Annotated in this window: 55 protein-coding genes and 3 pseudogenes (2 of these 58 running past the window's edge); 31 read left to right on the top strand and 27 right to left on the bottom strand. The window is 59.7% G+C overall.

The window, feature by feature from the left end; genetic code table 11:
• From ABDK75_RS12995 to ABDK75_RS12985, 3 genes and pseudogenes are all read right to left on the bottom strand, one after another.
• Positions 1–405, bottom strand: partial view of an AAA family ATPase gene (locus ABDK75_RS12995; RefSeq protein WP_346006097.1) — the 5' end (the start) only. It extends 2,358 nt beyond the left edge of the window; 405 of the gene's 2,763 nt are visible here — the first part of the coding sequence; it begins with the start codon at positions 403–405; the stop codon falls past the left edge of the window.
• Positions 406–543: 138 nt separating this feature from the next.
• Positions 544–1,539, bottom strand: a complete 996-nt coding sequence (locus ABDK75_RS12990; RefSeq protein ID WP_182980276.1) for a restriction endonuclease — start codon at positions 1,537–1,539, stop codon at positions 544–546.
• Between the two features lie 271 nt (positions 1,540–1,810).
• Positions 1,811–2,081 (bottom strand): annotated as a pseudogene (locus ABDK75_RS12985) (HU family DNA-binding protein).
• A 261-nt stretch (positions 2,082–2,342) separates the two neighbouring features.
• On the opposite strand from ABDK75_RS12985, the gene trbB reads away from it, so the two are divergent.
• Genes trbB through ABDK75_RS12930 form a run of 11 tightly spaced genes read left to right on the top strand, consistent with a single transcriptional unit; the run spans position 2,343 to position 11,633 of the window.
• A complete protein-coding gene (gene trbB, locus ABDK75_RS12980; protein ID WP_408874437.1) occupies positions 2,343–3,263 on the top strand; it encodes a P-type conjugative transfer ATPase TrbB in 921 nt (306 codons plus the stop codon).
• The gene (locus tag ABDK75_RS12975) at positions 3,260–3,586 is read left to right on the top strand and encodes a TrbC/VirB2 family protein (RefSeq protein WP_346006095.1); all 327 of its coding nucleotides are present in this window, start codon (positions 3,260–3,262) and stop codon (positions 3,584–3,586) included. Before trbB ends, ABDK75_RS12975 begins: the two co-directional genes overlap by 4 nt.
• Entirely contained in the window at positions 3,586–3,852 is a 267-nt protein-coding gene (locus ABDK75_RS12970) for a VirB3 family type IV secretion system protein (RefSeq protein WP_346006094.1), read from the top strand. Before ABDK75_RS12975 ends, ABDK75_RS12970 begins: the two co-directional genes overlap by 1 nt.
• Positions 3,853–3,859: 7 nt before the next feature.
• Complete coding sequence (gene trbE, locus ABDK75_RS12965) at positions 3,860–6,286, top strand: conjugal transfer protein TrbE (protein ID WP_346006093.1); 2,427 nt, start codon at positions 3,860–3,862, stop codon at positions 6,284–6,286.
• On the top strand, positions 6,283–7,029 hold the full coding sequence (trbJ, locus tag ABDK75_RS12960; RefSeq protein WP_346006092.1) for a P-type conjugative transfer protein TrbJ: 747 nt from the start codon (positions 6,283–6,285) through the stop codon (positions 7,027–7,029). Before trbE ends, trbJ begins: the two co-directional genes overlap by 4 nt.
• The gene (gene trbK-alt, locus ABDK75_RS12955; protein WP_346006091.1) at positions 7,029–7,301 is read left to right on the top strand and encodes a putative entry exclusion protein TrbK-alt; all 273 of its coding nucleotides are present in this window, start codon (positions 7,029–7,031) and stop codon (positions 7,299–7,301) included. The genes trbJ and trbK-alt overlap by 1 nt, the downstream gene beginning before the upstream one ends.
• A 4-nt stretch (positions 7,302–7,305) precedes the next feature.
• Entirely contained in the window at positions 7,306–8,565 is a 1,260-nt protein-coding gene (gene trbL, locus ABDK75_RS12950) for a P-type conjugative transfer protein TrbL (RefSeq protein WP_346006090.1), read from the top strand.
• Positions 8,566–8,567: 2 nt separating this feature from the next.
• The gene (gene trbF, locus ABDK75_RS12945) at positions 8,568–9,248 is read left to right on the top strand and encodes a conjugal transfer protein TrbF (protein WP_346006089.1); all 681 of its coding nucleotides are present in this window, start codon (positions 8,568–8,570) and stop codon (positions 9,246–9,248) included.
• A complete protein-coding gene (gene trbG / locus ABDK75_RS12940; protein ID WP_346006088.1) occupies positions 9,248–10,234 on the top strand; it encodes a P-type conjugative transfer protein TrbG in 987 nt (328 codons plus the stop codon). The genes trbF and trbG overlap by 1 nt, the downstream gene beginning before the upstream one ends.
• On the top strand, positions 10,231–11,391 hold the full coding sequence (locus tag ABDK75_RS12935; RefSeq protein ID WP_408874436.1) for a TrbI/VirB10 family protein: 1,161 nt from the start codon (positions 10,231–10,233) through the stop codon (positions 11,389–11,391). The genes trbG and ABDK75_RS12935 overlap by 4 nt, the downstream gene beginning before the upstream one ends.
• On the top strand, positions 11,388–11,633 hold the full coding sequence (locus ABDK75_RS12930) for a DUF2274 domain-containing protein (RefSeq protein WP_346006086.1): 246 nt from the start codon (positions 11,388–11,390) through the stop codon (positions 11,631–11,633). Before ABDK75_RS12935 ends, ABDK75_RS12930 begins: the two co-directional genes overlap by 4 nt.
• On the opposite strand, the gene ABDK75_RS12925 is transcribed toward ABDK75_RS12930, so the two are convergent.
• Positions 11,605–12,483: a LysR family transcriptional regulator gene (locus ABDK75_RS12925; protein ID WP_346006085.1), complete on the bottom strand. Its 879-nt coding sequence runs from the start codon at positions 12,481–12,483 to the stop codon at positions 11,605–11,607. The genes ABDK75_RS12930 and ABDK75_RS12925 overlap by 29 nt on opposite strands.
• Positions 12,484–12,591: 108 nt before the next feature.
• Entirely contained in the window at positions 12,592–14,079 is a 1,488-nt protein-coding gene (locus ABDK75_RS12920) for an efflux transporter outer membrane subunit (protein ID WP_346006187.1), read from the bottom strand.
• A gap of 135 nt (positions 14,080–14,214) precedes the next feature.
• Between ABDK75_RS12920 and ABDK75_RS12915 the strand changes: the two genes are divergently transcribed.
• From ABDK75_RS12915 to ABDK75_RS12900, 4 genes are all read left to right on the top strand, one after another.
• A complete protein-coding gene (locus tag ABDK75_RS12915) occupies positions 14,215–14,823 on the top strand; it encodes a TetR/AcrR family transcriptional regulator (protein ID WP_346006084.1) in 609 nt (202 codons plus the stop codon).
• Between the two features lie 85 nt (positions 14,824–14,908).
• Positions 14,909–16,012 (top strand): efflux RND transporter periplasmic adaptor subunit, encoded by a 1,104-nt coding sequence (locus ABDK75_RS12910; protein ID WP_346006083.1) that lies wholly within the window; start codon positions 14,909–14,911, stop codon positions 16,010–16,012.
• Positions 16,009–19,119, top strand: coding sequence for an efflux RND transporter permease subunit (locus ABDK75_RS12905; RefSeq protein ID WP_346006082.1), 3,111 nt, complete (start codon positions 16,009–16,011; stop codon positions 19,117–19,119). The genes ABDK75_RS12910 and ABDK75_RS12905 overlap by 4 nt, the downstream gene beginning before the upstream one ends.
• 55 nt (positions 19,120–19,174) lie before the next feature.
• Positions 19,175–20,668, top strand: coding sequence for a hypothetical protein (locus tag ABDK75_RS12900; protein ID WP_346006081.1), 1,494 nt, complete (start codon positions 19,175–19,177; stop codon positions 20,666–20,668).
• A gap of 33 nt (positions 20,669–20,701) precedes the next feature.
• On the opposite strand, the gene ABDK75_RS12895 is transcribed toward ABDK75_RS12900, so the two are convergent.
• Both ABDK75_RS12895 and ABDK75_RS12890 read right to left on the bottom strand, forming a co-directional pair.
• Complete coding sequence (locus ABDK75_RS12895) at positions 20,702–22,141, bottom strand: MATE family efflux transporter (RefSeq protein WP_346006080.1); 1,440 nt, start codon at positions 22,139–22,141, stop codon at positions 20,702–20,704.
• Between the two features lie 10 nt (positions 22,142–22,151).
• A complete protein-coding gene (locus tag ABDK75_RS12890) occupies positions 22,152–22,931 on the bottom strand; it encodes a glucose 1-dehydrogenase (RefSeq protein WP_346006079.1) in 780 nt (259 codons plus the stop codon).
• A 100-nt stretch (positions 22,932–23,031) separates the two neighbouring features.
• Here ABDK75_RS12890 and ABDK75_RS12885 point away from each other — a divergent pair, with 100 nt between their 5' ends.
• A complete protein-coding gene (locus ABDK75_RS12885) occupies positions 23,032–23,604 on the top strand; it encodes a TetR/AcrR family transcriptional regulator (protein ID WP_346006078.1) in 573 nt (190 codons plus the stop codon).
• Positions 23,605–23,619: 15 nt separating this feature from the next.
• Here ABDK75_RS12885 and ABDK75_RS12880 read toward each other — a convergent pair whose 3' ends face one another.
• Complete coding sequence (locus ABDK75_RS12880; protein WP_346006077.1) at positions 23,620–24,555, bottom strand: GlxA family transcriptional regulator; 936 nt, start codon at positions 24,553–24,555, stop codon at positions 23,620–23,622.
• Positions 24,556–24,674: 119 nt separating this feature from the next.
• Between ABDK75_RS12880 and ABDK75_RS12875 the strand changes: the two genes are divergently transcribed.
• A complete protein-coding gene (locus ABDK75_RS12875) occupies positions 24,675–25,481 on the top strand; it encodes an SDR family oxidoreductase (RefSeq protein WP_346006076.1) in 807 nt (268 codons plus the stop codon).
• Here the strand turns inward: ABDK75_RS12875 and ABDK75_RS12870 are convergent.
• Together ABDK75_RS12870 and ABDK75_RS12865 are read right to left on the bottom strand one after the other, a co-directional pair.
• Positions 25,474–25,692: a hypothetical protein gene (locus tag ABDK75_RS12870; RefSeq protein ID WP_346006075.1), complete on the bottom strand. Its 219-nt coding sequence runs from the start codon at positions 25,690–25,692 to the stop codon at positions 25,474–25,476. The genes ABDK75_RS12875 and ABDK75_RS12870 overlap by 8 nt on opposite strands.
• A 265-nt stretch (positions 25,693–25,957) precedes the next feature.
• A complete protein-coding gene (locus ABDK75_RS12865) occupies positions 25,958–26,380 on the bottom strand; it encodes an organic hydroperoxide resistance protein (protein ID WP_346006074.1) in 423 nt (140 codons plus the stop codon).
• Between the two features lie 144 nt (positions 26,381–26,524).
• Between ABDK75_RS12865 and ABDK75_RS12860 the strand changes: the two genes are divergently transcribed.
• On the top strand, positions 26,525–26,980 hold the full coding sequence (locus tag ABDK75_RS12860) for a MarR family transcriptional regulator (protein ID WP_346006073.1): 456 nt from the start codon (positions 26,525–26,527) through the stop codon (positions 26,978–26,980).
• Positions 26,981–26,999: 19 nt separating this feature from the next.
• Here ABDK75_RS12860 and ABDK75_RS12855 read toward each other — a convergent pair whose 3' ends face one another.
• On the bottom strand, positions 27,000–27,524 hold the full coding sequence (locus ABDK75_RS12855) for a DUF5700 domain-containing putative Zn-dependent protease (protein WP_346006072.1): 525 nt from the start codon (positions 27,522–27,524) through the stop codon (positions 27,000–27,002).
• Between the two features lie 83 nt (positions 27,525–27,607).
• Here ABDK75_RS12855 and ABDK75_RS12850 point away from each other — a divergent pair.
• Both ABDK75_RS12850 and ABDK75_RS12845 read left to right on the top strand, forming a co-directional pair.
• Positions 27,608–27,778 (top strand): annotated as a pseudogene (locus ABDK75_RS12850) (IS256 family transposase); the annotation flags it as partial.
• Between the two features lie 45 nt (positions 27,779–27,823).
• A pseudogene (locus ABDK75_RS12845) lies at positions 27,824–28,225 on the top strand (integrase core domain-containing protein); the annotation flags it as partial.
• Positions 28,226–28,333: 108 nt separating this feature from the next.
• Here the strand turns inward: ABDK75_RS12845 and ABDK75_RS12840 are convergent.
• On the bottom strand, positions 28,334–28,918 hold the full coding sequence (locus tag ABDK75_RS12840) for a TetR/AcrR family transcriptional regulator (RefSeq protein WP_346006071.1): 585 nt from the start codon (positions 28,916–28,918) through the stop codon (positions 28,334–28,336).
• Between the two features lie 127 nt (positions 28,919–29,045).
• On the opposite strand from ABDK75_RS12840, the gene ABDK75_RS12835 reads away from it, so the two are divergent.
• From ABDK75_RS12835 to ABDK75_RS12815, 5 genes are read left to right on the top strand one after another with little or no spacing between them, the layout of a single operon-like run.
• Positions 29,046–29,834, top strand: coding sequence for an aspartyl/asparaginyl beta-hydroxylase domain-containing protein (locus ABDK75_RS12835; protein ID WP_346006070.1), 789 nt, complete (start codon positions 29,046–29,048; stop codon positions 29,832–29,834).
• Between the two features lie 53 nt (positions 29,835–29,887).
• Complete coding sequence (locus ABDK75_RS12830; protein WP_346006069.1) at positions 29,888–31,063, top strand: efflux RND transporter periplasmic adaptor subunit; 1,176 nt, start codon at positions 29,888–29,890, stop codon at positions 31,061–31,063.
• Between the two features lie 5 nt (positions 31,064–31,068).
• On the top strand, positions 31,069–34,221 hold the full coding sequence (locus ABDK75_RS12825; RefSeq protein WP_346006068.1) for an efflux RND transporter permease subunit: 3,153 nt from the start codon (positions 31,069–31,071) through the stop codon (positions 34,219–34,221).
• Positions 34,222–34,223: 2 nt separating this feature from the next.
• Entirely contained in the window at positions 34,224–35,714 is a 1,491-nt protein-coding gene (locus ABDK75_RS12820) for an efflux transporter outer membrane subunit (protein WP_346006067.1), read from the top strand.
• Positions 35,715–35,753: 39 nt separating this feature from the next.
• Entirely contained in the window at positions 35,754–36,881 is a 1,128-nt protein-coding gene (locus ABDK75_RS12815) for an AI-2E family transporter (RefSeq protein WP_346006066.1), read from the top strand.
• Between the two features lie 68 nt (positions 36,882–36,949).
• On the opposite strand, the gene ABDK75_RS12810 is transcribed toward ABDK75_RS12815, so the two are convergent.
• On the bottom strand, positions 36,950–37,681 hold the full coding sequence (locus tag ABDK75_RS12810) for an SDR family oxidoreductase (protein WP_346006065.1): 732 nt from the start codon (positions 37,679–37,681) through the stop codon (positions 36,950–36,952).
• Here ABDK75_RS12810 and ABDK75_RS12805 point away from each other — a divergent pair.
• A protein-coding gene (locus ABDK75_RS12805; RefSeq protein WP_346006064.1) for an IS5 family transposase occupies positions 37,621–38,378 on the top strand; the annotation gives its coding sequence in 2 pieces (ribosomal slippage) (positions 37,621–37,942 and positions 37,942–38,378; 759 coding nt in all). The genes ABDK75_RS12810 and ABDK75_RS12805 overlap by 61 nt on opposite strands.
• Before the next feature lie 134 nt (positions 38,379–38,512).
• Here ABDK75_RS12805 and istB read toward each other — a convergent pair.
• Both istB and istA read right to left on the bottom strand, forming a co-directional pair.
• A complete protein-coding gene (istB, locus tag ABDK75_RS12800; protein WP_183116647.1) occupies positions 38,513–39,352 on the bottom strand; it encodes an IS21-like element helper ATPase IstB in 840 nt (279 codons plus the stop codon).
• Positions 39,349–40,839: an IS21 family transposase gene (gene istA, locus ABDK75_RS12795; RefSeq protein WP_408874435.1), complete on the bottom strand. Its 1,491-nt coding sequence runs from the start codon at positions 40,837–40,839 to the stop codon at positions 39,349–39,351. Before istA ends, istB begins: the two co-directional genes overlap by 4 nt.
• 261 nt (positions 40,840–41,100) lie before the next feature.
• On the opposite strand from istA, the gene ABDK75_RS12790 reads away from it, so the two are divergent.
• The gene (locus tag ABDK75_RS12790) at positions 41,101–41,691 is read left to right on the top strand and encodes a hypothetical protein (protein ID WP_346006063.1); all 591 of its coding nucleotides are present in this window, start codon (positions 41,101–41,103) and stop codon (positions 41,689–41,691) included.
• A gap of 402 nt (positions 41,692–42,093) precedes the next feature.
• Here ABDK75_RS12790 and ABDK75_RS12785 read toward each other — a convergent pair whose 3' ends face one another.
• The 5 genes from ABDK75_RS12785 to ABDK75_RS12765 form a co-directional block, all read right to left on the bottom strand.
• On the bottom strand, positions 42,094–43,278 hold the full coding sequence (locus ABDK75_RS12785; protein WP_346004482.1) for an IS91 family transposase: 1,185 nt from the start codon (positions 43,276–43,278) through the stop codon (positions 42,094–42,096).
• 25 nt (positions 43,279–43,303) lie between these two features.
• Positions 43,304–44,215 (bottom strand): tyrosine-type recombinase/integrase, encoded by a 912-nt coding sequence (locus ABDK75_RS12780; protein WP_346004483.1) that lies wholly within the window; start codon positions 44,213–44,215, stop codon positions 43,304–43,306.
• Positions 44,216–44,465: 250 nt separating this feature from the next.
• A complete protein-coding gene (locus ABDK75_RS12775) occupies positions 44,466–44,984 on the bottom strand; it encodes an RES domain-containing protein (RefSeq protein WP_346006062.1) in 519 nt (172 codons plus the stop codon).
• The gene (locus tag ABDK75_RS12770) at positions 44,981–45,346 is read right to left on the bottom strand and encodes an antitoxin Xre/MbcA/ParS toxin-binding domain-containing protein (RefSeq protein WP_182974348.1); all 366 of its coding nucleotides are present in this window, start codon (positions 45,344–45,346) and stop codon (positions 44,981–44,983) included. Before ABDK75_RS12770 ends, ABDK75_RS12775 begins: the two co-directional genes overlap by 4 nt.
• Before the next feature lie 238 nt (positions 45,347–45,584).
• Complete coding sequence (locus ABDK75_RS12765) at positions 45,585–45,668, bottom strand: hypothetical protein (protein ID WP_284235166.1); 84 nt, start codon at positions 45,666–45,668, stop codon at positions 45,585–45,587.
• Positions 45,669–45,799: 131 nt separating this feature from the next.
• Here ABDK75_RS12765 and ABDK75_RS12760 point away from each other — a divergent pair, with 131 nt between their 5' ends.
• Positions 45,800–46,729 carry a glycosyltransferase family 2 protein gene (locus ABDK75_RS12760; protein ID WP_099211055.1) on the top strand — a complete coding sequence of 310 codons (930 nt, stop codon included), beginning with the start codon at positions 45,800–45,802 and terminating at the stop codon, positions 46,727–46,729.
• Positions 46,730–46,739: 10 nt separating this feature from the next.
• Here ABDK75_RS12760 and ABDK75_RS12755 read toward each other — a convergent pair whose 3' ends face one another.
• The 3 genes from ABDK75_RS12755 to ABDK75_RS12745 form a co-directional block, all read right to left on the bottom strand.
• Positions 46,740–48,647: a DUF6311 domain-containing protein gene (locus ABDK75_RS12755; protein WP_346006061.1), complete on the bottom strand. Its 1,908-nt coding sequence runs from the start codon at positions 48,645–48,647 to the stop codon at positions 46,740–46,742.
• A gap of 499 nt (positions 48,648–49,146) precedes the next feature.
• Entirely contained in the window at positions 49,147–51,015 is a 1,869-nt protein-coding gene (locus ABDK75_RS12750; RefSeq protein WP_346006060.1) for a ferrous iron transporter B, read from the bottom strand.
• Positions 51,016–51,023: 8 nt separating this feature from the next.
• A complete protein-coding gene (locus tag ABDK75_RS12745; protein WP_046900211.1) occupies positions 51,024–51,266 on the bottom strand; it encodes a FeoA family protein in 243 nt (80 codons plus the stop codon).
• 281 nt (positions 51,267–51,547) lie between these two features.
• Here ABDK75_RS12745 and ABDK75_RS12740 point away from each other — a divergent pair, with 281 nt between their 5' ends.
• Positions 51,548–51,889, top strand: a complete 342-nt coding sequence (locus tag ABDK75_RS12740) for a metal-sensitive transcriptional regulator (protein ID WP_167386112.1) — start codon at positions 51,548–51,550, stop codon at positions 51,887–51,889.
• 25 nt (positions 51,890–51,914) lie between these two features.
• Here ABDK75_RS12740 and ABDK75_RS12735 read toward each other — a convergent pair whose 3' ends face one another.
• From ABDK75_RS12735 to ABDK75_RS12720, 4 genes are all read right to left on the bottom strand, one after another.
• Complete coding sequence (locus ABDK75_RS12735; RefSeq protein WP_099211047.1) at positions 51,915–52,196, bottom strand: hypothetical protein; 282 nt, start codon at positions 52,194–52,196, stop codon at positions 51,915–51,917.
• Positions 52,197–52,221: 25 nt separating this feature from the next.
• Entirely contained in the window at positions 52,222–52,971 is a 750-nt protein-coding gene (locus ABDK75_RS12730; protein ID WP_099211154.1) for a copper resistance protein B, read from the bottom strand.
• Positions 52,972–52,991: 20 nt separating this feature from the next.
• Complete coding sequence (locus ABDK75_RS12725) at positions 52,992–54,788, bottom strand: copper resistance system multicopper oxidase (RefSeq protein WP_346006059.1); 1,797 nt, start codon at positions 54,786–54,788, stop codon at positions 52,992–52,994.
• Positions 54,789–54,873: 85 nt separating this feature from the next.
• Complete coding sequence (locus tag ABDK75_RS12720; RefSeq protein ID WP_211501751.1) at positions 54,874–55,278, bottom strand: hypothetical protein; 405 nt, start codon at positions 55,276–55,278, stop codon at positions 54,874–54,876.
• A gap of 300 nt (positions 55,279–55,578) precedes the next feature.
• On the opposite strand from ABDK75_RS12720, the gene ABDK75_RS12715 reads away from it, so the two are divergent.
• Positions 55,579–55,791 carry a heavy-metal-associated domain-containing protein gene (locus tag ABDK75_RS12715; protein ID WP_086634247.1) on the top strand — a complete coding sequence of 71 codons (213 nt, stop codon included), beginning with the start codon at positions 55,579–55,581 and terminating at the stop codon, positions 55,789–55,791.
• 76 nt (positions 55,792–55,867) lie between these two features.
• On the top strand, positions 55,868–56,262 hold the beginning of the coding sequence (locus tag ABDK75_RS12710; protein WP_346006058.1) for a TonB-dependent siderophore receptor. 2,002 nt of this gene lie beyond the right edge of the window; the window shows 395 of its 2,397 coding nt (coding positions 1–395); its start codon is at positions 55,868–55,870; the stop codon falls past the right edge of the window.

The following is a 56,262-nucleotide window of genomic DNA, read 5'->3' as shown; positions in this document are numbered from 1 at the left end:
AATGCTGTTGACTTTGGTCGGGTGAAGTTTGAGTTCGAGCGGCTGACCTTCGTTGTTCACGCCTCTGAATCCCTCGATTAAGACTCCTTCGAGGAGCCAACCTGTCACGGTTGGGGGCGGAGTGGGCAAAGATTGCACGACCGCTGGCGCATTGGGGTTTGCTGCTGCGGTTTGCTCCTGAGCCGTAGCAACTGCTTCCGTTGCTGGCGGTGTGACGCAGATATCGAGTAATCGATCCCATATTTCCTCGACCTTGTACTTTCCATCCAGCAAGATCGGAAAGCGGTCACACAGATCTGCGGCAAGGGCCGCATCCAATTGGCTGATATGGCTTCCGAATGCAGATAGATTTTCCTCAAGACTTGCATTCTCGTTGAACTCAAAAGCGCCTTCGCGTGCAGTCATAACAGCCCCTAATTTCCCGAAAATATTGTGATATTCTCGATCTATACGCATGCGTTCTATCATATATACCGGAGAACGACCTGCAATTTTTGTGATTGCGTCTCACTGAAACAATACAAAATGTCGATATGTGGCAATTTACAACGAGACGGCAGCGTCCCATGTCTTTGCCAATACTTGAGAGAAATTCATGTTCCGAACTGCTTCACGTATGTCATGACCTGTAAGCGGTATAATCAATGTCTCTTCACGGCTACCTCTTAGCATTTCCTTTGTGATCGTTTCAGCAAACCCGTTCCACGAAATCAGAAAACCTAGTGTTGCTCTCCGACTACGATTTTCTACTTTAGAACGAAATACGACAAATTCATTTTTTCCGCATTTCCGGGACCAATTCTTACACTCAGCGAGAATAATTGCTCCTTCCCGTTTGAAACGGGAATCTTCACTTCCATTTATAATAGAAATATCAATTTCCTCAGTCTCGGTAAGTATGCGCTGAGTGACTGACATGCCAGGAACTGTTTCAAATAGTCGGCTACAAAGTTCTTCTAAAGCACGCCCCTTATCCTGATTTGTCGATGCGGTTTCTACAGCGTCAACAAGATTATCTAGACTTTCTGATCCCCAGCCTGATAGGCGGGCGGCTATTTCTGATATCCGCTTGCCAACTTCGTCCGACGCAGCAGTTGCAGCTTCTTCGACTTGATGGCTAACTTTGAGTATAGCGGCGTACGCCAAACTCAAATTGGTTTCGGTTGTCATTATTTCGAAACGTAGCGCGACATACGCCCCATCGTCATCTTGATAGGTTATCGCAACGTCGCCACAAGTTTTTTGCCGTGCCTCTACGGCTCGACGGACAAGATCAAGATACTGTTCCAGACCAATCGGAGAATACCAATACTTGCGCGTCCATGTATGATCGGCTTCCCCGACCAAATTCGCGCCTCGTCGGTAGATGGTGCCATTCCACTCGATTTTATGGATGCTATCTTCGATAGTACCGATTTGAAATCCGCAACCATCTGGAATATCATTTACATTAAGATTTTTTAGGACAGAAACTGGCAACACTGCCGGTTCCTCCTCATCCAATCCCCGTAAAATCTGCCGTGCTTGCGCTGCGTTCATTTGTATTCCTTTTAAAAGTCAATCAAATACCAATCGTGAAACGTGCCGAGATTAATTGCTATCTTTTTGAGCAAATTACGTGGCCAAGACGATTGGATCCAGAGGGAGGACATCACGTCAACTTCTTTCGAGACGAGAGCTGAATCGCTCGTGTCCGCCTTGCAAGAATGGGTTCTGAAGTCAATACGTCCGAGATGAAGCGGAAATTGCCAGTCTCCTGTCTTCTATTACCGAACATTACCGTCTCGCGGTTATTGGACGATGAGTCCAATCAGACTGCCTTCTTCAGAACGGGACTGGCCTTGAAGCGCACGGTCTTGCCTGCCTTGACCTTCACCGTCTCGCCGGTGCGGGGATTGAGTGCCTTGCGGGCCTTGGTCTTATGGACCGTGAAGGTCCCAAAGGACGGCAGCGTGAACCCGCCCCTCCTGCTTCAGTTCGGCGACAATGGCTCCGACCAGGTCATCGGCGGTCTTGGTGGCGGCAACGCCGGTGCAGTCCAGCGAGTCCTGAAGAACGGCGGCAATGAAGGCTTTGCTCATGCGGGCACAGGTCCGTGTCGTGATCGATTCCGTAAACGGTAGCAGGGCCCTTTCGCCCCGTCACCGCTGAAACGGCGACACACCCCTATGCAAGTTCTTCTATCCCAGCGCCCTACGGCCCCAGAGACTTGTTGCGCTTCCGTGTCTATGCCTCTTTCTAATCAACCCCGCTGATCCACCGCCTCCCTCTGGAGGCCAATCGCGGGGTTCCCGGTGTCCGTCGCTCCCTTCCGCTCTGAAGCCGTCGCCCGTGGCACGCGTATGCTGCGCACCGCCCTCGGCCCCGCGATTGCCGGGTATCTCGATGATCCGTCGATCGTCGAGGTGATGCTCAATCCCGATGGCCGGTTGTGGATCGACTGGCTGGCGGGCGGGATGGAGGACACCGGCACCCGGATCGGGCCTGCCGATGCCGAGCGGATCGTCCGCCTGGTTGCCCACCATGTCGGGGTCGAGGTGCATTCCGGCAGCCCGCGCGTCTCTGCCGAATTGCCGGGAAGCGGGGAGCGGTTCGAGGGGCTGGTGCCCCCGGTGGTGGCAGCCCCCTGCTTCGCCATCCGGCGGCCCGCGGTCGCGGTGTTCTCGCTCGACGATTACGTGGCAGCCGGCATCATGACCGCCGCACAGGCCGCGTTTCTGCGCCGCGCCGTCGCCGAGCGGAAGAACATCCTGGTCGCCGGCGGCACTTCAACCGGCAAGACCACGCTGGTCAACGCCCTGCTGGCCGAGATCGCGCAGACCGGCGACCGGGTGGTGCTGATCGAAGACACGCGCGAATTGCAATGCGCGGCCCCTAATCTGGTCGCCCTGCGCACCAAAGACGGCGCGGCCTCACTCTCCGACCTTGTGCGCTCCTCGCTGCGTCTGCGCCCCGACCGGATTCCGATCGGCGAGGTGCGCGGCGCCGAAGCGCTCGACCTGCTCAAGGCCTGGGGCACCGGCCATCCCGGCGGTGTCGGCACCTTGCACGCGGGCTCGGCGATCGGTGCCCTGCGCCGGCTGGAGCAGCTGATCCAGGAAGCCGTCGTCACCGTGCCGCGCGCCCTGATCGCTGAGACCATCGACGTGATCGCGGTGCTGTCCGGGCGCGGCAACGCACGTCGGCTGGCCGAACTCGCCACCGTCGGGGGCCTGGCCCCGGACGGGGACTACATCCTCGCATCCGCCGGAGACAAGTCATGACCCGCACGCTCGCCCTGCGCCGCCGCTTTGCCGTGGCCTGCGCCACTCTGTCGCTCGCCTTGCTGTCGGCCCCGGCCTACGCCTCGGGCTCCAGCATGCCGTGGGAAACCCCGCTCAACGAGATCCTGGAATCCGTGCAGGGGCCGGTGGCCAAGATCATCTCGGTGATCATCATCACCGTGACCGGCCTGACCCTGGCCTTCGGGGAGACCTCGGGCGGCTTCCGTCGCCTGATCCAGATCGTCTTCGGCCTGTCGATCGCCTTCGCCGCGTCCAGCTTCTTCCTGTCCTTCTTCTCCTTTTCGGGCGGGGCGCTGATCTGATGGGGCCGGACGCCATCCCCGGCTTCACCGCCCCGGTGCATCGCGCCCTGATCGAGCCGATCCTGCTCGGCGGGGCGCCGCGCACGGTGGCGATCGTCAACGGCACGCTGTCGGCGGCAATCGGCCTCGGCCTGCGGCTGTGGATCGCCGGCGGGATCTTCTGGCTGGTCGGCCATCTTGCCGCCGTCTGGGCGGCCAGGCGCGATCCCGCCTTCGTCGACGTGGTGCGCCGGCACCTGCGCTATCCCACCCATCTGGTCGGGTGAGCGCGCCATGATGAACCTCGCCGAATACCGCCATCGCCGTGACCGGCTGGCCGATTTCCTGCCCTGGGCGGCGCTGGTCGCCAGGGGCGTGGTGCTGAACAAGGACGGCGCCTTCCAGCGCACCGCCCGATTTCGTGGCCCGGACCTGGACTCCTCGACCGCTTCCGAACTGGTCGCCATCACGTCCCGGCTGAACAACGCCCTGCGCCGTCTCGGCTCCGGCTGGGCCATTTTCGTGGAGGCGCAGCGCCTTCCAGCACGGGGCTATCCTTTCAGCCCGTTTCCCGATCCGGCCTCCGAACTGGTCGATGCCGAGCGCCGGGCACAGTTCGAGGAAGAGGGCGCGCATTATGAGAGCCGCTATTTCCTGACCCTGGTCTGGCTGCCGCCGGCGGACGATGCCGCTCGCGCGGAGGCCTGGCTCTACGAGAACCGCGCCCGTGGCGGCTCCGACTGGCGGGCGGTGGTGGCCGGCTTTGTCGACCAGACCGATCGGGTGCTGGCGCTGCTCGACGGCTTCATGCCAGAGGCCGATTGGCTCGATGACGGCGAAACGCTGACCTATCTGCATTCCTGCATCTCCACGCGCCTGCAGCGGGTCCGGGTGCCGGAAATCCCGATGCATCTCGACGCGATCCTGGTCGATGAGGAACTGACCGGTGGCCTGGAGCCCCGATTGGGCGATGCGCATCTGCGGACCCTGACCGTCACCGGCTTTCCCACCCATACATGGCCGGGTCTGTTGGACGAGCTGAACCGGCTGGCCTTTCCCTATCGCTGGTCGACGCGGGCAATCTGCCTCGACCGCACCGATGCGACCAAAGTCCTTGGCCGGATCCGGCGGCAATGGTTCGCCAAGCGCAAATCGATCATGGCCATCCTCAAGGAAGTCATGACCAACGAGGCGTCGGTGCTGCTGGATTCCGACGCCGCCAACAAGGCGGCCGACGCCGACGCGGCGTTGCAGGAACTCGGCACCGACCAGGTCGGCCAGGCCTATGTCACCGCCACCGTCACGGTCTGGGACGAGGATCCGACCGTCGCCGCCGACCGGCTGCGGCTGGTGGAGAAGACGATCCAGGGCCGCGACTTCACCTGCATGCGTGAGACGGTGAACGCCATCGAAGCCTGGTTCGGTAGCCTGCCGGGCCATGTCTACGCCAATGTCCGCCAGCCCTGCGTCTCGACCCTGAACCTCGCGCACATGATCCCGCTTTCCGCGGTGTGGGCCGGGCCGGAGCGGGACGGGCATTTCGATGCCCCACCGCTGTTCTATGCCCGCACCGAGGGCTCAACCCCGTTCCGCTTCGCACTTCACGTCGGCGATGTCGGCCACACGCTGATCGCAGGGCCAACGGGTGCGGGCAAGTCCGTGCTGCTGGCCTTCATGGCGATGCAGTTTCGTCGCTATGCCGGCGCACGGATTTTCGCCTTCGATTTCGGTGGCTCGATCCGCGCGGCAACGCTGGCGATGGGGGGCGACTGGCACGATCTCGGTGGCGCGCTGGCGCAGAATGGCAACGATCCCGTCGCGTTGCAGCCGCTGGCGCGGGTCGATGAGCCGGGCGAACGGGCCTGGGCGGCGGAATGGGTCGCGATGCTGTTGGAGCGCGAGGGCGTTACTATCGCGCCCGACCTCAAGGAGCATCTGTGGTCGGCGCTGACCTCGCTGGCCTCGGCCCCGGTTGCGGAACGCACGCTTACCGGCCTGTCGGCGCTGCTCCAGTCGCTGGCCTTGAAGCAGGCGCTCCAACCCTACTGCGTTGGTGGCCCGTGGGGCAGTTTGCTCGACGCCGAGCATGAGCGCCTCGGTGTCGCTGACATCCAGTCCTTCGAGATCGAGGGTCTGATCGGTTCGGGTGCTGCGTCCGCCGTGCTGGCCTATCTGTTCCACCGCATCGAGGACCGCTTTGACGGCAGCCCGACGCTGCTGATCATCGACGAGGGCTGGTTGGCGCTGGATGATCGCGCCTTCGCCGGACAGCTCCGGGAATGGCTGAAGACGCTGCGCAAGAAAAACGCCTCCGTCATCTTTGCCACCCAGTCGCTGGCCGATATCGACGCCAGCCCGATCGCCCCCGCGCTGATCGAGAGCTGCCCGACGCGGGTGTTCCTGCCAAATGACCGGGCGCTGGAGCCGCAGATCACCGCGATCTATCGCCGGTTCGGCCTAAACGACCGCCAGATCGAGATCCTCAGCCGGGCGACGCCCAAGCGCGATTATTACTGCCAGTCCCGTAAAGGCAACCGGCTGTTCGATCTCGGTCTGTCCGAGGTGGCGCTGGCTTTCACCGCCGCGTCGTCGCCCGACGACCAGACCGCCATCGACCGGATCTTTGCCCGACATGGGCGTGATGGCTTTGCAGCGGTCTGGCTGGCGCGCAGGGGCGTCGAGTGGGCTGTGGAGATGCTCAGGCCGGGAGAGCCATCATGAGAAATTCGTTGACTTACAAAGCAGCGTTCGTGGCCGGGTTTGGCGCCCTGTCATCCATCGTCGTGAGCGTCCCGGCCCAGGCGCAATGGGCAGTCTATGACGGCGCCGCCCATGTCCAGACGGTGCTGATCGCGGCGCGGGAATTGCAGCAGATCAACCAGGAGGCGCAGAGCCTGCTCAACGAGGCAACCATGCTGGAGAACCAGGCCCGCAACCTCGCCAATCTGCCGCTCTCGGTGCTGGCACCCCTGGAGCAGTCAATCCAGCAGACCGAGCAGATCGTCAGCCAGGCGCAGGGGCTCTCCTATAACCTGACCAGCATCGATCAGGCCTTCACCCAGACCTATCCCCAGGCGCTGGGTAGTCCGACCTCCGCGGCGCAGATGACCGCCGATGCGCAGACGCGATGGCAGAACGCACGGGGCGCCTATCAGGACGGGCTGCGCGTGCAGACCGGCGCGGTGCAGAATCTCGATGCCACGCGCAGCCAGATCGACAGTCTGGTCACGTCGAGCCAGGCGGCCACCGGCGCCTTGCAGGCCGCGCAATCGGGCAACCAGCTGACCGCGTTGCAGACGCGCCAGCTTGCCGACCTCACGGCGGTCGTCACGGCGGTGGGCCGTGCCCAGGCGCTGGAAGGCGCGCGTCAGGTCGAGAGCGAGGAGCAGGGCAGGGCGCAATTGGCGAATTTCCTCAATTACGGGGCCGGTTACACGCCTGGCACCGCGCAGATGTTCCACTGATGCGCGGGTTACGTCTCTCCCCGCCGCTCGTCTTCCGGCTTGTTGCCGTTGGCCTGGTCGTTCTGATTCTGGTCGCCGCCAGCCTTCACCTCCGGCACGTGCCCCGTGACGTCGGTGTGCCAGATCTCGGACCGCCGGGCTCTCGTGACCGGCTGGCCGCCGGTCTGGCGCGCTGCCAGGCGCTCGGCATGAAGGCCGACGGCGACCCGGCGTGTGTTGCGATCTGGGCCGAGAACCGCAAGCGCTTTTTCGCGCCCGAAACCGCACGGTGACGCCATGCAGCAGGGCACCGGCGTCATCGACAATTTCCTTGCCATTTTCACCCAGTATATCGATTCCGGCTTCGGTCTGGTGCAGGGCGACGTTCACTGGCTTGCCGCAACCCTGATCACCATCGACATCACTCTGGCGGGGCTATTCTGGGCGCTGGCGCCGGACGAAGATGTGCTGGCGCGGCTGATCCGCAAGACCCTGTTCATCGGCATGTTCGCTTTCATCATCGGCAATTTCAACGGTCTGGCGAAGATCATCTATGAGTCCTTCGCAGGTCTCGGCATCGAGGCGGGCGGTGGGCGTCTCACCCAGGCGGAGCTTCTCCAGCCGGGTCGGCTGGCGCAGGTCGGTATCGACGCCGGCAAGCCGATCCTGACTTCGATTTCCTCGCTGGTCGGATTTGTCGCCGTGTTCAACAACGCAATCCAGATCGCGGTGCTGCTGATCGCCTGGTTGATCGTGGTCATCAGTTTCTTCGTCATGGCGATCCAGCTCTTCGTGGCGCTGATCGAGTTCAAGCTGACCACCCTGGCGGGGTTCGTGCTGGTGCCCTTCGGCCTGTTCGGCCGCACCGCCTTCCTCGCCGAGAAGGTGCTGGGCAACGTGGTGTCGTCCGGGATCAAGGTGCTGATGCTGGCTGTCATCGTCGGCATTGGTTCGACGGTGTTCGGCCAGTTCACCAGCGGCTCCAATAATCCGCCCACCATCAATGACGCGCTGACCCTGATTCTGGCTTCCCTGACGCTGCTCGGCCTGACCGTGTTCGGCCCGGCATTGGCCAACGGCCTGATCGCCGGTGGTCCGCAGCTGGGTGCCGGCTCCGCTGTCGCCACGGCGGCCGGGGTTGTCGGTGCCGGTGTGGCCGCTGCGTCCGGGGCCGGTCTTGCCGTAGGCGCTGCGGCGGCCGCTGTGCGTGGTGGCGCCTTTGTCGCCGGAGGTGCCACCGCCGCCTATCAGGCTGGCGGCGCGGCAGGCGTGGCCAAAACCGGACTGTCCGCCGCCACCAGCCCGTTGCGTCGGGCCATGGCCAGTGTCCGCACCAGTTATCAGGCCGGCGGGGCCGCTGCCACGGGCGGCGCGGGTGGTGTCACGGCCTCGGGCGGTGGCGGTGGAGCGGCGGCTGCTGGCAAGCCGCCGGCCTGGGCCAGCCGGATGCAGCGCAACAACCGGATCAGGGGTGGGGCGGACGCTGCTGCGCAGGCGATCAAGGGCGGCGACCGGCCCAGCGGGGGCCACGACGTCGATCTCTCGGAAGGAGAATAGCCATGTTCCGCCGTCCCAATGTGCGTTTCGGCAGGACGCCGGAGCCCGAGACGCCCTATCACAAGGCCGGACAGGTCTGGGACGACCGCATCGGCTCGGCCCGCGTCCAGGCCCGGAACTGGCGGCTGGCTTTCTTCGGCTGCCTGGCTTTGAGCGGCGGCCTGGCCGCCGGGCTGGTCTGGCAGTCGCTGCGCGGCACCATCACGCCGTGGGTGGTGCAGATCGACCATCTCGGTCAGGCGCAGGCCGTCGGTCCGGCAACCGCCGCCTATCGGCCGACCGATCCGCAGCTCGCCTGGTATCTGGCGCGCTTCATCTCCGAAGTGCGCGGCATCCCGGCTGATCCGGTGGTGCTGCGGCAGAACTGGCTCGACGCCTATAACTACGTCACCGATCGCGGCGCGCTGGCCCTGAATGATTATGCCCGCACCAGCGATCCCTTCAGTCGGCTCGGCAAGATGCAGGTGGCGGTCGAGATCGCCAGCGTCATCCGCGCTTCCGACGACAGCTTCCGGGTGGAATGGATCGAGCGCCGCTATGTCGACGGCGCGCTGGCCGCCACCGAGCGCTGGAGCGCGATCCTGACCATCGTCGTCACTACCCCAACCGATGCCGAACGGCTGCGCAAGAACCCGCTCGGCATCTACATCCATGCCCTCAACTGGTCCAGGGAACTCGGCTGATGCGCACCCTCAACATCATCGCGCCGCTCATGATCCTGCTGGCGCCCCTTGCAGCCTGCTCCTCGTGGAAGCCGCCTGCCATCAAATACGACGATACGCCCCGGCAGGCGGTTCTTACGCCTGACCCGCCCAAGCCGGTGCAGGTGGTGGCACTCCCCGAGCCCTTGCCGCTGCCGGGGCAACTCAAGCCGATCCCGTATCGGCATGCGGCCCCGGACCCGACGGATCCGCACCAGCGGGTCGAGCGCGCCAACAGCGCGGCGCGGATCCAGCCGACGCGGGCGGGGTATCTCAATGCGATCCAGGTCTATCCGTTCTCCGAGGGTGCGCTCTACCAGCTCTACGCGGCACCGGGCGAGATCACCGACATCGCGCTGCAGCCGAGCGAGAAGCTGGTCGGTTCGGGTCCGGTCGCCGCCGGCGATACCGTGCGCTGGATCATCGGCGATACAGAGAGCGGGGCAGGGGCGTCGAAACGGATTCATATCCTGCTCAAACCGACGTGCCCGGATCTGATCACCAATCTGGTCATCAATACCGACCGGCGCACCTACCATCTGGAGTTGCGCTCCGACGAGCGGACCTATATGGCCTCGGTGTCCTGGGACTATCCGCAGGACCAGATCGTTGCCCTGCGCGGGCAGGATCGGGATTCTGATTTTAGCACTCCGGTCGCGACGGGCGTCGATCTCGATGCGCTGAATTTCCGCTATCGAATCGAGGGCGACGAGGCGCCGTGGCGGCCGTTGCGGGCCTTCGATGACGGGCGGCAGGTGTTCATCGAATTTCCGACCGGGATCGCCCAGGGGGAGATGCCGCCCCTGTGGGTCATCGGCCCGCAGGGCGACGGTCAGTTGGTGAATTATCGGGTGCGCGGCAATCGGATGATCGTCGATCGCCTGTTTGCCGCCGCCGAATTGCGGCTGGGGGCGAAGCATCAGCAGGTGGTGCGCATCGTCCGCACCGACGGGACGCGGCGGTCATGAGCGGGAGTGCCGGAAATGGCGGCACCGAAACGCTCGGGGTCGCCGTCAGGCCACCCGGAGAGATGAGGCTGCGCATCGCGCGGCCGCCGGTCACGCGGCTGTCGCGCAAGGTGATCCTCGGCCTGTCCGTCATCGCCGTAGCAGGCGTCGGTGGCGCGCTCTATCTGGCGCTGAAGCCAGCGCCACCGAAGAGCAATGCCGAACTCTATAATACTGGAAGTCGCACCACGCCGGACGGGTTGGCCAATCTGCCGGGTGACTATAGCCATCCGCCGCGCCTCGGACCGCCGCTGCCTGGCGATCTTGGTGGGCCGTTGCTCAAGGCCGGCGTGGGGGCCTCCGGCATGGCGACACCGGCCACACCTGCCGATCCGGAGAAGCAGCGTATCGCCCAGGAGCAGGAAGCGGCGCGGGTCAGCCATCTGTTCACCCAGACGCAAATGGGGCGGGATGTCGCCACGCCCGCGACACCCGGTACGACTGCAGCCCAGTTCAGCGGCGCTCCTGCCGATCGCAAGCAGGCATTCCTCGACGGCCCGGTCGATCACCGCACCGTCAGCGCCGAGCGGTTGGTACCCGTTCCCAGTCCCTATGTGCTCCAGGCGGGATCGATCATTCCCGGTGCGCTGATTACCGGCATTCGCTCTGACTTGCCGGGCGAGGTTACAGCGCAGGTGACTGAGAACGTCTATGACTCTCCGACCGGGCATATCCTGCTGATCCCGCAGGGAGCGAAGCTGATCGGCCGCTATGATTCCCAGATTGCCTATGGCCAGACCCGCGTGCTGCTGGTCTGGACCCGGCTGATGCGCGGGGCCGGGGATTCGATCGTGCTAGAAAACGAGCCGGCCGCCGATACGGCGGGCTACGCTGGGTTGCAGGACCAGACCGACAACCATTGGGGCGAGGTATTCAAGGCCGCCCTGGTCTCGACCATTCTCAGCGTCGGTTCCGCGGCCGACATCAGTGGTGGCAACGGGATTGCACAGGCCCTGCGCACCGGCGGCTCGCAGGGCTTCAACCAGATCGGCGAGCAGATCGTCGGACGCTCGCTGAATATCCAGCCGACCAACATTATCCGGCCAGGCTTTCCGGTGCGGGTCATGGTGCGTCGTGACCTCGTGCTCACCCCCTATGGACAGGAGGTTTCCCGATGACCAAGCTCAGGCTTGGGCCGATCTCGGATGACAAACCGGTGCGGCTTACTGTCGAACTTCCCGCTGCCGTGCATCGCGATTTGGTGGACTATGCGCGGCTGCTGGCGCGCGAGAGCGGTCAGGCCGAGGTCGTCGCTGCTAAGCTGATCCCACCGATGCTTTCACGCTTCATGGAAGGGGATAGGGCGTTTTCCAGGGCCAGACGACTTCGAATCAGCGCTGCCGAACAAAATCGCGGATAAAAGCAACGAAACGGCCCGTAACCGCGTCTTGGCGATCGGCATCCCAGCCGAGGCGAATGGGCAGGTGGGCATCACTTTCCCGTAGCGGCCGGAAAATGACGCCCGGAAAGCCTCGTTCCGCTTGACTCTGGACGGCAAGTGTCACGCCATATCCTGCACTTACCAGCGCGAAGACGGATTGCTTTCCCGCAGGATGCGTTTCAATCGTCACATCCTTGCCGAGAATCTCCATATAATGGTCCCTTACACTATGATCGCGCCCCCAGTCCTGGATCAAGAAAGTCTCATTTCGCAATTGTCCCCGCGTGATACTCGGATATTGATGCAGAGAGTGTTCGCTCGACAGCGCCACCATCAAGTTCTCGCTGCAAAACGGGAGTGATTCAATCGCTCCGGATTTGGCAAAAGGCGTGGAAAAAATCACATCTACACGACGACGAAACAAGGCGGATCGAAGGTCTCGTGTTCCCATCTCGTAAAAAATCACTCTTATGTCTGGATGTTTCGACTTCCAAACCGATAATGCAAGCCTGAATTGGACGCCGACCGGAGGGAGTAGGGTACCGATCCGAACGACCCCGCGGCGACCTGTTCCAAGCATTTGGCATAAGGCTTTGACTTCATCCAGATCATCAAGCAGCGTGACGATTCTCCGAAACAATAAGTCACCGGCTGCCGTAAGGCGAACCCCGGCGTGGTTTCGCTCCAGTAAGGTAACACCAAACTCATCTTCGAGCTTGTCGATTGCACGCGTGAACGTGGAAACTCTCACACCATGGAGGCCGGCTGCCCGCGTCAGGCTGCCGGCCTCCACAGCCAGTTTGAAATATTCAAGATTTGCGCTGCGCATGACGTGAACGGGGACGTGCGAATATCTCTGCCCCACGAACAAGCAGAGTAATAAGTATGCAGAAGAGAAACGAGCCAACCCTCTGCCATGCTCGGTTGATCAGCGCTCTCATGTGGGCCAGCCGCCCCCCAAGGCTCTGAAGGAGCTAACCGCCGCGCGCCCCGCGTTCGCCCGGTTAAGGGCCAGTTGGTCCTGCGAGTCGAGAAGCTGCCGGTCAGCGTCGAGCACATCAGTCAAGGGGATGACACCCGCTTGGAAGGATTGTTGGGAAAGATCGCGTGCGCGGGTCAGCGAGGCGACTTCAGTCTGCAATTCGCCACTGCGCTGCTCCGTCTGTACCAGGGTCGTGAAGGAATTTTCTACATCTTCGGCCGCATGTAGGACCGTCAACCGGTAGCGCGCCAGGGCCTCGGTATTGGCGCCGCGGGCCTGCTGCACCTCGGCGTCGATCTTGCCGAAATCGAAGATCCGCCAGCGAATGGCGCCTGATCCGACAGCCTGGAATCCCGGTGCCGTAAATAGATGCTGAGGATTGATGCTCTGAAAGCCGAGGATGCCCGAAAGAGAGAGCTTGGGGTAATAGTCGCCGAGTGCCGCGCCTATCCTCGCATTTGATGCCGCCAGTCTGCGTTCAGCAGCCAGAATGTCCGGTCGGCGGCGCAGCACGTCCGTGGGTTTGTTGGTACCGCCGATGGCAGGGATGGCCGGAATTTCAGACGGCGTTCCCAGTTCGGCGGCATAGGTACCGGGCTGCACGCCCATTAGTACGTCGAGCCGATTGAGCTGCGCTTCGAGTGCGATGCGGAGCAGCGGCACGGTCTGGCGCGCCGATTGCAGTAACGCCTCGGCCTGGGCCAGTTCCCGCTCATTCGAAACGCCGCTTGTTCGCCGTTGACGCACCAGTTCCAGTAGATGGGCGTCCACTGTGATCTGTTTTTCCGCGACGGCCAGGCGGGCTTGGTCTCCGCGGATCTGGAAATAGGCGTCCGCCGCGTCAGCGGCGACCGTGATACGTTCCCCCACACGCTCCATTTGTGCGGCTTCCGCTTCGTCACGCGCGGCTTCCTGCCCACGTCGTAGGCCGCCGAACAGGTCGATTTCCCAGCTCGCAGCGCCACTTACGTCATAAGTGCGATAATCGCGGTGAAAGCTCGGTATGGAGCGAACGACATGGCCGATCAGCCCCTCCTGCGACAGCCGGTTCGCGGAGGCCTGCGGGTTGAAATCCAGAGTGGGCAGCAGGCGCGCCGTGGCCGCCTCAGCGGCACCTCGAGATTGGCGGACCCGCGCTATCGCGGCCGCGAGATCAAGGTTCTGGGTTAGGACACGCTGTTCTATGCGCAGCAGTTCGGGATCGTGAAATCCCTCCCACCATGTATCTAACGGTGGAGCCGAGGCGACTTGTCGCATGTCGACAGCGGCAGCACTGTGGAAGGACTGAAGATGCGCATCGGGTGCATGATAGTTTGGGCCGACCGCGCAGGCCGTTGTCATGAGCGCCATGGTCAAGGCTACTGCGGGAGCTAGTCCCCCGTACCTCATGCGATGACGCGGGAGATTGGCGTTCAGCTTGGATGCGGGAAGCGAAAGGTTCATGGTGGTCAACTTTCGATCCGCCCGGACACGCGACGTCCTGGCGTTGTCGAGTGACCGATATACACATACGTCACTCGTTGTCAATTTATAACCGACGTTCTATCTAGGAGGCGGATTTCAGTCGGGAGAAACAGGATGCGCGCGCCTCGTAGCGGACAACGCGGCCCGGTCGATCATGAACGCCGGGATCAGATCATGACGGCGGCCATCGAACATTTTGGGCACTACGGATATAAGAAGACCACGATGGCCGATCTGGCCGATGCCATCGGTCTGTCGAAAGCCTATATCTACAAATTTTTCGACTCGAAGAAGGCAATCGGCGAAGCGATCTGCGCGCTCCAGCACGGCAAGATGCACGCGGATCTCCAGGCGATCATTGAGGATAACAAGTCGGCATCCGACAGAATGCGCCGGGTTTTCCTTGCGCTGGCGCGCAATACCGTCGCGCTGTTTTCTCATGAGCGTAAACTGCACGACATCGTCTATTCGGCAGTGGAGGAAGAGTGGGCGTCCTCCAAGAACTTTGTCGAGGCATTGCGTGGCATGGTGGAGCGTTTGATCCACGAAGGTCGCGAGGGCGGCGAGTTCGAGCGCAAGACGCCCGTTGACGAGACCTGTCACGCCATCATGCTGGTCCTGCAGTCGATCTATCACCCTCTCCTGCTCGAACAGCACATGGACACGCTGGACGATGATGCGGGGACGCTGGCCAGTCTCGTCCTGAGAAGCCTCGCGCCGTGAATTTAGCATGGGGCTTTATGTGACCAATTGACAATACGGTCACTCGTGTACAATTTGGGCTTCCAAACCCGTTGGGAGCCCGAACATGGCTGGAACACGCCTATCCCTTCTTGCAGCGGCCGGCATCTGCACCGTTTTCGGGCTGTCGGCCTGCAAGCCCAAAGACGATCCTGATCCCCGCACGGCCGATCGTATTGTGGAGACGGTGCGGATCGAATCCGCAGCGACTGCCGAGCATGTCTATACGGGGGTCGTAGCGGCCCGCGTCCAAAGCGATCTCGGCTTTCGCGTGTCCGGCAAGATCGTCGAACGCCTGGTCGACACGGGACAGACTGTGTCCAAGGGACAGGTGCTGATGCGCCTGGACCCGACGGATTACCTCCATGCCGTGACGACGCAGATCGGCAGCGTTGCATCATTGCACGCCCGCTGGGTCCAGGCCGCGGCGGATGAGCGTCGCTATCGCGGCCTTGTCGCGACCGGTGCGGTGGCAGCCTCGGCCTACGATCAGGTGAAGGCCGCAGCGGACAGCGCCCGCGCGCAACTGGACGCGGCGATCGCGCAGGAGAAGATCGCCCGCAACCAGGACGATTATTCCCTGCTGCGGGCGGATGAAGACGGTGTCGTCGTCCAGACCCTGGCGGAACCGGGGCATGTCGTCGCGGCCGGCCAGGCCGTGATCGTGCTGGCACATGCCGGCCCGCGCGAGGCCGCAATCGACCTGCCGGAAGGGGTGCGTCCGATCCTGCATTCCGCGGCGGAAGCCGAACTGTATGGCGCGGGTTCCCGTGTGTCCGCGCATCTGCGGCAATTGTCCGACGCCGCCGACCCGCGTACCCGCACGTTCGAGGCCCGTTACGTCATGGACGGGCCAGGCGCGGACGCGCCGCTGGGGGCGACGGTGCGTGTCCACCTGCCGGAAGCCAGCGACGATCATCCGACCGCGCTCGTCGTGCCGTTGGGCGCCGTCGATGACGAGGGCAAGGGGCCCGGCGTCTGGAGCGTGGATGGCCGGGCATCGACGGTCAGCTTTCATCCGGTACAGATCGCACATATCGGCGAGGATACGGCGACGGTTGTCCCCGGTGCGGATCTTCGCCCGGGCATGCTGATCGCGGCGGCCGGCGGTCACGAGTTGCATGTCGGCGAGCGTGTCCAGATCGCCTCGACAAAGGTCGCGATGCAATGAGCGGATTCAACCTGTCCGCCCTCGCGGTGCGCGAGCGCGGGATCACATTGTTCCTGATCGTGGCACTGGCTTTGTCTGGCGCCTACGCGTTCTTCAGTCTCGGCCGTGCCGAGGACCCCGCATTCACCGTCAAAACCCTGACGGCGACCGCTGTCTGGCCGGGCGCCACGGCGCAGGAAATGCAGGATCTGGTGGCCGATCCTCTGGAAAAGCGGGTGCAGGAACTGCAATGGTACGACCGGGTGGAAACATTGACCCGGCCGGGCCTGGCGCTGATGATGGTCACGCTCAAGGACAACACCCCGCCTGCGGCCGTTCCCGAGCAATTCTACCAGACGCGCAAGAAGCTGTACGACACCATGCCCCTTCTGCCGAAGGGCGTGCAGGGACCGTTCGTCAATGACGAATATTCCGATGTCGATTTCGCGGTCTATGCGTTGGACGGTCATGGATTGCCCGAACGCCTGCTGGTCCGGCAGGCGGAAACGGTGCGCCAGCGCCTGCTGCATGTGCCGGGCGTGCGCAAGGTTGATATTATCGGCGAACGGCCGGAACAGATCTTCGTCAATTTTTCCAATGCCAGACTGCTCACGCTCGGGATCGGCGCCCAGGAGGTGTTCGCGGCACTTCAGCGTCAGAATGCGGTGACGGCCGCGGGTTCGATCGATACGCGCGGCCCGCAGGTCTTCGTGCGGCTGGATGGCGCGCTGGACGACCTGGAGAAAATTCGCGACATCCCCATCGCGGCGGGCGGCAGGACTTTCAAGATCTCGGACATCGCGACAGTGGAGCGGGGGTATGAGGACCCACCGACCTACCTTGTCCGGCATGCCGGGGCCCAGACTCTGGTGCTGAACGTCGTGATGCAGGATCACTGGAACGGGCTGAAGCTCGGCCAGTCCCTGGCTGCAGCGGAGAAGACGCTGGGGGCGGGGCTGCCCGCCGGCGTCACGCTGACGAAAATCGTCGACCAGGCCGGCATCATTCATGCCGCCGTCGGCGAGTTCATGCTGAAGTTTTTCGTGGCCCTCGCGGTGGTGATGGTCGTCAGCTTGGTAAGTCTGGGCTGGCGGGTCGGCATCGTCGTCGCGGCCGCCGTGCCGCTGACGCTGTCGATCGTCATGGTCATCATGCTGGTGACCGGTCGGGCGCTGGACCGCATCACGCTGGGGGCGTTGATCATCTCGCTGGGTCTTCTGGTCGATGACGCGATCATCGCGATTGAGATGATGGTGGTGAAGCTGGAGGAAGGGTACGAGCGCACGAAGGCCGCCGCCTATGCCTGGAGCCACACGGCGGCTCCGATGCTGGCCGGCACGCTGGTCACGATCATCGGTTTTACCCCGGTCGGCTTCGCGCGCTCGACCGCCGGCGAGTATGCCGGCAACATTTTCTGGATCGTCGGCTATGCGCTGCTGACCTCCTGGTTCGTGGCCGTGGTGTTCACGCCCTATCTCGGTGTCAAGCTGTTGCCGGACATCAAGCGGATCGACGGCGCCTACGAACATATCTACGCCACGCCCAATTACCGTCGCTTCCGGCGTCTGGTCGTGTGGGTCGTGCGCCGCAAGTTCATGGTCGCGGGGGCGGTGCTGGCGTTGTTCCTGCTGGCCTTCGTCGGGATGGGTTCTGTCCGGCAACAATTCTTCCCCAGTTCGGACCGCCCGGAACTGCTGGCTGAGGTGCAGATGCCGGAGGGCACCAGCATCGAAGCCACCACGCGGGTCACGGCCCGTGTGGAGGCCTGGTTGAAGACGCAGCCCGAGGCGAGGATCGTCACCAGCTATGTGGGCGCCGGCGCGCCGCGTTTCTTCCTGGCGTACAACCCCGAGCTGCCCGACCCTTCCTTCGCGAAGATCGTCGTCCTGACACCGAGTGCCCAGGACCGCGACCGCCTGCGCGATCGCATGCGCCAGGCCGTGGCCCAGGGGATGGCGCCTGATGCCCGGATCCGCGTGACGCAGTTCGTCTTCGGCCCCTACACCCATTTCCCGGTCATGTTCCGTGTCATGGGACCGGATGCGGATCGGGTGCGCGATATCGCGGCCCAGGTCGGCACGATCATGCGGAACAATCCGCATACGCGGCAGGTCAATGCCGACTGGGGCGAGCGCGTACAGACGGCGCATTTCGTGCTGGACCAGGCGCGGCTGCAACTGATCGGCCTGTCCCCCCAGGAAGCATCCGAACAGATCCAGTTCCTGCTACTGGGCGTGCCGGTCACGCAGGTTCGCGAGGACGTCCGGACCGTCGATCTCGTGGTTCGCAGCGCGGGACCCGATCGTCTGGACCCGGCGAAGCTGGGTGACATGACCATCAGCAACCGCACGGGCCAATTGATACCGCTCAGCCAGATCGGTCATGTCGAGATCCGTGCCGAAGACCCTATCCTGCGTCGGCGCGACCGGATCCCGACGATCACGGTACAGAGCGATATCGACGAAAACCTGCAGCCGCCGCAGGTCACGGCGGAAATCGATCAGGCTTTGGCGCCGGTCCGCGCGACGCTGCCCCCCGGCTATCGCATCGAAGCCGGGGGCAACGCGGAAGAATCCGGAAAGGCAAACAAGGCCCTGGTGCCGATCTTTCCGGTGATGGTCCTGCTGACCCTGATCGTCCTGGTGTTCGAGACCCGGTCCATCTCCGGCATGTTCATGGTGTTCCTGACGGCCCCGCTGGGGCTGATCGGAACTGTTCCGACCCTGCTGATCTTTCATCAGCCGTTCGGCTTCAATGCGATCCTGGGATTGATCGGCCTGTCGGGCATCCTGATGCGCAACACGCTGATCCTGATCGGACAGATCAAGGTCAATCAGGCAGCGGGGCTCGATCCGTTCCATTCGGTGGTCGAGGCGACCGTGCAGCGGGCCCGCCCGGTCATCCTGACGGCCCTGGCGGCCGTGCTGGCCTTCATCCCGCTGACGGAATCGGTGTTCTGGGGATCGCTGGCCTATACGCTGATCGGTGGCACGGCGGCTGGCACCGGCCTGATCCTGATGTTCCTGCCGGCACTCTATGCGATCTGGTATCGCATAAAGCCGACGAACGAGCCTGACGACGGCGAGCCGGAGGTGGCGAAGGATTTCACGGGGGCTTCCAAAGAGTAAGGAGCGCCTTCAGCGCTCCCTACGTCCCGAAAACAAAGATACGGACGCGTCGAAGATGCAACTCGATCGGCTAACCCCGGGTATGTTGATCCCGTTTGGAGGGGATCGTGCCGTCAGCGTACCGGCCGGCCTGGCGAATGAATTTCGGGCCGGCGACATGCTGGTCGTATGCCAGACCGACGGGGCGTTGCTTCATATACCGGCGGATATTCGCAACGCAGTGCGCGACGATATTTCTGCGTCTTCGATGGCCTTCAAGGCGTTGGCGGCCAGATCGGACATACAGATTGTCGCGTTTTTCGAGGCGTTCGCGGATCTGCTGGAAGATGACGCGGTCTGGTCCAGAATCGTCGAGGCAAACGCGCGTGATGTCGCCAAAGCCCGTGCGACCGGCCGATCGACCGGGCGACTAGGATTAGGGCCATCGGCGCGCGACGGGATGATACGTGGCTTGCGCATCTGGGCCGCGTCCGAAGGGTATCGTCATGCCGATATCGACGTACGACAGCATGACGGCTGGACGGTATCCGTCAGCAGGGCACCGGTCGGTATCGTCGGCTTTATCTTCGAAGGGCGTCCCAATGTGCTGGTGGACGCCACGGGCGTTCTGCGCAACGGCAATACGGCATTGATCAGGATCGGGCGGGATGCTTCCGAGACCGCGCGATGCATGATGGATCATGCCATTCGACCCGCGTTGTCCCGCAGCGGGTTACCCGACGACGCCGTCAGGCTGATCGCGCGTCAGGAAAGGGCAGGGGCCTGGGCGATGCTCTCCGACCGGCGATTGGGGGTGGCTGTCGTGCGCGGTTCCGGTCCTGCGGTAGCGCAACTGGGTGACGTTGCGCGCCAGTGCGGCGTGGCGATCAGTCTGCACGGAACCGGCGGCGCGTGGCTGGTCGCCGATGCGCATGCGGACAGAGCGCGCTTTATCTCGGCCGTCGCCGCTTCGCTGGACCGGAAAGTGTGCAACACGCTGAATGTCTGTTGCATCGACAGGGCGCGTGTCGCCGATCTGGTTCCCGCCTTGCTTGAGGGCATGGAACGGGCCGCGTCGCCGATCGGAGGCTTTCGCATCCATGTTCTGGAGGGATCGGAAGATTATCTTCCTGCTTCTCTCTTTTCCACCGTGGTCATAACCACGCGGGAGGGCCGGGTCGTCGATGAGCCGGTCGCGACCATGTTGCCCCATGCGCGCTTGTCGACAGAGTGGGCGTGGGACGAAACGCCTGAAATTTCGTTCGTCGTCGTCGACGGCCTGGAAGAGGCCATCGCTCTGTTTGACCAGCACAGTCCCCGCTTCGTCGCATCCCTGATCAGCGAGGACAGGACTGCGCAGAATCGCTTTTTCGATGCGGTGAACGCACCATTCGTCGGCAATGGATTTACTCGTTGGGCCGATGGCCACTATGCCCTCGACAAGCCCGAACTCGGGCTGTCGAACTGGGAACAGGGGCGTCCGCTGGGGCGCGGAGCGATCATGTCGGGAGACGATATTTTCTCGGTCCGATACCGAATGGAACAGGACGATATCGATCTGCACCGCTGAGCGTGGCAGTCGCTTCACGGTGGTCTTTATGTGTCAGACGGTGTCCTGTTTCGCGGCAACACGCCACAGGCGACGGGACAGCATCGGCACACCGCAGATTGGGGCAAAAACGATATAGGATGCCGCCACGACCGCTGACAGGCCCACCATTCCGGCGTGGAGGACATGCACGGCAACGATCCCACCGCCCGCCGCCAGGAGCGTCCGCATGGTATAGGCGAGGAAAGGCCACAGGGCATGGCCTGCGCCCTGGGCGGCGAAGGCAAACACGAAACCCGCCGCCATGAAGCCGTATGTGGGCGCCACCATGGTCAGATAGGCCGTGGCGATTATCGTGACGGGCGCCTGTCCGGTGAACAGGCCACTCCAGAGTGTGGGGGCCAAGGCGACGGCCAGCCCGACGATTTCCGCGAAGGCGCCGCCCACGCTTGCGCCGATCAAGGCAATCCTTCGCGCGCGAGCGGCCTGTCCCGCGCCTACCGCGATCCCGACCATGGTCAGCACGGCCGAGGACAGGCCGAACAGGATCGGGATCATCACGTAATCGAGCCGGGAGGCGATGCCATATCCCGCAATGGCATCGACGCCAAGGCCGCCAACCGCACCGGTCAAGATGATGACGGTCAGATTCGTCTGTACCGTATTCAGCGCCGTGGGGATGCCCACTTTCAGGATATCCGCGAACAGGCGCCATTCGAGGGGTGCCATCCGCAGTTTCAAGCCCGATCGGCCCGAGGCCATGTAGCGTAACAGGACGATCAGCGCGCAGACGTAATAGAGCACGAACGCGAGTCCTGCGCCTCCGACGCCGAGACGCGGGATCGGCCCGAAGCCGAAAATCAGGGCGGGAGAAGCCGGGATCATGATCGCGGCCCCGACCAGGGTCACCAATGCGGGTACCCTTACGTTCCCCGCCCCGCGCAAGGCGGCGGATAGCAGGTTGACGATCCAGATGGCGACGGCGCCGCCGAAAACGGTATTCGAGTATGATAGTGCCGCGCGCAGGGACAGGCCGTTCCCGCCCAAAGCGGCATAGAGCGCTGGACCGCCCCAGAGCAGTCCGGCGGTAAAAACGGTGCCGGCGATCGTGGCCAACACGATGGTATGCAGCACCAGCGCGTCGGCGTCGTGCTGCCGCCCGGCGCCGATCGCCCGCGCGAGCGCCGACGCCACCCCGCTGCCCAGGCCACCGTTCGACATGGTGACCATCAGCATATAGACGGGAAAAACCAGTGCCACGCCAGCCAGCGCCTCGGTCCCCAGGGCACCGACATAGTAGGTTTCGGCCACCCCGACCGCCGTCTGGGCCAGGAGTACGGCGATCGTCGGCAGCGCAAGCCGCATCAATGTTCCGACGATCGGTCCGGTCAGGATGGCGTCGCGAGTCCGCGCCTTGCGATCCGCCACGCGAGGCTCGCTGATCGGGGTGATGTCGACGAGATCGACGATTCTCTCGTTGGTGCTCTCCGACATCGCGGTCGTCTTACGTTTCGGCGCGGAAAATCGGGGCGCCGGCAGGCGCGCCGATCGTGCCGCCATCGACGACGATCTCGGTGCCGGTGACGTGCCGCGCCTCGTCGGAGGCCAGGAACAGCACCGCGTTGGCGATATCCACGGCCTCGCCGAGATGGCCCAGCGGAATACCGCGTGAATAGACGGCTTCCAGCTTTTCCAGCTCTTCGGGCGTCGCGGCGAATGTCCGCCAGATCGGCGTGCGGGTGGCACCCGGCACCACATTGTTCACCCGGATGCCACGGGGCGCGAATTCCGATGCCAGCACCCGGTTCATCGCGCCGATGCCGCCCTTGCTGGCTGCATAGGCCGAGGCACCTGGAATGCCCAATACCTGGTGTACCGACCCGTTGAGGATGATCGATCCACCCTCCTTCAGGTGAGGCGAGGCCGCTTGCACGGTGAAGAAGACGGCGGTCAGGTTGGTCGCGAGGACCTGTTCGAACTGTGCCCGGCTGGTGGCACCGACAGGTGTATTGCCTGCGATACCGGCATTGAGGAACAGGATATCGAGCGCGCCGAACCGCTCGATCGTGGCGGTGACCGCACGCTCGGCCGCGCCGTCCTCGGTCAGGTCGGCCTGTATCGCCAGCGCATTCGGCCCCAGCTTCGCTACCGCCGCGTCGAGTGTCTTCTGGTCGCGGCCCGTGATCGCGACGCGGGCCCCTTCCTCAACGAAACGCTCGGCCGTCGCGAGGCCGATGCCACTGTTGCCACCCGTGATCAGGGCGATCTTGTCACGTAGTCTCATGGTCTGTGTCTCCAATTGGATTACGATCATAATGTATAATTACGATTGTAATGCAATAGGTGCGGCCGTAAATTTCGAGCGGCAGGGACGAGAGGGACGGATGCGCTATCAAAAAGGTCATCGGGAGGAAACGCGCCGGCATATCATCGACGTGGCGGGCCGGCGCTTTCGCCAGGATGGGATCGCGGCCGCCGGCGTTGCTGGGCTGATGGCGGATGCCGGCCTGACCAACGGCGCGTTCTACACACATTTCGAGTCGAAAGAGGATCTGGTCCGCCAGACACTGGACACGATGCGCGCGAATGCCGGCGGTGCCACCGTGCAGGCGATCCGCGACGGCGCGCCGCCCGAAATCTGGTTGCGCCGCTATCTCAGCCCGTCTCATCGCGACAATCCGGGTGGGGGGTGTGTTGCGGCCGCGCTATCGGCCGAAATCGCCCGACATCCGGAAGAAACGCGCGATGCCTTCCGTGCCGCGTGCGAGGAATTCGTCGGGCAGATCGCGGACAGCCTGCCTGCCGGTACGCCAGAGATACGGCGGGCGACCGCACAGGCGCTCTATGGGTTGATGATCGGCACGCTGCAACTGGCGCGCGTGATCGGGCCGGGGAATGAGTCCGATGCGATCCTGGAAAACGGCGTCCGGGCCGGGTTGCTGATGATCGGCGGCTAGGGGCGGCGGACGCACCTATGCGTCCGCGAGCTTGCGCCTGATATCCTGCGGCGGCACGCCATAGGCGCGCAGAAAGGCTCTGCGCATCCGGTTGCGGTCGTCGAAGCCGGTTTCACGTGCGATGACTTCAATCGGATGGCGACCCTGTTCCAGCATCAGGCGTGCGGCTTCTATGCGCAGTTGTTCGATTGCCTTGGCAGGTGATTCTCCGGTTTCGGCGCGAAAGAGGCGGCTGAACTGGCGGGGACTGAGATGCGCGGCCTCGGCCAGTTCCTCGACCGACAGACTATTCCGCAGATTGCGTCGGGCATGATCCAGGGCGCTCTGAATCCGGTCCGATTTCGGTTCCAGTGCGAGCAAGGTCGAATGCTGCGACTGGCCACCGGCGCGACGGTGATAGAGCACCAGCTTCTGCGCGACTGATCTTGCGATTTCTCGGCCCAGATCCTTTTCGATCATCGCCAGCGCGAGGTCGATCCCGGCACTCATGCCGGCCGAGGTCCAGATCGTGCCGTCAATCAGGAAGATCCGGTCTTCTTCGACCTTGATTGCCGGAAAACGGATTCGCAATTCGGGAGCCAGAAGCCAGTGGGTGGTCGCGCGCCGGCCGTCGAGCAATCCGGCCTCGGCCAGGACGAAGGCGCCAGTGCAGATCGATGCGAGGCGACGTACGCGTCCGGAGGCAAGTCGAATGTACTCCAGCAGGCCTGGCGAGGGATCGGGGATTCCCGTCCCGCCCAGGACGATCAGGGTGTCGAAATGCGTGTCGTCCAACGTCGCGCTGTCGACTGAAACGGCGTCTGATCCCCGGATCGTGCCGCCGCTCTCCGATTGGACCGATACTTCGTAGACCGGCGGATCGCTGACGAGATTGGCAACCTCGAATGCCGTCGCAGCGGCGAGACCTATGATCTGGAAGCCCGGGTAGACGATAAACCCGACGCGCTGCATGGCCGCGATCTCCTTTGTCCTGAATTGAAGCATATAAGACATTCAGGACAAAAGCCAGCGCGCCTATGGTCCTACCAGACGACGGCATCACGCCTTCGCATCGAAAAGGAACCAAGGCAATGGCAACGCAACATCTGGGAACGGCGCTGGTGACGGGAGCATCGTCGGGGATCGGTGCGCTCTACGCGGACCGGCTGGCCCGACGCGGTTATGACCTGATCCTGGTCGCTCGCAATCGCGCACGGCTCGACGAACTGGCGGCGCGGATTAGCGACGAGACCGGTCGGTCCGTTGAGGTCGTAACCGCCGATCTGGGTCAGGGTGCAGACGTCCGCCGGGTGGCGGACATCCTGAAGACCGATCACAGCATCACCACGCTGGTCAACAATGCCGGCGTTGGCGCGACGGCACCCGCCCTCCAATCGGATATCGACGCGATGGAGGCGATGATCGGGCTGAACGTCACCGCCCTCACGCGACTCACCTATGCCGCGCTACCGGGTTTTGTGGCGCGTGGACAGGGTCTGATCGTCAATATTTCGTCGATTGGCGCCATTGCGCCGGAAGTCCTGAACGGTGTGTACGGCGGTACCAAGGCCTTCGTGCTGGCGCTGACCCAGTCATTGCACAAGGAACTGGCTGGTACTGGTGTCAACGTCCAGGCGGTTCTGCCGGGTGCCACGGCGACCGAGTTCTGGAACGCAGCGGGCACACCTGTTGAGCACCTGCCGTCCGAGATCGTCATGAAGGCAGCGGACATGGTCGACGCCGCTCTGGCGGGGCTGGACCAGGGCGAGCTGGTGACGATCCCCTCGCTGCCCGATGTCGCGGACTGGGCAACCTACGAAAACGCCCGCCATGCCCTGATGCCAAACCTCTCGCGTTCGCTTCCGGCCGCTCGCTACACCAACGGCGATCTCACATGATCGCCGATCCGGTAAAAGCGAAGAATATTGCGATGATCTGACCGATATATAAAATAAGGAGAGTGGTCATGACATATTGTAATTCTGGAATAAAAACAAAATCCATTTTGCTTCTGGCCACTCTCTCTTCGGTGCTTCTTGCGGCTTGTTCGGACATAAGGCCACGCAATATGACTGCGGAAGAGGCGGCGTTCGCGTCCGCAAACCCCATATCCGAAGCCGCTTACGAACAACGGCACGGGTGGGGAAAGTGAAATACAAGACTCACAAGAGAGAATGCGGGACCGGCGGCTCGGTCATGAATGCACTCTGAAAGACGCGGCCGGAGAGAAAGTGTTTCTCGACATCAGACGTTTCTTCGCCTCCCGGGCGTTCTACATCACCTACTATGTGCAAGATGGTATGCCCGACCGGAGCGGCGCCTGAAGTCTTGCCGCCGCCGGCCAAGTGCCGGCGGCGTGTATTTCGAAGGCCGATCACGCAACGCTGAGACTGACGGTCGCGCCATTATGGGCAAGGTAGGAATAGGGACAGACAATATCGGCCTGGGCGACCAGCGCCTCGGCTTCGGCGCGTTCGATGCCCGGAATGGCGACCGTCAAGGAAATCTCCAATCCGAAGCCCTTGCCATCGTCGCGCGGGCCGATGCCGATCGACGCGGAGACCGAGGTTTCCTCGGAAAGTTTCACCTTCTTCTGCGAGGCGACATATTTCAGGGCGCCGAGGAAGCAGGCGGAATAGCCCGTTGCGAAAAGCTGCTCAGGATTGGTGCCGTCACCGCCGGCCCCTCCGAGTTCCTTCGGGGTATCGAGCGTCACGCTCAGGCGCCCATCGCTTGATTTCGCTGAACCGGTGCGTCCGCCGGTGGCTGTTGCTTCGGCACGATAGAGAATGTTCATAGAAACCTCCATAACAACGTCGCGATAATGATTGTCGCGATAAATAAACTCGTAGTGGCGAAGGCCGGGCTTGTAAAGCTATTTATTTATCGCGATATCAAATTTCGTGATAAAGAAACCTTGCCTGCCACATGGAGATGGACCTTGGATTCCCCGCCCGATTCCCTACCGCTGGACGCGCATCTGTGTTTTGCCATCTACTCGGCCAATATCGCGATCAACCGGGCTTATCGACCCGTGCTTGATCGGCTCGGCATCACCTATCCGCAGTATCTCGTCATGAACGTACTCTGGGAGAAGAACGGGCAATCCGTCGGAGCGATCGCCGATCGCCTCGCACTGGAGTCGAGTACGATCACGCCTCTCGTGAAGCGTCTGGAAGCCGCGGAGTTCGTGCGGCGCCAACGCAATCCGGATGATGAGCGCCAGGTCGTCGTAACGCTGTGTCCGAAAGGCGTTGCATTGCGCCACGATGCGACATGCCTCGCGGCGACCCTACTCAAGCGGTCCGGTGCTCCGGTATCGGATCTTGTCCGCCTCACTGAAGAGGTCCGCGGCTTCAGGGACGCCCTCCTCGCTACCCCTCAGGAAGCAGGGTAACCGGCCGCCGCGGCTTGGTTTATTTGCATCCGGCAGCGAGAACCTGTGCTGCCGCGACGGTCCCGTGTCCAAGAGGCGGATGGTCGCGGTCCTTTCCATATTCCGGCAGACGGACATAGGTGAGGACATAGTCGTAAGAGGGCTGCCTGAGCAATTTGATCAGGCCATCAGGCCCGTAACGCGCTGTGATATCTTTCGCGATTACATACGCGATGTTGTACAGGATGGCGTGTCCGTAAAAGCCAACGGCATAGACCTTGCTGTAAGGTACCGGTGTCTTGGCGTTCAGGGCATCGACGGACATTTCAAGAAGTGAGGCACTCCATTCTATGTGCCTCAGGCCGTCCTTTTCATCGTCCCTGATACGATTGGCCGCTTCGCCCTTTGCCTGCTCGATCAGAGAGTGGTCTCCAACATAATCTGCTGTACCCTCCTCATATAGGTTGTCGAATAGTTTGCGGGTCGCGTGACAGGGCGAGAGGTCCGGGTCATCGTCGAAGGCGCCGCGCTCCTTGGAGAAGGCATCCTGCACGGCATGATACATTTCGTGATTCCTGACTTCCCTTGCCAGGACAAAATCTCGAATCCTCCCGACGTTGAGATAGAAATCGGTATCGCCGAACGTGTAGCCTCCGCGCCAGGGGGCATTTCCCCAATGACGACGCGGCCCTCAAGCTTCTCTTCCTGGCCTTGAACCGGGCCGAGAAAGAATGGACTATGCCGCCAAGGGAATGGTCCATGGCAAAGGCACAGTTCGCCATTCTCTTCGGTGACCGCTTCGCGCGCGCCACCGTCTGATCAACAACGTGAACAACGCCTCGCACACGAAATTCCTGACAGTCCCTCGACGCACTCCTGGATGCGCTGGTGCGCTACGGCACCCCGCAGATTTTCAACACGGATCAGGGTTCACAATTCACGACACCCCGGTTCACTGAGGTCCTGGAACGACGACAGGTTCGCATCAGCATGGATGGGCGTGGTCGCTGGCTGGACAACGTGTTCATCGAACGTCTGTGGCGGTCGTTGAAATACGAATGCGTCTATTTGCACGCGTTCGAGACCGGATCTGAGCTACGGGCCGGGCTTGCCGGATGGATCGCCCATTATAACGAGCAGCGTCCGCACTCGGCACTGGCTGGACGCACTCCCGATGAGGCGTATCATGACGTGCCGACGCCATCTGGTCCGGGGTTAACCCCGGACCAGATGGCCAACAGCAGCGCCGTCAGAATGGCGGCATAACGACAACCGGGTATAGCTTATCAAGCCCACAAAACTGTCCGAACGGACGGGTCCACCTCAGACCCGTCGACTAACAGTTCTTCGATTGCTCCAAATCGGCACAATTTTTCAAGCAGGATAAGTCATCTTGACAAGATGCTCCAAAGCTTTCTCCCGAAGATTCGAGTTTTCGGAGTGGATATTCATTGTATCTGCCATCCAGAAACCGTCTGTTGCAAGCCGGATGACATAAGACTGGACGCTATCGATTTCATCAGGGGAGTTTAGCCATCTGTCACAACTTGTTCTCAGTAGTGTGACAAGTTCAGGTTCGGAGAATGATAACGGGAAAAGCGCGATAGCGATTTTTCTGTTATTGACGGAATAAGCCAGATTGGCTCTGACATACGCTCTGATACGCCGCCCATAGGGCTCGGGATCTCCTTTCGCGCACGCATCGAGCGCCGTTTCGAAATCCGCGATCAACGTTTCAACAAGAATTCTGATCAGGTCTGCTTTGCATGCGAAGTGATGGAGTAGCCCCCCCTTGCTGACGCGTGCCCGGCTTGCAACGGCGGCAAGAGTCAGGCTCTGCACGCCTCTTTCAATTACGATTTCCGCTGCGGCGTGCAGGATATCCTGACGGACCTGTTCCGCTTTTTCTATCTGTTTTGGTGAGAGTCCCATAACGTTGACGATGCTCGTGGGCCTCATGTCCTGTCAAGGAGGCAGAGAGCCGGTAAGAAAGAGGGTTTACTAACGACCGTCCGGACGGTAGTGAATTTATCTCTCATGAAATTCAGGTTGTGTGCCTTTGGGTGAGGCACTGAAGGAAACGGTTATGATGCAGTCCGGAAAAAGATGTGAGGACAAGAAGCCATTGCGTCGCTCGGCGCTCCTTCGCATTGGGAAGCGTCTTCGCCCATGGTTCAATCGCATAATTGAGAAAGAGACCTGCGTTCCCAATACCCCTGTTCTTGAGCCGACGCTTTTTTCCTGGATACCGACGCTTGAATACGCGTCAGGTACTATCAAGCAGGAATTGGCGGCGATTCTTGCACGGCGAGACAATGTTCCGGCATTGCGCGACCTGTCTCCAGATCATACGCGTATCGCTGTCGACACGCGTTGGAAATCATTTTTCCTGTATGGATATGGAGTCAGGGTTGAAGAGAACTGTGCGCTGGCTCCGGTGACCAGCGATCTGATCTCACGGATTCCTGACTTGAATTCGGCATTTTTCTCCATTCTCGAGCCTGGAGCTTCAATCCCACCGCATTTTGGTGTCACGAAGGGGCTATTAACCTGTCATCTGGGGCTTCTTGTTCCGGAAGACGCTGAGGCCTGCTGGATTGACATCGACGGTCAGCGTTATCGCTGGCGCAATGGGCGTTGCTTCATTTTTGATGACACGTACAGACATTTTGTGGAGAACCACACGTCTGAACAGCGTGTCGTCCTGCTGATCCAGTTTGAGCGTCCGACCCGTGGTTTCTCGTGGCTTGTGCAAAAGTTTTTTCTTTTTGCCATTCGTCATTCGTCTTTTGTACGAGACGTCAGCAGAAACCTTGAAAAATGGAACCAGGGCCGGGTCTTTCGTGACCCGAATACCACAGCGCTCGACACATGATCGTCCGTTGTGTGGCCGTTTTTAATACCGCTTCCCGAACAGGACTGTTCCCCGTGAAAAAAAACCTTATCCGGCTGGTGGGACCTCTCCTCGCCGTCAGTGTTGTCAGCGGATGCAAAAAGCCATCTTCCGCGCCACAACTTCCGCCTCAGCCGGTTGGAGTTATCACGCTCCAGCCCCAGCCTGTTCGTGTCCAGACCGAGTTATCCGGTCGTCTACGCGCCTACGAAGTCGCGCATATCAGACCGCAGGTCAGCGGTGTGATTCTGCAGCGTCTGTTCGTAGAAGGGCAGGACGTGCAACTCGGTCAACCCCTGTATCAGATTGATCCGCGACCGTATCAGGCAGCCTATTTGACGGCAAAGGGAGCCTTGTTGCGTGCACAGGGTAACGATACGGCTGCACAGGAAAGGCTCCGTCGATACGGTCCTCTTTCAAAAGAGCAGGCTGTCAGCAGACAGGATTACGAAGAGGCCCGAGCGGCAGCACAGGACGCCGAAGGTCAGGCACTCAGTGCAAAGGGCGATCTGCAACGTGCGAGTGTTGACCTAGAACATGCTCAGGTGACATCGCCCATCAGTGGGCGGATCGATCGGTCTCTCGTGACAGCTGGCACACTGACCACGGCAGGACAGGAACAGGACCTTGCAGTCGTCACCCGGCTCGATCCCATTTATCTGGACCTTCAGATGCCCGTGCAGGATCTTCTACGCTTGTGGCGCGAAATGAGTGAAGGTCGGCTGCACCGCGTCTCGAAGAGCACGGCCGTGATCGACATTACTCTGGAAGACGGCACAGCCTATCCGCATCAGGGACATCTCGAATTTTCGGAAGTCAATGTCGACCAGACGACAGGTTCTATCGTGACGCGTGCCATCATTCCCAACCCTGAGCAGCGGATTCTGCCTGGCATGTTTGTTCGGGCCCGACTGGACGAAGGGACGGTAGAAAATGGACTTCTCGTTCCCGCGACGGCGTTGAGCCATAGTCCGCACGGCGATCCGCAGGTCTGGATCATCGATAAGGACAACAAGGTTCAGGTCCGATCCGTCAGGACCAGCCAGATGATCGGTACTATGTGGCTGGTCCAGAGCGGTTTGGATGCCGGTGAGCGCATCATGGTGAGCGGATTCCAGAAGGCCCAGCCGGGCGACAAGGTGACCCCGCAAGATGTTTCTCAGTCTGCTCGTCCACAATCTGAAAACACTTCAGCAGGCAAGGCTGGATAAGGGGCATGTCTCTCTCCCGTTTTTTCATCGACAGGCCGATTTTCGCCTGGGTCATCGGTCTGATCATCATGCTTGTTGGCGGCGTCTCGCTCACAAGGCTGCCGGTCTCCCAGTATCCCGCCATCGCCCCACCCCAGATCGCCATTACCGTTGTCTATCCCGGGGCCTCGGCGGAGACGATCAACGATACGGTCGTGCGCCCTGTTCTTCAGCAGATGTATGGGCTGGATGGTCTCGAATATGTCTCGGCGCAGTCCAATGCGAACGGACAGATGGAGATCGATCTGACCTTCGGGCAGAGTACGAAACCCGATACCGCTCAGGTTCAGGTCCAGAACAAGCTCCAGCTTGCAATGCCACGCCTGCCGCCGGAAGTGTCCACGCAGGGGCTCAGCGTCGCGAAAGCCTCGAAGAATTTCATGCTGGTCCTGGGGTTCATATCCACCAACAACAGCATGACGGCTGCTGATATTTCCGATTATGTGGCGTCCCATATTGCCGACCAGCTGAGCCGGATTTCCGGCGTGGGCGATCACACGCTCTTCGGCTCCGAATATGCGATGCGCATCTGGCTGGACCCGCTGAAACTCCACCAGTACGGCATGACGATTCCCGATGTGCAACAGGCGATCGCCGCTCAGAATATCCAGGTCGCCTCAGGCGAGCTCAGCGGTCTGCCCGCGACGAAGGAAGCGCATCTCGACGCCATTGTCGCGGGTCCGCGTCGTTTGAAAACGCCCGAGGAATTTCGCAGGATCATCCTGCGCGTGCAGGAAGACGGGTCGGAGGTGCGACTGAACGATATCGGGCGTGTGGAACTGGGGCCGCAAACGTCTTCGATCGAGTCCTCCTACAACAACATGCCAGCCTCGGGACTTGCCCTGAAACTGGCCCCTGGCGCCAATCAATTGCAGACGGAAGCCGCCGTACGTGCGCGTATGGCTCAACTGGAGCATTACTATCCGCCAGGTCTGAAAACGGTTTACCCGTTGGACACCCAGCCCTTCATCACGCTTTCGATCCATGAGGTGATCGAGACGCTGATCGAGGCCATCGGGCTCGTCTTCCTCGTCATGTTCGTGTTCCTTCAGAATTTCCGCGCCACCCTCATTCCCACGATCGCCGTTCCGGTTGTCATTCTCGGGACGTTCGGGGTCCTCGATATTCTGGGATACGGCCTCAATACGCTGACGATGCTCGCCCTCGTTCTTGCCGTCGGACTACTCGTCGATGATGCGATCGTCGTGGTCGAGAATGTTGAGCGCGTCATGGGAGAAGGCAAACTGTCTCCCAGAGACGCGGCAATCCGCTCAATGGATGAAATTACAGGGGCGCTGGTCGGCATTGTTCTCGTTCTGACGGCAGTGTTCCTGCCGATGGGCGTGATCGGCGGCTCTACGGGCGTTATCTACCGTCAGTTTTCCATCACCATCGTCGCAGCCATGTGGCTGTCCGTCCTGGTGGCCTTGATCATGACGCCCGCCCTTTGCGCGACGCTCCTGAAGGAAACCGCGCCTGAAAAAACCAGTGGTTTTTCGGGATGGTTCAACCATAATTTCGAGGCCCTGACACGCCGTTACCAGTCGGGGGTGCAACATCTCGTCAATCGGCCTGTCCTGTCCATGCTGGCTTTCGCACTCCTGACCTGCATGACCGGCTGGCTGTTCCTGAAACTCCCCGGCGGCTTCATTCCCGACGAGGATCAGGGTATCGTCTTCGGACAGGTGACCCTTCCGCCGGGCGCCACCATGGCCGATACAGCCGCCGTCAACCGGCGCATCACGGATTATATTCTCAAAACGGAATCCCGTGCCGTTGACTCCGTGTTCGTGATGAACGGATTCAATTTCGCCGGTCAGAGCCAGAGTACGGGTGCGTTCTTCGTCCGGCTTAAGGACTGGGACGACCGCAAAACGGTGGAGCTGTCTTCCACCGCCGTCGCCAGGCGCATCATGGAACATTTCTGGATGGACCCCGACGCCCAGATCTTCGCCGTCGACCCGCCTGCGGTCATGGAACTCGGAAACGCCACGGGCTTCGATCTTGAACTGCTAGATCAGGGCGAAATGGGGCATGACACTCTTTTGAATGCGCGTAACATGGTTCTGGGCGCTGCCGCTCAGGATCCGGCTCTGGTGGCGGTCCGTCCAAACGGGCTGGAAGACATGCCGCAATTCCGGCTGGATATCGACCGCGAAAAGGCCGGGGCTCTGGGCCTAACGATGGAAGACGTCAATCCGACCATCGAAGGCGCTCTGGGCTCGATCTACGTCAACCAGTTCATGCAGAACGGTCGGGTCAAGCAGGTCTATATTCAAGGGCAGGCCGACAGCCGTATGACGCCCGCCGATTTGAATAAATGGTACATCCGCAACAGCTTCGGGACCCTCGTTCCCCTGAACGCGTTTACGTCAGGACACTGGGAGACGGGGCCGCAGAAGGTCGAAAATTACAACGGCGCGGAATCTTACGAAATTCTGGGTCAGGCGGCTCCGGGGCACAGTTCCGGAGAGGCCATTGAGAGAATGGAAGCTGTTCTTTCAAAACTGCCCGCCGGGATCAGTTACGAATGGACCGGTCTTTCACATGAGCAAATGGCTTCTGCGGGCTCTACGGGACCACTCTATGCTCTCGCGGCAATCGTCATCCTGTTCTGCCTTGCGGCTCTTTACGAAAGCTGGGCCATTCCGCTGGCTGTACTGATGGTCATTCCGCTGGGAATTCTCGGCGCGCTCGGTGCGACCCTGTGGCGTGGGATGGCGAACGACGTTTATTTTCAGGTCGGTCTGCTGACGACTGTCGGCCTTTCGGTCAAGAATGCCATTTTGATCGTCGAATTTGCCAAGGTGTTCTTCGAGCAGGGGGACAGTCTTGAGACAGCCGCCCTGAAAGCGGCAGGTGAGCGCCTGCGTCCAATCCTGATGACCTCGATCGCGTTCATGTTCGGCGTTCTACCTCTTGCCATCGCCTCGGGAGCAGGTGCTTCCGCCAGACTGGCCATCGGAACCTGCGTTGTGGGCGGCATGCTGTCCGCCACAGCACTCGCCATCTATTTTGTGCCGGTTTTCTTCGTGACTGTCCTGCGGCTCTTCAGGGTGAAGCCGAACCAGCTTTCTTCTTCTCCCAGCACCTCCAGCCTCCAGCCGCAGGAACGTTAATCATGAGGTTCGTTTCTTTTTCACGTCGTATGATGGCGTTTCTGGTCTTTTCCCTTCTGGGGGGCTGTACCATGATCCCGCAATATAAGCGTCCGGTTACGCCGTTGGCCGCCAGTTTTTCTGGGGCAGAAGGACAGGACGAAGCGGGGCATCTGACCCCTGTCCGCGATATCGGCTGGGCCGATTTTTTCACGGACCCGCGCCTTAGGGGGCTAATTGCGATTGCATTGCGTGAAAACCGGGAGTTGCATCAGGCCGCGTCCGCCATCGTCGAGGCGCAGGGGCAGTATGACGTTCAGCATGCCGGGCTGTTTCCGCATATCGGTGCTGATGGCGGCGCAATGTACGAAGGTCCGTCCGACCAGGCCGGACTGAGTTTCGCGCCCGGCCTGGATAGTGGAGCGGGCGGGCAATCCCCCGGAACATTCCGCTACTACACAGGAGGGATCGGCTTTTCATCCTACGAGATCGACCTGTTTGGGCGTATCCGCAGCCTGTCGCGTTCAGCGCAGGAGCTGGTTTTGGTGCAGCAGGCCAATCTTCAGGCGCTTCGTATCAGCCTCGTCTCTCAGGTGGCCAACGCCTATTTCGCGTGGCTTGCAGATCGTGAAACGCTGGACCTGACCAACGATGTCCTTCGCGCGCAGGAAAAGACGGTGCGTCTCGCGCGGTCACGTCTGGCCTGGGGCGAGACGGATCGTCTGACAGTCCGACAGGCCGAAACGCAACTGGCGCAGGACGGCGTATTTCGGGCGGACGCCGAAAAGGAGCTGAAACAGGACGAAAATCTCATCACTCTTCTGATCGGCTCTCCGATCCCGGCGGATCTCCCCGCCCCCCGTTCGCTTGACGAACAGATGCTCATGACCAGCATTCCGGCTGGCCTGCCTTCCGATCTTCTAGAACGACGCCCGGATATCGTCGCCGCAGAGCACGACCTGCTGTCATCCAATGCGGATATCGGTGCGGCGCGCGCGGCATTTTTTCCGCGTATCACCCTGACGGCGACGGATGGCGTCAGCAGCCTGCAATTCCACAAGCTCTTCACGTCTGCTGCGACGACATGGGGCGTCTCGCCCGAAATTTCCGTTCCACTGCTCAATTGGGGGCAGAACACCGGAAACCTCATGGCGGCGAAAGCCCGACGGAATGGTAAAGTCGCCGCTTATGAAAAAACCGTGCAGGGAGCGTTTCGCGAAGTCTCGGACTGTCTGGTCGCCCGACAGGCTTATCTGGACGAGAGTGCCCGCGTGCGGGATCTCGTCACGGCCGCAGCGGACGGACGACATCTTTCCGATCTGAAGTTCCATGCCGGTCAGGCGTCCTATCTGACGGCCCTGATCGCCCAGCGGGATTATCTGGAAGCCCGAGAGTGGCAGGTTCTGGTTCGTATGGCTCGCTACCAGAACATGGTCACGATCTATCGGGCCCTTGGCGGCGGCTGGAGCGCGCATGTTCCCCGTCTGTCAAACACCTCTCTGGCCAGTCGATAAGCGATTCTGCCTGCCATGACTTCCAAGGACAACTCTTCCATGCCTCCGTCGCGGCTACCCTCGTCGCCCCTATCTCGATCGCCCAATCCTTCCGCCGATGACATCGTGCAGGCTCTCGATGCCTTGCGTGCGCCTCTCGTGCGCCTATGGGGATTGGCCCGTTTTTCCGTATTTGTGGCCGTTTTTTATATGATCGCGGAATATTGCGGTGCGATTTTGATGGTGCTGTGCGCGTCCGTTCTGGTTGCGGTCATTCTGCGTGGCATATCTTCCTGGATCACGCGCTTCTGCCGACTGCCTGAATGGCTGGCTTTGGCGGTGGTCCTGCTTGTCCTGACAGGGGGCGCTCTTATCCTGCTCTGGACGACCGGACCCGAGTTTGTCACGCAGGCCAGGCGGCTTCAGGATGCTCTGCACACCGAAACCCGTCAGATCCATGACAGTCTTGATACGACTTATTTTGGTCATCTTCTTCTCAATCATGTGCCGGACACGTTTGGTGGCAATCAGCAAGAGGAACGTGGACATAGCGTGGATTCGGACTTTACCGGGTCGATGACGAATATCGTCAGTTCCACGTTTGGGTCGGTTGGAACCTGTGTCGTCATTTTCGTCGCGGGCATCTATCTCGCCGCGGCGCCACGTCTGTATGCCAACGGTGTCTTGCGTCTGATCCCGGCGGGCCAGCGGCTGCTTGCCCGCCGTCTGATGCTCATCGCAGTCAGGACCCTGTCCGCCTGGATCTGTGGGCAGGGCTTCGATATGCTTGTCGTCGGTATTCTGACCGGGATTGGCCTGTGGCTGGCCGGGATGCCTCTGGCGTTACCCCTCGGGGTCGTGGCAGGGCTCGCCAACTTTATTCCTTATCTCGGTGCGCTGCTCGGCTTTATTCCGGCCTTTCTGGTCAGCCTCTCGCAAGGCCCGCATGAAACGCTGATTGTGGTTCTCCTCTATGCCGGTATCCAGTTTTTCGAGGGCTACATTCTTTCTCCATTCGTGCAGCGCCACGCTGTACAGATGCCGCCAGCGCTGACAATCCTGTCGCAGACCATCTTTGGAGCGCTTCTGGGCGTGACCGGCTTCATTTTCGCAGCCCCCCTGACGGCTATTCTCCTGGCGATCCTGTCCAGACTGACACCTCGGCTATCACAAAAAATCGTATTCTGATCTACGGCGTGTTGTCAGTTACCTTGCCAGAACCGACAAAGGGTCCTCAGTTGGCAATCAGTTTCTGTTCACCATCCCTGTTCAGTCGGAAGCACAAACAGTTCTGCAACATCCATACGCGCAGGTGATTTCAGAGCAAAAAGAATACTGTCTGCTATGTCCTCGCCTTCGAGAAAGGTCATGGACGCTGCAAGGTCATCCATCTGTTTGCGGTAATCAGCATCTGTAATATGATCGTAAAGCTCTGATTTTACGGCTCCCGGCTGAATGCAGGTAACGCGGATATTATGCTTTGGTCCGATCTCCATTCTGAGGCCGTCTGAAAACGCTGTCACCGCAGCCTTGGTGGCGCAATAAACGGCGAGACCCGTAAAGACTTTCCGGCCTGCAATCGAGGACATGTTGAAAATATGGCCCGAATGCTGTGCGATCATCTGCGGAAGAACGGCTGCCGTTGCATTAAGAACACCGGATATATTGACGTCCACCATCTGCTGCCATTCGTCCACTTTCAGGCTGTCAACGCTGGATAGGGGCATCAGGCCCGCATTGTTGACCAGAACATCAATCCTTCCAAATTGGGCGATCAAGCTCTTTGCCGCTTCTTGACACGAGACAAGATCAGTAACGTCCGTCACCAGAGGAATGGCTCGACCGCCAGCCTTGGTAATTTCACTAGGCTCAGGACCCATTGATTTGATTGTGGAAATCTGATTCAGGCTCTGCGAGGAGACTGGCAATGAGCGACCTGTTTTGGCTGACGGATGAACAGATGGATCGTCTGCGGCCCTTTTTCCCAAAGAGCCACGGCAAACCTCGCGTTGATGACCGCCGAGTACTGAGCGGGATCATTTTCGTGAACCGCAATGGGATGCGCTGGCGTGATGCGCCACGGGAATACGGCCCCCACAAGACGCTGTACAACCGTTGGAAGCGTTGGAGCGACATGGGCGTTTTCATGCGGATGATGGATGGCCTGTCTGCTGCGAAAGCCGAGCCTCAGACCATCATGATTGATGCGACGTATCTCAAGGCGCACCGTACGGCTTCAAGCCTGCGGTTAAAAAAGGGGATCCGGGCCGCCTGATCGGTCGCACCAAAGGCGGTATGAATACCAAGCTCCATGCGGTCACTGATCAGAACGGACGACCGCTGAGCTTCTTCATGACGGCAGGACAGGTCAGCGATTATACCGGTGCCGCTGCCCTGTTGGACAGTCTTCCTGCAGCACAATGGATGCTGGCGGACCGGGGTTATGACGCCGACTGGTTCAGGGACGCTCTGGAAGAGAAAGGGATCAGGCCCTGCATTCCGGGGCGAAGATCCCGCGGAAAACCAGTCAAATACGACAAACAAAAATATAAACGTCGCAACCGCATCGAGATTATGTTCGGAAGGCTCAAGGACTGGCGGCGGGTCGCAACCCGCTATGACAGATGCCCGACCGCCTTCTTCTCAGCCATCTGCCTCGCTGCAACCATCATGTTCTGGCTATGAGTCCTGAGCCTAAAGGAGTATAAGCGGTGGCAGCTGTAGCGCGACAATCTGGATGAGGGAGCGCGACAATCAAGTTGAGAATGGATTGTCGTGGCGCGACAAACAGAGCGCGGTTTGATTGTCGCTGGCAAGGGTTATGTGCTGGTCTGATTGTCGCTGGCGACGAGGTCGCGCTCGTGAGGGGTCATTCTGGCGGGCGGTCGGCCTGATTTTCGCTTTCGTTCCAGGGCTGCGCGACGTCGGTAGCTTTCGACGTTCATCTCGAGGATGGTGGCGTGGTGGACGAGACGATCGACGGCGGCGAGCGTCATGGCGGGGTCGGGAAAGACCTTGTTCCATTCGGCGAAAGGCTGGTTGGCGGTGATGAGGATGGATCTTCGCTCATATCGCGCGGAGATCAGCTCGAAGAGAACGGCGGTCTCGGCCTGATCCTTGGTGACGTAGGCGAGATCGTCGAGGATGAGCAGGTGGTAGCGATCCAGCCTGTTGATGGCGGCCTCGAGAGCGAGTTCGCGGCGGGCGATCTGGAGTTTCTGGACGAGATCGGAGGTGCGGCTGAAGAGGACGCGCCAGCCGCGCTCGACCAGGGCGAGGCCGATGGCCGCCGCGAGGTGCGACTTTCCGCCGCCTGGCGGTCCGAACATGATCAGGTTGGCGCTGCTGGTCAGCCAGGTATCGCCTGAGCACAGCGCCATGATCTGGGCTTTGGAGATCATGGGCACGGCGTCGAAATCGAAATTGTCGATGGTTTTTCCGGGCGGCAGGCGGGCTTCGGTGAGATGGCGCTCGATCCGGCGCCTGTCACGCTCGGCAAGTTCGTGTTCGGCCAGGGCCGCGAGCAGGCGCGCCGCAGGCCAGCCCTCCTTGTCCGCGCGTTGCGCGAACTGGGGCCAGAACTGCCGGATGGCGGGCAGGCGGAGTTCGTTGAGGATGAGGTCGAGCCGGGCGGCGTCGATGCTGGTTTGCGGGGTCATGCGCCGCACTCCGCAGCCGTGGCCATCCCTGTGGCGGGGGCGTCGAGCAGGAGCTGATAATCGGCGAGGGGAACGGTACGGACATGGACATCCGGCAGGCTGGCGCTACGGGGGGCGAAACGCGCACGCAGGATATCGAGGTCGGGCAGGCGTTTGGCTCGCAGATCGTCGTCGAGAGCCTGTGCGAGTTCGGCCTCGCAGGCGTGCTCGTGCGCCAGGACCAGGAGGGCGACGGTGATCTTGCAGGCCTGCCGCTCGGCGAGCTTGGCACAGAGGAACTCGAACATGCGTCGATAGGCCTCGCGCGGGAAGAGCTGATCGCGATAGACGAGGCGCGCGAGCGCTGCTGGCTTGCGGCGCAGCGCATGGATGACGTGGCGATAATCGACGACATGGCCGTGCTTGTCGTGTGATTTGGGCCGACCGCGCGGCAGCGTCATCAGCAGGGTTCCGCCGAGGAAGAGGTCGAGGCGGTCGTCGAACAGCCTGGCGCGCAGCCGGTGGCCGATCAGGCGGGACGGCACGGTGTAGAAGACGCGCTTGAGGGTGAAACCGCCCGCCGACGTGACGGTGACGACATGATCCTCCCCATCGCCGGAACGGCGGGCGGGCAGCTTGAGGAGCGTTGCGCGCTCGACGTCGATGCGCTTTGCATGATGGGCGTTATGCCGCGCCGCATTCTCGTCGATGAAGCGGCGGTAGTCCGCGATCGTTGGGAAATCCCGGTTGCCGCGCAGGAGCAGCGCGTCGGCGAGGCGGCTCTTGAAATGACCGTGGGCGCTCTCGATCGAGCCATTCTCGTGCGCCTCGCCGGGATTGTTGCGTGACGGGGTCATGCCGTAATGCGCGCAGAGGGCCTCGTATCGGCGGGTCAGATCCTCGCGCATCGGCGCGTCAAGGTTGCGGAAGGCCGCCGACAGGCTGTCGGTGCGGTGCTCGCCCGGCGCGCCGCCCAGCGCCCAGAGCGCGTTTTGCATTCCCTCCGCCAGAGCGACGAAGCTCTCGCCGCCGAGGATGACGTGAGCATGCTCGTAACCGGAGAAGGGCAGCCGGAAATGGTAGAGCCGGTGCGAAAGCGCCTCGCCCGCGACCGTGACGGCGAGATCGTCCATGACGGTGAAATCGGACAGCCCGATCCGGCCGGGCTCGTGCTCCTGGCGGAAGATCACGTCCCGCTCGGGGCCGTGCAGCGCGCGCCAGGAACGGATCCGCCGCTCCAGCGTGCGGCGGATGCCCTCGGGCAGATCTGGATGACGCCGCCGCATCTCGGCATAGACCGCGACCGGCCGCAGACCGGGCGATGCGCGCAGCAGCGGGACGACCTCCGTGTCGAAAATATCGGCCAGAGGATCGGGTCTCCGCCGCCCCCGCGGCACGGTCTTCTCCGAAGGCAGGCGCGGATCGCGCTCGAGACGATAGGCGCTGGCCACGCTGATCGCGGCCTTTGCAGCGGAAGCGGCAATGGAAAACTGGCGTCGGGAGTTCATGAAGAGCCTCACCTGATGATCGTTGATGTGACGCCCCGGCACCGGAACCTCCCCGCGAGGGAAAAATCCCAGTATCGACACGGCCACGACCCCCGGCCAAAAGAAGGTCCCCGGCTGGGCGGTGCTGCGGGCTACGCCCTCCGCACCGCCCAGCCGGAATTCTCACCCTGATCGACGCCGATTCTCACCCAGATTGTCGCGCAGCAGGCAGCGGACCGGGACATACAAAATCGAATCAACGAAGCGCGTAAGTTGGGACGCGTGAGCTCTTCCGAGTGGCAGTCCTACACATGGAAGAACGAGCTAGCCGAGCAGCGCCGCAGAATTATTATGCACCTTGGCGAAGCATTGGCTGAGGTGGAGACCGACAACAACCCCTATCATATGCTAGAAAAGGCGGTTGGACTTGCCGCGATATGCATGAGACGGTTGATCGAATGCCGGCTGGTGACGGATCATTTTTGCGCAACGCCGCTGGAGGTTCACGAGATCATGCGCAAGAAGGATGCGGAATGGCGTGAACCGTTCGTAAGTCGCACTGCAAGCGAGATATTCAACAACTATGACATGACGGTGCGGCAGCTTGGTAGGAAAACGCCGAAAACAATCTCCGACAAAATGCTGCATGCACGGGTCATAGGCGTTCTTTCCGGGAGCACCTATTTGCCAGACGGCTTGTTGGTCGCATCAGATACGCAGAGCAAGAAGCAGCTTTTTCATTTCTCACCACGCGAGATTACAGATATCTTCGATGCGTTTTTAGAGGATGAAGTCCGCCAGGCCTATGACGGATATTTGGATCAGGATGGTCAGTTCTCGGGAACCGGGAAGGTGTTCGCGACCAGAAAATAGACAGAATTTGTGCTCCGATTTCACAGGTGCTCAATGCTTCCCGTTCAAGACGTCTGCTTATCGAATTCCATCCATCAACAGCCGACCTTCCGCTTCCCTGAAGGGTTTCGGGCGCCGCGAGGCGTACGAAAGTCTGGGAAGAACGAACCCGCGACACCGGGACTCAGTTATGGGGAATTTGCAACTGGTGCGGGCCTGAGGCGCCCTAGAGCGGGGTCACGTGAAGACATTCGTGACGCGATAAAGGGCATTTCCCTCGGATCCTACGGATGATGATGACAGGACCATCGGTTCCAGGTGCCCATTTTCTGCCGTTTTTTCGCATTTTGCGCAGGTCTGTCGGTGTGCCGGAACGAGACGGTTCCGACAGGCATCGGGTCATGCTGTGGTCTCTGCGGGCTGTCATGGTGATCCTCCGGTCGGATCAGTTGTCCGTGGCGGCCCTCGGGGCTGGCACCATCGGGGAAGGATCTGGATGACGATCATCGGACCACCACAGCATGGGCACGGAAGTGGCATGACCGTTTCAGCTTCCGGGATTTCTGACGCTGGTATGACCTTGAGCAGTTCCCGCACTCGGGCGAGGCTGGCCTTGCGGCTGGAACTGGCCAGAAGGCCATAATGGCGGATACGATGAAATCCCCGTGGCAGAACATGCAGCATGAAGCGGCGGATGAACTCATCCGTGGCCAGTGTCATGACCTGCTGCTGATGCGCGGTATCCCGGCGGTAATCCTTATACCGGAACGTCACGCCTCTTTCATCGAACGCCAGGAGACGGCGGTTCGAGATGGCGACACGGTGGGTATAGCGCGACAGGTAGGCCAGCACCGCTTTGGGCCCGGCAAAAGGGGGTTTAGCGTAGACGACCCAGCGTCTGCTGCGCACAGGGGCCAGATATCGCACAAAGGCACGACGCTCTGCCAAAGAGGCAAGCTGCCCCCGAAAGACCAGCCGGTCGGCATCGAACAGTGCGCGCAGCCGGGTCAGGAACAGGCGGCGGAACAGTTTCCCTAGCACACGGACGGGCAGCAGGAAGGCCGGGCGCGATGAAATCCAGCGCTGGCCATCGGGGGACAGGCCGCCGCCTGGTACGATCATGTGTACATGGGGATGGTGGGTCAGCGCCGACCCCCAGCTATGCAGAACGGCGGTAATACCAATGCGCGCGCCCAGATGCCGGGGGTCGGCGGCGATCGTCATCATCGTCTCCGAGGCAACCTGGAACAGCAGGGCGTAGAGAACGGCCTTGTTCTGGAGCGCGATGTCGGCGATCCGCGCCGGCAGGGTGAAGACGACATGGAAATACCCGACCGGCAGGAGATCGGCCTCCCGTTCGGCCAGCCATGTCCGTGCGGCGTTTCCCTGACAGCGCGGACAGTGACGGTTGCGGCAGCTGTTATAGGCGATCCGCCAGTGTCCACAGTCCCCGCAGGCCGCGACATGGCCACCAAGGGCTGCCGTGCGACAGTGTTCGACCGCCGACATGACCTTGAGCTGCTGCAGGGGGAGACGGCCGGCATGGGCTACCCGCCAGGCAGGACCGGCAGCCCTGAAGATATCGCCAAGTTCGAGCGAGGCGGACATGACGGTGCCCACCGAGGCCCAGGGATCAACCGTCGGGCCTCGCCTGCGTGGTCGTCAGCATGCCCAGCCTGTCGAGCGGACTGATGACGGCCCGCACGGTCCGTGTCGCAACTTTTGTATAAAGAGCCGTGGTCTCCAGACGGGAATGACCCAGCAAAACCTGGATCACGCGGACATCGACACCATCCTCAAGCAGGTGCGTGGCAAAGCTGTGCCGCAGAGTATGAGGCCCCACACGTCTGCTGATCGCAGCGGCCCGTGCTGCCTCGACAACCACGCGATGGAGTTGCCGTGTGCTGATGGGCTTCATGGTATCCTGCCCGGGAAACAGCCAGCCTTGAGGGTGCATCACGCCCTGCTGGCGTCCGGCCTTCCACCACTCCCGTAGCAGGAGCAGAAGATCTGCCGGAAGCATGGCGTTGCGATATCGTCCCCCTTTGCCCCGCTCGACCCTGAGCAGCATACGCTCGCTGTCGATATCACTGATCTTGAGAACTGCGACTTCGGCCACCCGCAGACCTGCCCCATAGGCAACCGACAGGGCGGCCTGATGCTTGAGGCATATGGTCGCGTTAAGCAACCGGGCAACCTCATCGCGGCTCAGCACGACGGGCAGGTTGCGGGGCTGCGCCACCCGGACCAGCCTGCGTGCAAGGTCGGGGCGGTCGAGCGTCTGGGTGAAGAAAAACCGCAGCGCGGACACGATGGCGTTCATGGTCGGTGTCGGCATGCCAGCCGCGTTCTGCGCAATCTGAAACTGGCGCACATCCTCGGCTGTTGCCGTATGGGGTGAGCGCCCCAGAAACGTGGCGAAACGGCCAACATCACGAAGGTAATTGCGCTGCGTCTCCCGGGAGAACCGTCGCACCGCCATGTCATCAAGCAGACGCTGGCGAAGGGGACTGATTGCAGCAATGCACAGGGACTCTGTCATCATCCGGCTCCTTCTGGGGGGAAGAAGCCAGAATGCTTGACCAAATCAGGAGAGTTCCAAACAAAACAGATCGCTCACGCCGTGGTGATAGCCTGCACACCGCACCAATCCCGCGCAGCGGGTTCGTTCTTCCCCTTTGATCTGCCTGTCCGCTCAGTGATGCAGGAGCAGACAGGCGGCAGTCGCCGTCATAGCGGTCGTTAGGCCTGGGCGCTGAATAGCCGCTATTCGGTCATTTCACTCTCCAGTCAGTTTACGGCCACGGCGCTGCAGTTGTGGGCAGTCGCCTCTCATCGTCAATGACGGTTACGCGGGAGGGTAGACTGTCTGACCATGCCCAGAAGACGAGGTTTCTGTCATGTTCTGTCGCTCCAGGGGCAAAGCTCGGGACGATGATGCCAGCCGCTCCGTCGGCCATGAGTGCCTTTGCCAGTTCCCATGAAGGCGGCGTGTTGCCTTGGTCAGCAAGGTCTTCCCAGGGGCAGGCCAAGGTGGCGGGGGAGAAGTCCAGATCGTTAAGGCTGGATAGATCAGTCAGATCGAGGACAGGCTCGCTATCGACATCATAGGCACAGATGGTCAGAGGTTGCGGCTTGAACGGGAAGCCCTGCTGGGCTTCGAGCCAGGCAGTCTCCATACGCAGCGAGGTGTACAAGGCCGGGGTGCCGACCGGGTTGAACCGCCCCCCGTGAAACGCCGCACCGTCGCCTGACAGTGGAGTAAAAGACCAACGGGGATTATGCGCCCGGAACACCCGCCCGGTGAACCTCACGCGTATCCGCCGGTCGCGATCCGGTCCAGATACCGACGGACTGCATCGGCGCGCCCTTCCCGGACGAGCGCGTCGGCAGTCTGATCGCCGAAGGAGGGCAGGGGCTGTGACCGGTACCATGCGAAAGCCTGTTGGGCTGAGCCCGCCCATGGCCGGACGCGATTGAGGATCTCGACCATGTCGCGCAGCCTCGCCTGGGTGGCGGGGCGGCCGAGACGGGCGCTTTTGGAGACCGCATCACGCGACAGGCCCAGGGTTGCCGCCAGTTCGCTCCTCGTGATGTGCAGCATGTTGCTCAGTCGTTCTGCAGCGATCAGTCCGGACGGATCGAAGGCGTCGGAGAGGAACGTGGTCTCAGACATGACACATATGCCTCATATATTGCCCGTATTATGGGATCATATATGAGGCGGATTGCCTATGACAAGGATTCCAGTTGGATATGTCCATGCGCGCTGGCATGATCACTCTGTCATGCGGCGAGACGGGGTATCTCGCGGTTCACCAATCGCAAGTATCGTTGGTTGTCTTCCCCCGCAACCACTTACAGTTTTAAACCCCCGCTATCTCATCGAGACAGCGGGGGTTTTGCGTTTTGCTCTACCGAACCACACCACAAATCACTCGAAGACCCGAACCACCAATCGGTTGACTCTGATAGTCATCAGCAGAAGCATGAACCAATAGTGCCCCCCCCTGCTAATAAGTATAAGATTTTATTGACATATGTAATAAAATCTATCAGAGAATTATTATTCGAATAATAAAAATCTCCTCTCTTTTGAAGATTGTTGAAACTTCGAAGGATGTAATGTGTGTTGAAGACTGTTTCCTTGATCGTTCCATTTTATAATGAACAAAGTGCGATCACAATTTTTGCAGACAAGATCATTCCTGTTTTAGAAAAAATTCCCGAAATAGGGTGGAAGATCGTCTGTATTGATGACGGAAGTAGTGATGCGACACTCGCTCAATTATTAGATCTCTCACAGAGAGATCCTAGATTTCGAATTCTCGAACTATCTCGAAATTTTGGTAAAGAAGCAGCATTAACAGCCGGGTTGGACGCCGCAGACAGTGATGCTGTTGTTATCATTGATGCGGACCTGCAGGATCCTCCTGAGGTGATCTTTCAGATGGTGAAAGCTTGGCGCGAAGGGGCTGAGGTTGTATTGGGGCGACGTGTTGATCGTTCCACAGATAGCACTCTGAAGCGGAAGACAGCGGCTTGGTTCTACGAGCTTCACAGTAAAATCTCACACATTCAGATCCCTGAAAATGTTGGAGATTTTCGTTTAATGGACAGATGTGTCGTGGATGCGCTCAAACGGCTTCCGGAGCGGCAGAGATTTATGAAAGGTCTATTTGCTTGGGTAGGTTTTCGCACCGTTACTGTTGATTATGCTCGGTTGCCTCGCTCCGCCGGAACGACAAAGTTCTCGGGTTTTTCACTTTGGAATTTTGCATTAGAGGGCTTCACGAGCTTTTCAACTATCCCCATACGTCTTTGGACTTATCTTGGAACAATGGGAGCTTTATGTGCTCTCGTGTATGGTTTATTTATAATAATTCGTACAATTCTCTGGGGTAATCCAGTCCCAGGATATGCATCTCTTTTTGCCGCTATTACTCTTTTTAGTAGCGTTCAAATTATCAGCATTGGGATGTTGGGAGAATATATAGGGCGCATCTATATGGAGACTAAGCAACGTCCTATTTATGTTTTGAGAAAAACCTATAACTGATATTATTTCTTTAGTTTGGGGTTAATATTTTTACGCTTAAAATCCCAATTCCTAAAAAACGTGGATCTGTCGGCAAATGTACTGGGTGATCAATATCCAGTTTCAGGTGAATATTTTCGGTAGAAAGTGTGGGAATTGTTACAAGATATTCTGATTTTTCTGGGGATACAGACCACTCAGCTAAAATTTGGTCATGTAAGGACACTTTTAATTTTTTCGTTTCTCCTGGTGCCGCCTGTAACTTCAGAATCACTGTAGCCGTTTTTGTGTTTTTAGGTACGGGAAGAAACAGAAAGGCTTGGTATCCTTCATTCCATGTTCCCCAATCCTCCGACCCAGACCAACCGGTTTCCAGAAGCTCTGCGTGGAGCGGGGAATTTGATGACGTGAAAATTGTCTGATTGAGAGGCAGTGGTGTTGAGGGCGGTACAGAGGGTAAATTTAGATTTTTTTTGGCGCAGAGGATGAGAGTTTTCACTACTCCGCAATTGGCTTGTGTACGGTCAATCCAAGAGGATGCATTTGCCAAGCGGTGCGGGCCATTAAGAATGATAAGGGTTTTATCGTCGAGATAATGGGGATTTTCTTGGGCGAGATGGCATGCGCCTTCCGGGAGTGAACGAGCCGTATACATCGTGTTGACGGATGCATTCTGATAAGCGGCTGCATAGATAAGCGGCATATCCTCTTCAAGTCTTGTGGCATCACATTCAAGGCGAGGATAAATTTCAACATGCTCAAAGGCATGCATTATTTCAAACAAATGACTATCAGTGGCTAATGGAGGGCTTAGCAACTGAGCCTCAGCCATGCGGTCAGACTGACGTAAATCGCGTGTGTCGACCCATTGCAAAATAGCAGCCAGACTGAGGAGGGCAGGCGCCCCCCGCGGCCATACCTTGCAGACGCCCCAGACTGCTCCAAGGAGAATGACATAAGCGACTGGCCAAAACATACGTCCTGATGAGCGCATTTGTTCAGCGCCAGGAATCATGATGTGCGTCTGGAAGAGCAAAGTGTGAAAGAAATATATTTTATTGGAGAGGGCAATGACTGTCAGAGCCAAGCAGGCAAGCAAGAGGCCAATATTTCGGATCATGCTCCGACGGAAAAGGGCCCATCCCTTTTTGCGACAAAAAAGCATGACCAGAAGAAAGAGAAGGCCTGCTCCGAGATACTGATATCCCTCGTATTGGCCCCCCGTGGCATCAGCTTGTGCTTGTGTAGCCTGCAAGAACAGGCTGGACCGGGCCGGCCAGAACGGTGATGCGAGGTTCATGGAGTAGATTCCATAGCCCCCTCCGCTGACGCCACCCCAGTAGCTCAAAACTTTTCCTGTCAGCAGAATACTTGCTCCAGCTGCCAAGGTTGCAGCTGCGCTGGACCTACATGCTTTCCAGCGTTTTTCTCTGAAGAAAATTGATAATGGAATTGCACCCAGAAGCGCACCTACCATCACCATCAGATAGGGATGCACTAGAAGGGTCAAACTTGTTAGCGCCGCCAGAGTCCACGTAGGCTTGTAGGAGGCTTGCGGCTGAACAGCCCTGAAATACAGCCCTATGGCGAGAAGAAGAATCCAGTGGGCGCAAAGGGCGGTGTGGCTAGTTCTGGCCAAGAACGTTGGGAAGCAAGCACTGAGTAAACTAACGGTTATTGCAGGAAGTAGATGTTTCTCTCCCATCGACCGCAGTGCGAACACAGCGCAGATGGGCTGAAGGCACCAGCATAATGCCAGAAAGAACGTTATGCCCTGCTGCATTCCGGGAAAGAAAATATGCAGTGCTTTAAGAAACAGAGCCTCGAGCGGGATGCTGTCTGTCATGGCAATATTGGTGCCAGCGGGAGCCACCAGACGATCTGCAACAAGGAGAGGCAAATGCCAGTCCTCCCTCAGGAAGTAGGCTTGCCCGATCATGTGCTGGATGACGTCTCCTCGGGGTGCCTGAGTCACAGGAGGAAGCTTCCCAGATGTTAAGGGAAGAGGAAACGTCCATAAAGCCAGAGTAAATCCAAGAAGAAGCGGAAATATATAAGCTTTTACCCGACTAAAGACTGAGCTCGGTAGAAAACTGAATTTGCACAAGAAATTTTACTCTGAGCTGGGGGCGGTCAGAGTTTTGTACGTGTGTTTTGTAGGGAATACAAAGGTCCGGTTTGTCTAAAGATTTGGAAATCACAGACTTGAACATGGAGCAATGTTGCTGAAATCTAAGGGAGGCACCCTCAGTGACATCCCCCTGTTTTCCCACTGCAAGCTTTGCAACTGCTGCATCCTTTTGAGGGGATAACCATAGGGGTGTGAGATTGTAACCCGCACGCATTTTTCAGGCGCCCCCAACTCACTGGAAAGAGACGTGCAAACCAGTAGAGTGCTGCGATACTGACCATTAGAATGGCAACGATTGTTTCAATCATCATGCGTCTCCTGTGACAGCCCTGGCGACGTGATAGACGATGAAGGCTGCGACATAGGCCAAACCAAAAAGATAGGCTGTTGCTCCCAGAACGACTTTCATGGACCGGGTTTCCCGTCGCATGACAGCCAGAGTCGAGATGCATTGCGGGGCATAAACATACCACGCGAGCAGCGAGAGAGCGGTAGCAATGCTCCATTGGCTGGAAAGCAGTGGCAGAAGCTTCGCGGATGCAGCGTCTTCACTCACCCCGAGTGCATAGACTGTCGCCAGCGCGCTGACGGCGACTTCACGTGCAGCGAGGCCGGGAATCAGGGAAACGCAGATCTGCCAGTTGAAACCGATGGGAGCAAAAATCGGCAGCATCAGGTGCCCAATCCGGCCCGCAAGGCTGTAGTCAATAGCCGCACCAGTCGCACCGGCGGGGGGAAGCGGGAAACTAGATAGGCCCCAGAGCAGGACATTCAGCGATACAATGATCGTACCAACCCGTGACAGGAACATCACGGCACGCTGCCACAGACCGAGCGCTAGGCTCTTGAGATTAGGGCGCCGATACGGCGGGAGCTCCAGAAGGAGTGGATGTTCTTCTGATTTGACGCCACGCGTCATGATGCGCGCGGCGATGATGCCGCTGACGATTGCCAGCGCATAGAGCCCAAACAGAACCAGACCCTGAATTCCAAAAATCCCAAGAACTGTTTTGTGCGGGATGAATGCGCCAATTAGCAGCGTATAAACTGGCAGACGGGCGGAGCACGTCATGAGTGGAGCAATCAGGATCGTGACCAGCCGATCCCGGGGATTCTGAATGGTGCGTGCGGCCATAATGCCGGGAATGGCGCAGGCAAAGCTGGAGAGAAGCGGGATGAAAGACCGGCCACTCAGTCCGGCCAAAGCCATGACACGGTCCAGAAGGAATGCCGCACGCGGCAGATATCCAGACTCTTCCAAGGCCAGAATCCACAGGAAGAGAATCAGAATTTGCGGGAGGAAAACAATGACTGTTCCTGCGCCTGCGATAACGCCATCAGCCAGTAAGCTCCGCAAGACACCGTCAGGCAGCGGCCTGAGAATGAACTCCCCAAGCATGGTAATGCCACTTCCCAGAGCATCCATGAGAGGTTGTGCCCATGCAAAGACTGTCTGGAACATCACGAACAGCACGACCAACAGAATGACTGGGCCCCAGACAGGATGCAGGAACCAGCGATCCAGTCGATCAACTAATCGGGCATGGCCAGCAGAGCGATCCGTAACATAAGCCTGAAGCAGACGTCGGACTTCGGCATGAAGGTCCGCGTCCGGGGAAAGCGCTTTTGGCGGGGGTGGAAGAGGGCGGTCCAAAGCTTCCAATAAAGGCTGAACACCCTGCCTGTTCAGGCTGATGACAGGCACAATCGGCATGCCGAGTTCTTGCTCAAGCCCGGCAATATCAATGGTCATGCCATTGCGCTTGGCTTCATCCATCATGTTGAGCGCAACGATGACGGGGACTTCAAGCTGACGAAGTTCGAGCAGAAAGCGCAGATGCAGCCGAAGATTGGTTGCAGAAATAACGCTGATCAGAAGTTCAGGACGTTTTTCAGTACGGTGCTGTCCCAGACAGACATCGCGCGTGACATCCTCATCCGGGCTCGTAGATGCCAGACTGTAAGCCCCAGGAAGATCTAGAACGCGGATCGGGCGACCTAGCGGCGTGGAGAAAAAGCCTTCTTTTCGCTCGACAGTAACGCCAGCGTAGTTCGCTACTTTCTGACGGCTTCCGGTCAGCTGGTTGAAAAGCGAAGTCTTGCCGCAGTTCGGGTTTCCAACAAGGGCAGTCTGTAACACATGAGTCGTAGGAGACGGCGAGGCGGGAGACGTCATTATGATGGTCAGACTGGGCGGCGCAGAACAATACGCGCTGCTTCTCCTTTGCGGAGCGCAAAACGGGACGTGCCAAGACTAACAGCAATAGGGTCTGCGCCGATTGGACCGGTCGCCACAATCTCCACTCTTTCGCCCGGAACAAAGCCAAGTTCGCCTAGGCGGGCAGAAATGGGGTCTGCCAGTGTCAGCTCTTCGACCCGATCAATAATGGCATGATCTCCTTTGGAGAGTGTATTCAGATACCACATCAGTTTCTTATCCCAGTGCCTCCCAGCTCTCCCTTGGGCGTGCTGGCCGTTTCCCTAGATAGGCTCATCCGGCGGGAGCGAAAAGAGAGAGATGAGAATTATTTGCATCCACAGTTTACTTATTGACTGTGTGCCTCAGGATTTTTCTTGCGTGATATCCTGTGGGCCGCCTCAAGAACGCCAGAAAGAGCCCGTCTGATAGGGCTGAATGGTCGGAATGAGCGTGGAGATGCTATGAACGCCTTCGCATGACCGCAGAGGAGCCGTGACCTATGAAGAGTATGACGAGAGAAGACGAGATTCCGGCAGACGGCTGTGTGCATTGTGCCACCAGTGAGACACCCGGTGAGAAGCGCGTTGAGCAACCTCAGAAGAAGGCACTTCTGAACCGCATCCGTCGGATCGAGGGTCAGGTTGGTGGTATCCTGAACATGGTTCAGGATGACCGTTACTGCGTTGATATTCTCACACAGATCTCCGCCATCAAATCTGCGTTGGACGGTGTTTCCATCCAGATCCTGTCCACGCACGCTAATGGTTGTGTCAGGAAAGCCGTGCAGACGGACGGTGGCGAAGAGGCGATTGACGAGCTTTTGCAGGTCGTGCGCCGGATGATGCGCTGACGCCTCCTCTTTTCCATCGGTGGATTTAGCGGTCCTGTGTCGCGTCCGGGGCTGTGTCAGAAGGAGCGTCCATGCTCATCGCCTGACAGGCCTTGAGCTGCTGCTGCATCTTCGGAGTTAAGGGTTTGCTCTGCGTCTTAAGAGTTTCAAGGTGCTCGCAGAGTTCCATCTGCTGATCCATGGTCAGGCCTGCCAGAGGGTCTGCCTTTACGGCCACAGGCGCCTTGGGTGCGGGTGTCTGGGTGGGGGCAGCATATGCCACTGTGGCGAACAGAAGGGCGGAAGCAGCGAGAAGAGCTTTTTTCATTATGAGAATTCCTGAAAATTGAAGATCAGAACCAGCTTCTGATACCGAGGCTGAAGCGTACCGAGCCGGGCTTCTCGCCCTGATCCCGTACGATCCTGCGGGCCTGTGTCAGATGGCCGGAATATGTGACGCCCACATAAGGCGCGAATTTTCGCCATAGCTCGTAACGAAGCCTGAGCCCGGCATCGATGTCTGACAGGCCTGCGCCTGCCTGTCGGGCTGGATCAGACTTCGTATAGAGATTGAACTCCGCCTGAGGCTGGAGAATAAGGCGATTGGTCAATAGGAAGTCGTATGATCCCTCGACGCGGGCACCAAAGCGCCCACGATCACTGACATACCCTGTGGCCTGAAACTCGAACTGGTATAAGGCCAGCCCTTGAATACCGAAGGCCCCCCACGTCCGGGTCGGGCCATCATCCAAGTCAACACGCACGCCGCCCTGAAGGTTCCAGTATGTGGAAATGGCACGGCTGTAGAGAATATCCTGCTGGCCATCGCTCAGGTGCCCTTTCTCAAGCGTGCCTTCAGACTTGATCCAGAGTCGGTCATAATCCGTGCCGTACCAGACTTCACCGTCCCAGCGGAAATCAGTGCCGGCGGGGGCATAGCGCCCTTCTGCCTGCTCCAGAATGCCATGGAACCAGCTGCTCTGGTCCATCATCACGGGCATGATGTTGCCAAGATGCGTGACCGCGCCCGGAACCGGAGCATCCGCGGCATGATACTGCGTGGTGTCTTCGGCATAAGCCATACCGGTTCCAGCCAGAAGCATGGTTGCTGCCCAGGCGGCTTTCATGACACCACCACGGTGCGGAACATGCCCAGATCCATGTGATAGAGCAGATGACAGTGATAGGCCCACATGCCGGGAATATCTGCCGTCACGAGATAGCTCATGCGAGATCCCGGTTGTGAAATGATGGTGTGCTTGTAAGGGCGATAATCGCCTTGTCCGTTTTCCAGTTCACTCCACAGGCCATGCAGATGGATCGGGTGTTCCATCATGGTGTCATTGATCAGTGTGAAGCGGACACGCTCTCCTTTTTTGAGGCGGATTGGTCCGGACTCTGAGAATTTTCGGCCATTAAAGCCCCAGATATAACGATCCATGTTTCCCGTCAGATGCAGGATAATCTCCCGTGATGGAGGCCTGCGGTCTGCGCCCGGTCGTGTCGCGCGAAGCTGCCCGTAGTTCAGGACGCGTCGCCCATTGTTTTCCAGTCCATCCCCTGGGCTGTTTGTCCGATCAATCGGCATTATCGCGACGTTCTGGTTTTCGACATTAATCGGCGGCGACCCAGGATCGTCGATTTCCATTTTTGGCATGGACATATGACCCATATGGCTCATGTCCATGTGAGACATATCCATTCCAGGCATGTTCTTCATGTCCGTGCCGTGGTCCATTCCGGGCATCGCCATGTGGTCCATGCTCTCTCCCGGCTTCATGTTGCCCATACCCATGTCGACCATGGTGCGGACGGGGCGTGGATCCATGGGCGGAATCAGTCCACGCATGCCCGAGCGAGGCGCCAGTGTGCCGCGGGCAAAGCCTGTTCGGTCTTCGCTTTGAGCAAAGATCGTATAGGCCCGGTCTTCCTTGGGCTGAACGATGACGTCATATGTCTCCGCCACGCCGATGCGGAATTCATCAACCGGAACTGGTTCCACATCGTTGCCGTCCGCCTGAACGACGAGCATTTCGAGCCCGGGAATCCGCACGTCAAACAGCGTCATGGTGGCGCCATTGATGAAGCGCAGACGCACACGCTCGCCTGGGCGGAACAGGCCGTTCCAGTTCATGTCTGGCGCGTTGCCGTTCAATGTATAGGTGTAGATAGCGCCTGAAACATCCGCGATATCGGTTGCGGCCATGTTCATCCGGGACCAGGCAAGCCGATCCTTCAGAGCGGCCATGGCGCTCCCTGCGTCACGGGCTTCTTTGGGAAAGGATGCGGCCGTGCGTTGACGGAAGACGTAATAGTCATCCTGCATTTTGAGATTGCTGACGATGTCATGGGGCATGACATCCGTCCATTCTCCCAGAAAGATGACATAATCCCGGTCGCAGGCATTCGGATCAGGACGAATGGGGTCAATGACGATGGCGCCATACAGTCCCATCGCTTCCTGCATGTTGGAATGGCTGTGATACCAGTATGTGCCGCTCTGATGCAGGCGAAAGCGATAGCTGAAAGTCTCGCCCGGTGGGATGCCCGCAAAGCTCAGGCCCGGCACGCCATCCATATTGGACGGGACGCGGATGCCGTGCCAATGGATCGACGTTGTTTCATCCAGCGCGTTTGAGACGTTCAGTGTGACGGTTTCGCCCTGTTTCCAGCGCAGGATGGGGCCAGGCACTGTTCCACCAATATTAGGGGCGTGCATGGATTTTCCATCGAGAGAAATATGCGTTCGGCTGACCTTCAGATCCCAGATATTGGAAGGGGTTGAAGGCAGAAGGCCTGTAGACGTGCGAGTGCTCGCTTGTGCTTTGTGAGGCAGGGCGCCCAGGCAGGCTCCCGCACCGAGGCTCGTAACAAAACGCCGCCGCGTCAGGGGGCGTATGGGGTCGAATGAATTAGGCATCAGCTGAAAACCGGGAAACGGTGCAGGAAAACCGGAGCGCACGGATGCACACTCCAGCCGCAGCAAAGCTGCGGATCGGGTCGTTTCAGGAAATCAGCTGTTTGGGGGGAGGGGGTGTCGGAATCCAGTCTGTTCCAGACAGCGATGTGTGGCCTGTTTTGGCAAAGCGTCTGGCAATCGCAGGATGCGCCGACAACGAGGGTGTGTTCGCAAGCGTCAAGAGAGGCTCAGCCGACACAGAATGGATGTGGCAGCAGCCCTGTCCATGCCCCGCGTGATGATGATCATGGAGAGTGGGAGTTCCGAGGCCCGGCATACTGTGCTTGTCGCAGGCATCAGTCGTCTTGTGAGTCATGGATACGCAGTGCGTCATGGCCATGGCGTGTGCCCGTGATGCTGCATGCGCCGGAAAGGCACCAGCCATCAGTCCCACCTGCATCAGCAGGCAGGCAATGATGCCAAGCCATGTCCGGGTATGCGTTTTGAGCATCACAGATCCCTGTCTTCCACAGGCGTCTGGATGTCCTTTCGCCTGCCTCCTGCAATGACCCTATACCCAGGCAGGGAATGAATGGAAGAGAGATTTCACCCACAGAGCACACACAAAAAGCAGGGAGACAGGATTTCTCTTGGATACCCCCCATCCGTACACATTATTTAATACGTTATATTAACGATTTTAATTTCAAAACCGCCCGGAAACCGCATAGGAGAAAAACATATACCCAACAGGGGTATGAAAGAATCGCAGTATTCCAAGGATACTGAGTAAGCCAGAAGGAAAATGACCATGACGCAGACAGCACATCTCAAAGTGGAAGGAATGTCCTGCGAAGGATGTGCAAAGCGTCTGCGCGAGGCGCTGGAACACGTGAGCGGCGTCTCGTCGGTTACAGTCGTACTGGCTGGCGGACAGGTTACGGTGGTGTACGATCCCGACGTGGCAACTCCTGCGGGGCTGGCCGAAACTGTTGAAGAAACAGGGTTCGACCTGGTTTCCTAACGCGCTTCGCCTTCTCATTCAGAGAGGCGCACGGTACACAACACCCGGTTCAATCTGTGAAACCAGTCCGGGTGTCATGCTGCAGCGTTATATTGTCAAATCGAAACAAATTGTGCGGCAGAGTTATTTTTTCTGGGCAGGTTTTATGACACATCACGGCATTGACGCATCCAGACGTTTCCTGAAGTTCTCGGTCTCCGGGTCTGCCCTTCTTTGTGGGACTGTCCTGATGGGCTCCGCTCCTGATGCTCAGGCTGCTGAACGCGGAGAGAAAACACGCCAGAAAATGTCTCATTGCCGCATTCAGCACAAAGATGCGGGGGGACGGCAGGTCTGCGGGAAGCCGATGGTTTCTCCAGAAACTACAGCAGCTATTGCTACAGTACCCGTGGCCCAAAGCCCCGATCTGGCCTCGACCGTAGACGGCGGAACAGAGAACCTGCGTGTTTATGGAACGCCACGCTCCTATAC

The sequence above is a fragment of the Gluconobacter sp. OJA genome (assembly GCF_039638325.1).
Classification (GTDB): domain Bacteria; phylum Pseudomonadota; class Alphaproteobacteria; order Acetobacterales; family Acetobacteraceae; genus Gluconobacter; species Gluconobacter cerinus.
This window is presented reverse-complemented; position numbering and strand designations above follow the sequence as displayed.

What these genes read in the sequence shown, in the direction of transcription:
- ABDK75_RS12930 (WP_346006086.1), top strand. Translation starts at nt 11,388, where the DNA reads ATGACCAAGCTCAGGCTTGGGCCGATCTCGGATGACAAACCGGTGCGG.
- ABDK75_RS12840 (WP_346006071.1), bottom strand. Translation starts at nt 28,918, where the DNA reads ATGAGGCCCACGAGCATCGTCAACGTTATGGGACTCTCACCAAAACAG.
- trbE (WP_346006093.1), top strand. Translation starts at nt 3,860, where the DNA reads ATGATGAACCTCGCCGAATACCGCCATCGCCGTGACCGGCTGGCCGAT.
- ABDK75_RS12910 (WP_346006083.1), top strand. Translation starts at nt 14,909, where the DNA reads ATGGCTGGAACACGCCTATCCCTTCTTGCAGCGGCCGGCATCTGCACC.
- ABDK75_RS12865 (WP_346006074.1), bottom strand. Translation starts at nt 26,380, where the DNA reads ATGAACATTCTCTATCGTGCCGAAGCAACAGCCACCGGCGGACGCACC.
- ABDK75_RS12990 (WP_182980276.1), bottom strand. Translation starts at nt 1,539, where the DNA reads ATGAACGCAGCGCAAGCACGGCAGATTTTACGGGGATTGGATGAGGAG.
- ABDK75_RS12925 (WP_346006085.1), bottom strand. Translation starts at nt 12,483, where the DNA reads ATGCGCAGCGCAAATCTTGAATATTTCAAACTGGCTGTGGAGGCCGGC.
- trbJ (WP_346006092.1), top strand. Translation starts at nt 6,283, where the DNA reads ATGAGAAATTCGTTGACTTACAAAGCAGCGTTCGTGGCCGGGTTTGGC.
- ABDK75_RS12715 (WP_086634247.1), top strand. Translation starts at nt 55,579, where the DNA reads ATGACGCAGACAGCACATCTCAAAGTGGAAGGAATGTCCTGCGAAGGA.
- ABDK75_RS12745 (WP_046900211.1), bottom strand. Translation starts at nt 51,266, where the DNA reads ATGTGGTATCTGAATACACTCTCCAAAGGAGATCATGCCATTATTGAT.
- ABDK75_RS12975 (WP_346006095.1), top strand. Translation starts at nt 3,260, where the DNA reads ATGACCCGCACGCTCGCCCTGCGCCGCCGCTTTGCCGTGGCCTGCGCC.
- ABDK75_RS12755 (WP_346006061.1), bottom strand. Translation starts at nt 48,647, where the DNA reads ATGATCGGGCAAGCCTACTTCCTGAGGGAGGACTGGCATTTGCCTCTC.
- ABDK75_RS12780 (WP_346004483.1), bottom strand. Translation starts at nt 44,215, where the DNA reads ATGATGACAGAGTCCCTGTGCATTGCTGCAATCAGTCCCCTTCGCCAG.
- ABDK75_RS12740 (WP_167386112.1), top strand. Translation starts at nt 51,548, where the DNA reads ATGACGAGAGAAGACGAGATTCCGGCAGACGGCTGTGTGCATTGTGCC.
- ABDK75_RS12785 (WP_346004482.1), bottom strand. Translation starts at nt 43,278, where the DNA reads ATGTCCGCCTCGCTCGAACTTGGCGATATCTTCAGGGCTGCCGGTCCT.
- ABDK75_RS12895 (WP_346006080.1), bottom strand. Translation starts at nt 22,141, where the DNA reads ATGTCGGAGAGCACCAACGAGAGAATCGTCGATCTCGTCGACATCACC.
- trbF (WP_346006089.1), top strand. Translation starts at nt 8,568, where the DNA reads ATGTTCCGCCGTCCCAATGTGCGTTTCGGCAGGACGCCGGAGCCCGAG.
- ABDK75_RS12735 (WP_099211047.1), bottom strand. Translation starts at nt 52,196, where the DNA reads ATGAAAAAAGCTCTTCTCGCTGCTTCCGCCCTTCTGTTCGCCACAGTG.
- trbL (WP_346006090.1), top strand. Translation starts at nt 7,306, where the DNA reads ATGCAGCAGGGCACCGGCGTCATCGACAATTTCCTTGCCATTTTCACC.
- trbG (WP_346006088.1), top strand. Translation starts at nt 9,248, where the DNA reads ATGCGCACCCTCAACATCATCGCGCCGCTCATGATCCTGCTGGCGCCC.
- ABDK75_RS12820 (WP_346006067.1), top strand. Translation starts at nt 34,224, where the DNA reads ATGAGGTTCGTTTCTTTTTCACGTCGTATGATGGCGTTTCTGGTCTTT.
- ABDK75_RS12825 (WP_346006068.1), top strand. Translation starts at nt 31,069, where the DNA reads ATGTCTCTCTCCCGTTTTTTCATCGACAGGCCGATTTTCGCCTGGGTC.
- ABDK75_RS12835 (WP_346006070.1), top strand. Translation starts at nt 29,046, where the DNA reads ATGATGCAGTCCGGAAAAAGATGTGAGGACAAGAAGCCATTGCGTCGC.
- ABDK75_RS12870 (WP_346006075.1), bottom strand. Translation starts at nt 25,692, where the DNA reads ATGGGGTTTGCGGACGCGAACGCCGCCTCTTCCGCAGTCATATTGCGT.
- istB (WP_183116647.1), bottom strand. Translation starts at nt 39,352, where the DNA reads ATGACCCCGCAAACCAGCATCGACGCCGCCCGGCTCGACCTCATCCTC.
- ABDK75_RS12885 (WP_346006078.1), top strand. Translation starts at nt 23,032, where the DNA reads ATGCGCTATCAAAAAGGTCATCGGGAGGAAACGCGCCGGCATATCATC.
- ABDK75_RS12970 (WP_346006094.1), top strand. Translation starts at nt 3,586, where the DNA reads ATGGGGCCGGACGCCATCCCCGGCTTCACCGCCCCGGTGCATCGCGCC.
- ABDK75_RS12920 (WP_346006187.1), bottom strand. Translation starts at nt 14,079, where the DNA reads ATGAACCTTTCGCTTCCCGCATCCAAGCTGAACGCCAATCTCCCGCGT.
- ABDK75_RS12725 (WP_346006059.1), bottom strand. Translation starts at nt 54,788, where the DNA reads ATGCCTAATTCATTCGACCCCATACGCCCCCTGACGCGGCGGCGTTTT.
- ABDK75_RS12770 (WP_182974348.1), bottom strand. Translation starts at nt 45,346, where the DNA reads ATGTCTGAGACCACGTTCCTCTCCGACGCCTTCGATCCGTCCGGACTG.
- ABDK75_RS12750 (WP_346006060.1), bottom strand. Translation starts at nt 51,015, where the DNA reads ATGACGTCTCCCGCCTCGCCGTCTCCTACGACTCATGTGTTACAGACT.
- ABDK75_RS12815 (WP_346006066.1), top strand. Translation starts at nt 35,754, where the DNA reads ATGCCTCCGTCGCGGCTACCCTCGTCGCCCCTATCTCGATCGCCCAAT.
- istA (WP_408874435.1), bottom strand. Translation starts at nt 40,839, where the DNA reads ATGAACTCCCGACGCCAGTTTTCCATTGCCGCTTCCGCTGCAAAGGCC.
- ABDK75_RS12915 (WP_346006084.1), top strand. Translation starts at nt 14,215, where the DNA reads ATGCGCGCGCCTCGTAGCGGACAACGCGGCCCGGTCGATCATGAACGC.
- trbB (WP_408874437.1), top strand. Translation starts at nt 2,343, where the DNA reads ATGCTGCGCACCGCCCTCGGCCCCGCGATTGCCGGGTATCTCGATGAT.
- ABDK75_RS12890 (WP_346006079.1), bottom strand. Translation starts at nt 22,931, where the DNA reads ATGAGACTACGTGACAAGATCGCCCTGATCACGGGTGGCAACAGTGGC.
- ABDK75_RS12900 (WP_346006081.1), top strand. Translation starts at nt 19,175, where the DNA reads ATGCAACTCGATCGGCTAACCCCGGGTATGTTGATCCCGTTTGGAGGG.
- ABDK75_RS12730 (WP_099211154.1), bottom strand. Translation starts at nt 52,971, where the DNA reads ATGCTTCTGGCTGGAACCGGTATGGCTTATGCCGAAGACACCACGCAG.
- ABDK75_RS12935 (WP_408874436.1), top strand. Translation starts at nt 10,231, where the DNA reads ATGAGCGGGAGTGCCGGAAATGGCGGCACCGAAACGCTCGGGGTCGCC.
- ABDK75_RS12875 (WP_346006076.1), top strand. Translation starts at nt 24,675, where the DNA reads ATGGCAACGCAACATCTGGGAACGGCGCTGGTGACGGGAGCATCGTCG.
- ABDK75_RS12855 (WP_346006072.1), bottom strand. Translation starts at nt 27,524, where the DNA reads ATGTATCATGCCGTGCAGGATGCCTTCTCCAAGGAGCGCGGCGCCTTC.
- ABDK75_RS12880 (WP_346006077.1), bottom strand. Translation starts at nt 24,555, where the DNA reads ATGCAGCGCGTCGGGTTTATCGTCTACCCGGGCTTCCAGATCATAGGT.
- trbK-alt (WP_346006091.1), top strand. Translation starts at nt 7,029, where the DNA reads ATGCGCGGGTTACGTCTCTCCCCGCCGCTCGTCTTCCGGCTTGTTGCC.
- ABDK75_RS12720 (WP_211501751.1), bottom strand. Translation starts at nt 55,278, where the DNA reads ATGCTCAAAACGCATACCCGGACATGGCTTGGCATCATTGCCTGCCTG.
- ABDK75_RS12905 (WP_346006082.1), top strand. Translation starts at nt 16,009, where the DNA reads ATGAGCGGATTCAACCTGTCCGCCCTCGCGGTGCGCGAGCGCGGGATC.